This window comes from Gilvibacter sp. (genome assembly GCF_965601605.1).
Classification (GTDB): domain Bacteria; phylum Bacteroidota; class Bacteroidia; order Flavobacteriales; family Flavobacteriaceae; genus Gilvibacter.
The window spans coordinates 1-57,671 of the sequence record NZ_CBFCWJ010000005.1; the positions used below are offsets into that span (position 1 = coordinate 1).

At 43.3% G+C, this 57,671-nt stretch carries 50 protein-coding genes and 1 pseudogene (1 of these 51 running past the window's edge); 25 read left to right on the top strand and 26 right to left on the bottom strand.

Annotated elements, in window-relative coordinates:
• The 8 genes and pseudogenes from ACSLP7_RS00380 to ACSLP7_RS00415 form a co-directional block, all read left to right on the top strand.
• Nucleotides 1–469: NAD(P)-binding domain-containing protein (locus ACSLP7_RS00380; protein ID WP_435577468.1), on the top strand; the 469-nt coding region annotated here is incomplete at its 5' end.
• Nucleotides 469–1,656: pseudogene (gndA, locus tag ACSLP7_RS00385) on the top strand (NADP-dependent phosphogluconate dehydrogenase); the annotation flags it as partial. The gene ACSLP7_RS00380 and the pseudogene gndA, both read left to right, overlap by 1 nt.
• The gene (locus tag ACSLP7_RS00390; protein ID WP_435577469.1) at nt 1,653–2,996 is read left to right on the top strand and encodes a GntP family permease; all 1,344 of its coding nucleotides are present in this window, start codon (nt 1,653–1,655) and stop codon (nt 2,994–2,996) included. The pseudogene gndA and the gene ACSLP7_RS00390, both read left to right, overlap by 4 nt.
• 61 nt (nt 2,997–3,057) lie before the next feature.
• Nucleotides 3,058–3,612: an ExbD/TolR family protein gene (locus ACSLP7_RS00395; protein WP_435577470.1), complete on the top strand. Its 555-nt coding sequence runs from the start codon at nt 3,058–3,060 to the stop codon at nt 3,610–3,612.
• Nucleotides 3,613–3,734: 122 nt separating this feature from the next.
• Nucleotides 3,735–4,952 carry a dipeptidase gene (locus ACSLP7_RS00400; protein ID WP_435577471.1) on the top strand — a complete coding sequence of 406 codons (1,218 nt, stop codon included), beginning with the start codon at nt 3,735–3,737 and terminating at the stop codon, nt 4,950–4,952.
• Between the two features lie 159 nt (nt 4,953–5,111).
• Nucleotides 5,112–5,558, top strand: a complete 447-nt coding sequence (locus ACSLP7_RS00405) for a hypothetical protein (protein ID WP_435577472.1) — start codon at nt 5,112–5,114, stop codon at nt 5,556–5,558.
• Between the two features lie 100 nt (nt 5,559–5,658).
• Nucleotides 5,659–6,084, top strand: coding sequence for a hypothetical protein (locus ACSLP7_RS00410; RefSeq protein ID WP_435577473.1), 426 nt, complete (start codon nt 5,659–5,661; stop codon nt 6,082–6,084).
• Nucleotides 6,085–6,120: 36 nt separating this feature from the next.
• Entirely contained in the window at nt 6,121–6,732 is a 612-nt protein-coding gene (locus tag ACSLP7_RS00415) for a M15 family metallopeptidase (protein WP_435577474.1), read from the top strand.
• Between the two features lie 8 nt (nt 6,733–6,740).
• Here the strand turns inward: ACSLP7_RS00415 and ACSLP7_RS00420 are convergent, their stop codons facing one another.
• Complete coding sequence (locus tag ACSLP7_RS00420) at nt 6,741–9,572, bottom strand: M16 family metallopeptidase (RefSeq protein ID WP_435577475.1); 2,832 nt, start codon at nt 9,570–9,572, stop codon at nt 6,741–6,743.
• Between the two features lie 155 nt (nt 9,573–9,727).
• Between ACSLP7_RS00420 and ACSLP7_RS00425 the strand changes: the two genes are divergently transcribed.
• Together ACSLP7_RS00425 and ACSLP7_RS00430 are read left to right on the top strand one after the other, a co-directional pair.
• Nucleotides 9,728–10,012 (top strand): DUF3817 domain-containing protein, encoded by a 285-nt coding sequence (locus tag ACSLP7_RS00425; protein ID WP_435577476.1) that lies wholly within the window; start codon nt 9,728–9,730, stop codon nt 10,010–10,012.
• Nucleotides 10,012–11,268: a mechanosensitive ion channel family protein gene (locus tag ACSLP7_RS00430; protein ID WP_435577477.1), complete on the top strand. Its 1,257-nt coding sequence runs from the start codon at nt 10,012–10,014 to the stop codon at nt 11,266–11,268. Before ACSLP7_RS00425 ends, ACSLP7_RS00430 begins: the two co-directional genes overlap by 1 nt.
• On the opposite strand, the gene ACSLP7_RS00435 is transcribed toward ACSLP7_RS00430, so the two are convergent.
• The gene (locus ACSLP7_RS00435) at nt 11,265–11,663 is read right to left on the bottom strand and encodes an acyl-CoA thioesterase (protein WP_435577478.1); all 399 of its coding nucleotides are present in this window, start codon (nt 11,661–11,663) and stop codon (nt 11,265–11,267) included. The genes ACSLP7_RS00430 and ACSLP7_RS00435 overlap by 4 nt on opposite strands.
• Before the next feature lie 131 nt (nt 11,664–11,794).
• Between ACSLP7_RS00435 and ACSLP7_RS00440 the strand changes: the two genes are divergently transcribed.
• From ACSLP7_RS00440 to ACSLP7_RS00450, 3 genes are all read left to right on the top strand, one after another.
• On the top strand, nt 11,795–12,553 hold the full coding sequence (locus ACSLP7_RS00440; RefSeq protein ID WP_435577479.1) for an outer membrane lipoprotein-sorting protein: 759 nt from the start codon (nt 11,795–11,797) through the stop codon (nt 12,551–12,553).
• Between the two features lie 116 nt (nt 12,554–12,669).
• Nucleotides 12,670–15,747 (top strand): WD40/YVTN/BNR-like repeat-containing protein, encoded by a 3,078-nt coding sequence (locus ACSLP7_RS00445; RefSeq protein ID WP_435577480.1) that lies wholly within the window; start codon nt 12,670–12,672, stop codon nt 15,745–15,747.
• Nucleotides 15,748–15,876: 129 nt separating this feature from the next.
• Nucleotides 15,877–16,284 carry a glyoxalase gene (locus tag ACSLP7_RS00450; protein ID WP_272832512.1) on the top strand — a complete coding sequence of 136 codons (408 nt, stop codon included), beginning with the start codon at nt 15,877–15,879 and terminating at the stop codon, nt 16,282–16,284.
• Here the strand turns inward: ACSLP7_RS00450 and ACSLP7_RS00455 are convergent.
• The 6 genes from ACSLP7_RS00455 to ACSLP7_RS00480 form a co-directional block, all read right to left on the bottom strand.
• Entirely contained in the window at nt 16,261–16,992 is a 732-nt protein-coding gene (locus ACSLP7_RS00455; protein WP_435577481.1) for a DUF3307 domain-containing protein, read from the bottom strand. The genes ACSLP7_RS00450 and ACSLP7_RS00455 overlap by 24 nt on opposite strands.
• Nucleotides 16,985–17,647, bottom strand: a complete 663-nt coding sequence (locus tag ACSLP7_RS00460) for a hypothetical protein (RefSeq protein WP_435577482.1) — start codon at nt 17,645–17,647, stop codon at nt 16,985–16,987. Before ACSLP7_RS00460 ends, ACSLP7_RS00455 begins: the two co-directional genes overlap by 8 nt.
• A 105-nt stretch (nt 17,648–17,752) precedes the next feature.
• Nucleotides 17,753–18,427, bottom strand: coding sequence for a DUF2461 domain-containing protein (locus ACSLP7_RS00465; RefSeq protein WP_435577483.1), 675 nt, complete (start codon nt 18,425–18,427; stop codon nt 17,753–17,755).
• 49 nt (nt 18,428–18,476) lie between these two features.
• Nucleotides 18,477–19,682, bottom strand: coding sequence for a class I SAM-dependent rRNA methyltransferase (locus ACSLP7_RS00470; protein WP_435577484.1), 1,206 nt, complete (start codon nt 19,680–19,682; stop codon nt 18,477–18,479).
• A 6-nt stretch (nt 19,683–19,688) separates the two neighbouring features.
• The gene (locus ACSLP7_RS00475; RefSeq protein WP_435577485.1) at nt 19,689–20,177 is read right to left on the bottom strand and encodes a 3-hydroxyacyl-ACP dehydratase FabZ family protein; all 489 of its coding nucleotides are present in this window, start codon (nt 20,175–20,177) and stop codon (nt 19,689–19,691) included.
• Nucleotides 20,178–20,193: 16 nt separating this feature from the next.
• Nucleotides 20,194–22,200, bottom strand: coding sequence for an alpha-ketoacid dehydrogenase subunit alpha/beta (locus ACSLP7_RS00480; RefSeq protein WP_435577486.1), 2,007 nt, complete (start codon nt 22,198–22,200; stop codon nt 20,194–20,196).
• A gap of 166 nt (nt 22,201–22,366) precedes the next feature.
• On the opposite strand from ACSLP7_RS00480, the gene ACSLP7_RS00485 reads away from it, so the two are divergent.
• From ACSLP7_RS00485 to ACSLP7_RS00500, 4 genes are read left to right on the top strand one after another with little or no spacing between them, the layout of a single operon-like run.
• Nucleotides 22,367–23,317 carry an isopenicillin N synthase family dioxygenase gene (locus ACSLP7_RS00485; protein WP_435577487.1) on the top strand — a complete coding sequence of 317 codons (951 nt, stop codon included), beginning with the start codon at nt 22,367–22,369 and terminating at the stop codon, nt 23,315–23,317.
• Nucleotides 23,318–23,650 carry a translation initiation factor gene (locus ACSLP7_RS00490; protein ID WP_435577488.1) on the top strand — a complete coding sequence of 111 codons (333 nt, stop codon included), beginning with the start codon at nt 23,318–23,320 and terminating at the stop codon, nt 23,648–23,650.
• 12 nt (nt 23,651–23,662) lie between these two features.
• Nucleotides 23,663–24,532 (top strand): nucleoside phosphorylase, encoded by an 870-nt coding sequence (locus ACSLP7_RS00495; RefSeq protein ID WP_435577489.1) that lies wholly within the window; start codon nt 23,663–23,665, stop codon nt 24,530–24,532.
• Nucleotides 24,529–25,404: a substrate-binding domain-containing protein gene (locus tag ACSLP7_RS00500; protein ID WP_435577490.1), complete on the top strand. Its 876-nt coding sequence runs from the start codon at nt 24,529–24,531 to the stop codon at nt 25,402–25,404. The genes ACSLP7_RS00495 and ACSLP7_RS00500 overlap by 4 nt, the downstream gene beginning before the upstream one ends.
• 228 nt (nt 25,405–25,632) lie before the next feature.
• Here the strand turns inward: ACSLP7_RS00500 and ung are convergent, their stop codons facing one another.
• Complete coding sequence (gene ung / locus ACSLP7_RS00505) at nt 25,633–26,298, bottom strand: uracil-DNA glycosylase (protein WP_435577491.1); 666 nt, start codon at nt 26,296–26,298, stop codon at nt 25,633–25,635.
• 52 nt (nt 26,299–26,350) lie between these two features.
• Here ung and ACSLP7_RS00510 point away from each other — a divergent pair, with 52 nt between their 5' ends.
• The 3 genes from ACSLP7_RS00510 to ACSLP7_RS00520 all read left to right on the top strand — a co-directional run bounded on the left by ACSLP7_RS00510 (nt 26,351) and on the right by ACSLP7_RS00520 (nt 31,249).
• Entirely contained in the window at nt 26,351–28,522 is a 2,172-nt protein-coding gene (locus ACSLP7_RS00510; RefSeq protein WP_435577492.1) for an endonuclease MutS2, read from the top strand.
• Complete coding sequence (locus ACSLP7_RS00515; RefSeq protein ID WP_291186656.1) at nt 28,519–28,926, top strand: thiol-disulfide oxidoreductase DCC family protein; 408 nt, start codon at nt 28,519–28,521, stop codon at nt 28,924–28,926. The genes ACSLP7_RS00510 and ACSLP7_RS00515 overlap by 4 nt, the downstream gene beginning before the upstream one ends.
• Before the next feature lie 109 nt (nt 28,927–29,035).
• A complete protein-coding gene (locus ACSLP7_RS00520; protein ID WP_435577493.1) occupies nt 29,036–31,249 on the top strand; it encodes a mucoidy inhibitor MuiA family protein in 2,214 nt (737 codons plus the stop codon).
• 27 nt (nt 31,250–31,276) lie between these two features.
• On the opposite strand, the gene ACSLP7_RS00525 is transcribed toward ACSLP7_RS00520, so the two are convergent.
• From ACSLP7_RS00525 to gshB, 3 genes are read right to left on the bottom strand one after another with little or no spacing between them, the layout of a single operon-like run.
• Nucleotides 31,277–32,434 (bottom strand): flavohemoglobin expression-modulating QEGLA motif protein, encoded by a 1,158-nt coding sequence (locus ACSLP7_RS00525; protein ID WP_435577494.1) that lies wholly within the window; start codon nt 32,432–32,434, stop codon nt 31,277–31,279.
• Between the two features lie 3 nt (nt 32,435–32,437).
• On the bottom strand, nt 32,438–33,268 hold the full coding sequence (locus ACSLP7_RS00530; RefSeq protein ID WP_435577495.1) for an N-formylglutamate amidohydrolase: 831 nt from the start codon (nt 33,266–33,268) through the stop codon (nt 32,438–32,440).
• On the bottom strand, nt 33,268–34,296 hold the full coding sequence (gshB, locus tag ACSLP7_RS00535) for a glutathione synthase (protein ID WP_435577496.1): 1,029 nt from the start codon (nt 34,294–34,296) through the stop codon (nt 33,268–33,270). Before gshB ends, ACSLP7_RS00530 begins: the two co-directional genes overlap by 1 nt.
• A 121-nt stretch (nt 34,297–34,417) precedes the next feature.
• On the opposite strand from gshB, the gene ACSLP7_RS00540 reads away from it, so the two are divergent.
• The gene (locus tag ACSLP7_RS00540; RefSeq protein ID WP_435577497.1) at nt 34,418–35,230 is read left to right on the top strand and encodes a mechanosensitive ion channel family protein; all 813 of its coding nucleotides are present in this window, start codon (nt 34,418–34,420) and stop codon (nt 35,228–35,230) included.
• 54 nt (nt 35,231–35,284) lie between these two features.
• Here ACSLP7_RS00540 and ACSLP7_RS00545 read toward each other — a convergent pair whose 3' ends face one another.
• From ACSLP7_RS00545 to aroC, 3 genes are all read right to left on the bottom strand, one after another.
• Complete coding sequence (locus ACSLP7_RS00545; protein ID WP_435577498.1) at nt 35,285–36,544, bottom strand: hypothetical protein; 1,260 nt, start codon at nt 36,542–36,544, stop codon at nt 35,285–35,287.
• Nucleotides 36,545–36,651: 107 nt separating this feature from the next.
• Complete coding sequence (locus ACSLP7_RS00550) at nt 36,652–37,974, bottom strand: dicarboxylate/amino acid:cation symporter (RefSeq protein WP_435577499.1); 1,323 nt, start codon at nt 37,972–37,974, stop codon at nt 36,652–36,654.
• A gap of 17 nt (nt 37,975–37,991) precedes the next feature.
• Nucleotides 37,992–39,056: a chorismate synthase gene (gene aroC, locus ACSLP7_RS00555; protein ID WP_435577500.1), complete on the bottom strand. Its 1,065-nt coding sequence runs from the start codon at nt 39,054–39,056 to the stop codon at nt 37,992–37,994.
• A 176-nt stretch (nt 39,057–39,232) separates the two neighbouring features.
• Between aroC and ACSLP7_RS00560 the strand changes: the two genes are divergently transcribed.
• A complete protein-coding gene (locus tag ACSLP7_RS00560; RefSeq protein ID WP_435577501.1) occupies nt 39,233–40,063 on the top strand; it encodes a UDP-2,3-diacylglucosamine diphosphatase in 831 nt (276 codons plus the stop codon).
• Here ACSLP7_RS00560 and ACSLP7_RS00565 read toward each other — a convergent pair.
• Nucleotides 40,053–42,962 carry an FAD-binding and (Fe-S)-binding domain-containing protein gene (locus tag ACSLP7_RS00565; protein ID WP_435577502.1) on the bottom strand — a complete coding sequence of 970 codons (2,910 nt, stop codon included), beginning with the start codon at nt 42,960–42,962 and terminating at the stop codon, nt 40,053–40,055. The genes ACSLP7_RS00560 and ACSLP7_RS00565 overlap by 11 nt on opposite strands.
• Nucleotides 42,963–43,078: 116 nt before the next feature.
• Here ACSLP7_RS00565 and ACSLP7_RS00570 point away from each other — a divergent pair, with 116 nt between their 5' ends.
• Nucleotides 43,079–43,564 carry a hypothetical protein gene (locus tag ACSLP7_RS00570; RefSeq protein ID WP_435577503.1) on the top strand — a complete coding sequence of 162 codons (486 nt, stop codon included), beginning with the start codon at nt 43,079–43,081 and terminating at the stop codon, nt 43,562–43,564.
• Here ACSLP7_RS00570 and bshA read toward each other — a convergent pair.
• The 9 genes from bshA to ACSLP7_RS00615 all read right to left on the bottom strand — a co-directional run bounded on the left by bshA (nt 43,561) and on the right by ACSLP7_RS00615 (nt 53,196).
• Entirely contained in the window at nt 43,561–44,694 is a 1,134-nt protein-coding gene (gene bshA / locus ACSLP7_RS00575) for an N-acetyl-alpha-D-glucosaminyl L-malate synthase BshA (protein WP_435577504.1), read from the bottom strand. The genes ACSLP7_RS00570 and bshA overlap by 4 nt on opposite strands.
• An 87-nt stretch (nt 44,695–44,781) precedes the next feature.
• Complete coding sequence (locus ACSLP7_RS00580) at nt 44,782–47,703, bottom strand: glycoside hydrolase family 3 N-terminal domain-containing protein (RefSeq protein WP_435577505.1); 2,922 nt, start codon at nt 47,701–47,703, stop codon at nt 44,782–44,784.
• Nucleotides 47,704–47,723: 20 nt separating this feature from the next.
• The gene (locus tag ACSLP7_RS00585) at nt 47,724–48,209 is read right to left on the bottom strand and encodes an ABC transporter ATPase (protein ID WP_435577506.1); all 486 of its coding nucleotides are present in this window, start codon (nt 48,207–48,209) and stop codon (nt 47,724–47,726) included.
• 1 nt (nt 48,210) lies between these two features.
• Nucleotides 48,211–49,002, bottom strand: coding sequence for a (Fe-S)-binding protein (locus ACSLP7_RS00590; RefSeq protein WP_435577507.1), 792 nt, complete (start codon nt 49,000–49,002; stop codon nt 48,211–48,213).
• 2 nt (nt 49,003–49,004) lie between these two features.
• Complete coding sequence (locus tag ACSLP7_RS00595) at nt 49,005–49,439, bottom strand: LNS2 domain-containing protein (RefSeq protein WP_435577508.1); 435 nt, start codon at nt 49,437–49,439, stop codon at nt 49,005–49,007.
• On the bottom strand, nt 49,417–49,752 hold the full coding sequence (locus ACSLP7_RS00600; protein WP_435577509.1) for a hypothetical protein: 336 nt from the start codon (nt 49,750–49,752) through the stop codon (nt 49,417–49,419). The genes ACSLP7_RS00595 and ACSLP7_RS00600 overlap by 23 nt, the downstream gene beginning before the upstream one ends.
• A complete protein-coding gene (locus ACSLP7_RS00605) occupies nt 49,745–51,070 on the bottom strand; it encodes a (Fe-S)-binding protein (protein ID WP_291184999.1) in 1,326 nt (441 codons plus the stop codon). The genes ACSLP7_RS00600 and ACSLP7_RS00605 overlap by 8 nt, the downstream gene beginning before the upstream one ends.
• A 3-nt stretch (nt 51,071–51,073) precedes the next feature.
• Nucleotides 51,074–52,030 carry an MlaD family protein gene (locus ACSLP7_RS00610; RefSeq protein WP_435577510.1) on the bottom strand — a complete coding sequence of 319 codons (957 nt, stop codon included), beginning with the start codon at nt 52,028–52,030 and terminating at the stop codon, nt 51,074–51,076.
• 56 nt (nt 52,031–52,086) lie between these two features.
• A complete protein-coding gene (locus tag ACSLP7_RS00615) occupies nt 52,087–53,196 on the bottom strand; it encodes an N-acetylmuramoyl-L-alanine amidase family protein (RefSeq protein WP_435577511.1) in 1,110 nt (369 codons plus the stop codon).
• Nucleotides 53,197–53,343: 147 nt separating this feature from the next.
• Between ACSLP7_RS00615 and ACSLP7_RS00620 the strand changes: the two genes are divergently transcribed.
• Together ACSLP7_RS00620 and ACSLP7_RS00625 are read left to right on the top strand one after the other, a co-directional pair.
• Entirely contained in the window at nt 53,344–56,127 is a 2,784-nt protein-coding gene (locus ACSLP7_RS00620; protein WP_435577512.1) for a putative LPS assembly protein LptD, read from the top strand.
• Nucleotides 56,128–56,138: 11 nt separating this feature from the next.
• Nucleotides 56,139–56,522: a Rid family detoxifying hydrolase gene (locus ACSLP7_RS00625; RefSeq protein ID WP_435577513.1), complete on the top strand. Its 384-nt coding sequence runs from the start codon at nt 56,139–56,141 to the stop codon at nt 56,520–56,522.
• Here ACSLP7_RS00625 and ACSLP7_RS00630 read toward each other — a convergent pair.
• Nucleotides 56,519–57,671 carry the 3' portion of a translocation/assembly module TamB domain-containing protein gene (locus ACSLP7_RS00630; RefSeq protein ID WP_435577514.1) on the bottom strand. It continues 3,290 nt past the right edge of the window, so 1,153 of the gene's 4,443 nt are visible here — the last part of the coding sequence; its start codon lies off the right edge, out of view; the stop codon is at nt 56,519–56,521. The genes ACSLP7_RS00625 and ACSLP7_RS00630 overlap by 4 nt on opposite strands.

Here is a 57,671-nt window from a genome sequence, read left to right on the forward strand (position 1 = left end):
TGAAGAAGGTGCTGTTTTGGCCTGTTCTGCATTGAAACAATCCTATCGAGATACTTTGAGTTCAGGCCTAAAGATCAATTGGGTACATCTTTCTGGCGGCTTTGAATTGATTCACAATAGAATGCAGTTGCGTTCGCATTTTATGCCGGCTTCCCTACTCCAATCTCAGTTTGATACATTAGAGCCTCTAAAGGAAGGACTTACCTTGGACATCACTGCTGCACCTGAATATTTGATCTATCAGATAAGACAGCGCTTTGAGGTTCAACAAGCTGCTCAATGGGGCATTGTTGGCATGGGAGTCATGGGTAAATCTTTAGCCATAAATGCCCTAAACAAGGGAATAGCTACTGCCGTTTACAATAGAGACACGCCAGAAGAGGCGCATATTATTCCAGACCTAATTCAAAGTCAGGACAATCCAAACTCAGTGGGTATACCAATTACAAAGACTTTACAGAGAAATTAGAACGTCCGAGGAAGATCTTACTTATGGTGCCTGCCGGTAAACCAGTAGATCTGGTTATTAACGAGCTCAGCAAGTATTTGAGTCCAGGAGATGTTTTGATTGACGGAGGTAATACACATTACGACGATACCCAAAGACGCTCTAAACTGCTTGCCGAAAAACAGATTGGCTATATAGGCATGGGAGTTTCGGGTGGTGAAAAAGGCGCTTTAGAAGGACCTGCCCTAATGCCTGGGGGCGATCTGGAAGCTTATAATAAGGTTTCAGGCCTATTGGAATCCATAGCAGCCAAAGACCCTAAGGATCAACCCTGTGTGGGCTATTTGGGGCAAGTAGGTTGTGGGCATTTGGTTAAAACGGTGCATAATGGTATTGAGTATGCAGAGATGCAGCTGCTAGCAGAACTCTATGCGCTAATGGAACTCTCTTATATAGATCGATCCGGATACGGCGACTTGTTTAAGTTTTGGAATGTTGACGATTATTCGAGTTATTTAATGAGCATCATGCCAGATATATTCAACAAAAAAGAGGGCGATGCTTACCTCTTGGATTTGATCTTGGATGAGGCAGCTCATAAAGGAACGGGAGCTTGGACTGCACAAACTGCTTTGAAATACGGACAAGATGCTGGGATAATTGCCACAGCACTTAATATACGCTATCACTCTACTGCAGGTTGGTTTAGAACTTTAAGCCAAAAGCCACAAAGAACTAGGCCAGCTGAGCTCAATTTAGATCATGCTATAGAAGCTTACCAGGCAGCTCGCATTTTGAATCATTTGCAGGGTTTACGCCTGATCAAAGCGGTAAGTGATGATCACAATTGGAACGTTGATCTAGCAGAGGTTACACGTATTTGGACCGACGGCTGCATCATTAAATCCCGACTTATTGAACAATTACATGAGGCTTTAAGCACAGATAGTACGGGTTTGGAGTCTTGGTGCTTCCAAGCCTATCAAAAGCATCAACGCGCTTTAAAGAAAATCGTTGGTATCGCAATGTCAGAAGATCTTCCACTGCCCGTTCACAGTGCGGCATTACAGTTTGGTTTGGCGATTAGTGATCCGAATACTACGGCAAACATCATTCAGGCGCAGCGCGATTATTTCGGAGCGCATACGTATAAGAGAAAAGATAAAGATCCTTCAGATAACTTTCACACCGATTGGACTAAACCATGATCGATTACAATTTACTTTTAGCCGTTTTTGCAGGAATAGTAGTGCTTTTGGCCTTAATTCTGCGTTTTAAAGTACAAGCTTTTATCGCCTTATTAATCGCGAGTATACTCGTGGGGATTTTAGCAGGCATGCCTCCTTTAGAGATCATCAGTACCATGAAGGACGGTATGGGCAACACCTTGGGCTTTGTGGCTTTGGTGGTTGGTTTGGGAGCCATGTTTGGCGCCATTTTAGAACATTCCGGCGGTGCGGGCGCATTGGCGCGTTATCTTATTGGGAAAGCCGGAGAAAAGCGCACCTCTTGGGCGCTTACAGCTACAGGTTTTTTGGTAGCGATCCCGGTCTTTTTTGATGTGGCCTTCATCATCTTGGTTCCATTGATCTATTCGCTACAGCGCACTACTAAAAAGTCATTACTACTTTACGGAATACCTCTGTTGGCGGGACTTGCCATCACACACACCTTTATTCCTCCTACTCCTGGACCTGTAGCAGTAGCTGATATTTTAAAAGCTGATTTGGGTTGGGTGATCCTTTTTGGGTTCATTGTTGGATTGCCTACGGCGATTGTTTGCGGACCCATCTTTGGGAAATACATCGCCAGCAAAATTCATTTAGACGCCCCAGAAGCTGATCTCCCTCCTGCTGAAGAAACACAATTGCCTTCCGTGGGAATGATCGTGACCATCATTGGAATTCCAATCGTGTTAATCGTATTAAACACGCTGATTAATAGCCCTTTGGGAGAATCTTGGGGAATTCCAGAAGGTGTTAGTAATTGGATGCAAATGATAGGACATCCCTTCTTTGCTTTGATCTTAGCTAATTTAATTGCCTGGTATTTTCTTGGATTAAAGCGAGGAATGGCCTCATCAACCCTGCAAAAGATCACCACTAAATCCATGGAACCTGCTGGGATCATCATTTTACTTACTGGTGCTGGTGGTGTATTCAAGGAAATGCTGATCAATACAGGAGCTGGTGAAATGCTGGCCAATTATTTTGCAGAGCAAGGCTTACCGCTTCTGTTATTTGCTTTTATCGTCGCGGCCTTAGTGCGTATACTACAAGGGTCTGCTACTGTAGCCATGATCACCGCAGCAGGAGTTACGGCACCTATCCTCTCACAAGTCGATGGAGAAATGGACAAAGCCCTTTTAGTCATTGCTATTGCCGCAGGTTCAACAATTCTTTCTCATGTGAATGATAGCGGGTTCTGGTTGGTCAGTAAATACCTTGGAATGACCGAGCAACAAACCTTTAAGAGTTTTACTACCATGACGGTGATCCTGGCCTTAGTGGGCTTCACCTTGGTAAGTATCTTATCCTTATTGGTTTAGAATTAGATTGTGGCACAACCTTTGTGTGTTAAAGACTTGTTAACTCAAAACAAGCTTTCTCATGCGAAATTCAAGAATTAGACCGGATGTAAATGCCGGTAGCGTAGCCGATATTGCCTTTTTATTATTGATCTTTTTTCTAGTCTGCACCACAATTAATGTGGAAGAAGGAATAGCACGAGACCTGCCAAAACCTTGCGCGGATGGCGCCCCTTGTAATGTAGTAATTCCTCAAAATAATTTATTAACTATTGCATTAGGTGAAAACAATCAACTACTTGTAAATGAAATGGTTGAAGATATCTCAAACCTCAAATTCATTTTAGTAGATTTTATAGACAACAACGCCTCAAACAGCTGTGATTACTGTTTAGGTGCTGGGCTGCCATTGGCATCAGATCATCCGCAGAAAGCCATGATCAGTATCGAGACGATGCGCAATGCGAGTTACGACAGTTATGTCGCAGTACAAGATGAGATCACTGCTGCCTATTTTGAATTGCGCGTGCGCTATGCGGCGCTACAGTTTGACAAGCCTTTGAACGAACTCAATCCGAAAGAATTAAAACAGGTAAAAGAAGCTTATCCGTTTCAAATCATGGAATCAAGCTTGTAAAAAGTTTATTCGTAATTTTAAAAGGCCGGTCTATCCGGTCTTTTTTTGTTTTTGTCTATTGACAAATCTCAGTTCATTACTGTAAACCAAACACAGCTTATCAGCTCCCAATTCGACTATTAATGAGTGAGGCAGATTTCATAACCAAAGCTACAGATATACATAGGCGCGTTGTCACTTTAGACTCGCATTGTGATATTGATCTGGACCATTTTACTGCTACACAGAACTATTCCCAGGACCTCGATACGCAAATATCACTTCCAAAAATGACCGCTGGCGGCTTGGATGTTGCCTGGCTGATCGTCTACACACAACAAGGAGTACTTAGCTCGGAAGGCTATTCCAAGGCTTATGATAATGCCCTTTCAAAATTTGAAGCCATACACAGACTGTGTGAACGCTACGCCCCAAATAATATGGCTCTAGCCCTTAGCAGTAAGGACGTAAAACGTATTCACGCGCTTGGCAAAAAAGCGATTATGATTGGTATTGAGAACGGCTACCCCATTGGAAACGACCTTAGAAAAATTGAGGAATTTTATGATTTGGGCGGCCGATATATGTCACTTTCTCATAATGGACACAATCAGCTTTGCGACTCTCATACGGGTGAACTCGGTGAGCCTTGGTTGCATAATGGCTTGTCTGATTTTGGAAAAGAAGCCATAGCCGAACTCAATAAATGCGGGATCATGATCGATGTTTCTCATCTGTCCAAAAAATCAATGGAGGATATTATCACATGCTCTAAAACCCCGATCATTGCTTCTCATTCCAGCGCACGAACCTTATGTGATCATTCCAGAAATCTAGATAACCAGCAACTCCAATGGCTCAAAGCCAATGGCGGTGTTGTTCAAACTGTTGCATTCAAGAGTTATTTGAATAACTCAAAATACGCGGTCAGACAAAAAGCCGAAATTGCTTTAGTGCAGCGAATTGCATCAGCCATGAACATCCCTTGTTTATCAGAAGAACAAGTCATGAAGTTGCCCATGATGCAACGCAGGGCTTATTTTAGGAAGCATGTTAATAATCTGCCTTTAGCGCTGCAAAAGCAATTCAACACCACTGACCTACCACCAGCAGTTGATGTGACTGATCTGGTAGACCATATCGATCATATAGTTGACAAAATAGGAGTTGATCATGTCGGGATCAGCAGTGATTTTGACGGCGGCGGAGGAATTGCAGGCTGGGACGATGCTTCTGAAACCTTTAATGTAACCCTAGAACTTGTAAAACGAGGATATACAGAAGCTCAAATCGAGAAACTTTGGAGCGGTAACCTAATGCGGGTTTTGGATGAAGTAAGCGCTTTCTCAACGACAGATTAATCTAAACTTTGCAAAAATTAATTCTATTATCGAATGGATTAATACAATTATCTGCAGTAAATTGACGTTCAACGAATAACGCAAGAATCCTGAAATATTTAGAGTTAGGTTTGATTTTCAAATAATACATTGATTGTCAAATACTAACCTCACCAACTTATGTATCTGAAAAATTCCCCCTATAAAGATCAGATCCTAAAAGAAGTGCAATTTCCCTATGGAACCTTTTACTTCCTAGATCGTATTATCATTAGTGAAATAAACCAAGGTGTCAGTTTTACCTATGAACAGGCCAAGCCTGTCATAGAAACCGCTCTTGAGTTTTATGGAGACGACGCAAAGATCGGCTATGTTTCCAACCGAATAAACAACTATGCCCTAGCGCCTCAAGATTGGCTCAAATTCTTTAGAGAGCGCGAAAACATCCATGCAGTAGGTATTGTTGCTTATACACCTATTGGCCTGACCAATATAATTTTAGAGAAGATCTTTATCAGAAGTCGCGTAAAACGCTTTACAAGCTTAGATTTTGCTATGAAATGGACTTCTTCTGTGATATATACTCCGTCTGAAACGTTGAAACCACTCAAAGAAGCTTTAGAGTAATTCACCGACACTTTTCCACCGGCTGACGACATAGAAAATTATTGTTTGGGATTGTATTTAGTTTTGATCAAAATATCAAAAACCTCACAACCCCCATATCATGAATTTTCTAGATACTAACTACGCTGAACAAGTAAAAAAAACCTTAGAACTTCCTCAAGCAACATTCTATTTCTTAGAAGACCTTATTATTGGTGAAATTGACGAAGGCAGCCATTACAACATGAAAAACGCGCTACCTTTGGTGAAGGCTGCTAAGGATTTCTATGGTAAGAATGCACAAATCGGATACATCAGTAATCGGGTTAATAATTACACCGTTAGTCCAAGAGATTGGATGAATTTTTATAAAGAAAATCGCTACTTAAAGGCAGTAGCATTAGTATGTTATACACCGACAAAGTATTCAAAGGGTACTTTTGAAAAGATGTTCATTCCCACTCAGACCAAACAATTCTCTTGCTTGGAAACGGCGATTCTTTGGGCACGCACAAAGACAAGACCCAACCTTGACAAGTCATTATAACTTATAGCTAAGTCAAATAATTAGTATCTTCCATGCATGCAATGTTTCGCTATTCATGTACTGGCCTTACTCTCTCCAATTTACTTTTTTGGACAAAACACTGACTTCATTCGTCTGGATGACCTCTCACCGCATTTTTACTACGACATCCGTTATGCGACGGACAATAATTTTGTAGGGGAAGCTGTATATGACTGCGGAATCTGTCTACTAAGGCCTGAGGCAGCTCAAGCCTTGAACGAGGCCAACGAATACTTTATGTCCTTAGGCTACTGCATACAAATCTACGATTGCTACAGACCGTATCCTGTACAAAAGAAACTTTGGGAAAAAGTACCCAACCCAGCCTATGTAGCCAATCCTTATGACGGAGGTTCCATTCACAACCGCGGTGCCGCTGTAGATTTAACTCTGGTTGATTTCAATGGTGACCCTGTAGATTTCGGTACCGATTACGATTACTTTGGTCGGGAAGCTCATATTGACTATATGGAGCACAGTTCTGAGGTTTTGTCCAATAGAAAATTATTGTCAGAAGGTCTGGCTAAATTCGGCTTTAAAGGCATTCGAACCGAATGGTGGCATTTTAGTTATACAAAAAACAGCGGCTATCCGATATCCGAACAGCCGCTGCCCTGTGAAGAATAAACAGGAGTCTAGTTCACAGGATTACCAAATATATCCAGTTCTACTACATCCAAGCCTAATTTTTGAACTTCTGCATATTGTGTGGCTTTATCACCTACAACGACATAGATCATTTCTTGTTCTTGGATGTAATCGCCAATAACGGCTTTAAAATCTTCTAAACTCATATCCATGAGTAGTTTTTGTTCTTGATCAACAAAATCCTTAGAAAGTCCATACTTGGAAATACTTTGTAGGATTCCCAATTTAGCACCAAAGGACTCAAACGCTCTGGTGTTTTGCTTTACTACTTTGTTTTTGGTAAGCTCCACATCAGCCTCTGTAAACCCTGGTCCGTAATCCTGAACCATCTCTTGAATGATCTCTAAGGAAGGTAAGGTCGCATTGGCGCGTACGCTGGTACTGATGGTAAATGGAGCAATGTCGGCGCGCCCAGGAACTCTGGAATAAGCCCCATACGTGTACCCTTTACCAATACGCAGCACTTGGAACAGACGGCCACTAGAGCCTCCGCCCAAAATTTCATTGGCAAAACGCAGCTTCGGTGCATCAGCATCTGCAGAGGATAAAGCCATCTTTCCAATGTACAAAACAGATTGTTTAGAGTTAGGAACGTCAATGAAATAGAGTGTTCCTGGAGTACCTGCTGGATTTACAGCCCACTGGCTCTCAGAGCTTGCGCTTCCGGTCCAACGCTCGCTCAAACCGCTGAGTGCGCTTTCTATTTCTGTTTGGCTCAAATCACCAACTACATGGAAAGAAGCATTTCCAGGTTTGATGTATTGCTCGTAATAAGCCTTTACATCATCTAAGGTGATATTATCCGCAGTCTCTAAAGTACCGTTAGTTGGAATGCTGTAAATATGATCTGGTCCATAGATGAGTTTATTGAAGTTAATCGCAGCAATGGCAGTTGGATTCGCTTCACGCCCTTTTAGTCCTGTTTTAAGCTCTTGCATTAAACGGTTAAATTCCGCTTCATCCCAACGTGGCTGCAAAAGCATCTCCTCTACTAAAGCCATGGTTTGCTCAAAGTTACGCGCTAAACAGTTTCCACTGATCACCGTTTCTTCCAAACCAGAGTAAATTCCCAAGCTGGAACCCAATAAGCCTATGGCCTCTTCCAATTCTGCTGGAGTCTTTAAGGCAGTACCTTCATTCATGAGATCTGCTGCTAAAGAAGCCAAGCCCGCCTTATCCATTGGGTCCGTACGGTGTCCACCAGGAATGGTAATTGTAAAGTTGATCAATGGCAACTCACTGTTCTCAATTCCGTAAGTCTTCATCCCGTTTGCCAGTGCACCTTCCCAAACTGTCGGCATAGTAAATAAAGGAGCTTCTCCAAAGGCAGGTTCTGAACGATCGTATTTAGAAGGGGTCTTTTCATATTCGGCCTCTTCTCCTTGACCTACCTGCTCACTATCACTCATGGCAGTGACCTCTTCAATCCAAACCTCTGCCTCAGTAGCGCCGCTGATGGCCAATTCCGGATTGTTTTGCGGAACCACACTGGTCATCACGTAATTCTTTCCTTTGATGTATTTCTCATAGGCGGCCATAACCGTAGCACGATCTACCTCCTGGTAGTATTTGGTACGTTTGCTGATGTACCCTGGATCTTGTCCAAACTCATTGTCTTGAACCAGCTGGAATGCTTTATTCAATACTGTTGATACCCCGTTATACAATTGGGTCTCTAGCTCGGCCTTAATGCGTTGCAATTCGTTGTCTGTGAATCCGTTGGTCTCAAAATCTTGTAAACCAGCATCAATGGCGGCTTTTACGTCATCCAGTGCAACTCCTTCATTTGCACGAACTCGGATCACAAATTCTCCTGCTAATTCTTGGCTGTTTTGGTAAGTACCCACATTAGGAGCGAGTTTACCTTCTTCAACCACTGACTTATATAGTGGAGACTTCTTACTTCCGCTCAACAAAGACCCTAAAACGTCTAGAGCGTACATTTCTTTGTTGTAATCCTCAACGGTTGGGAATACCATGCGCAGCTCCGGCAGTTTCGCAAAGTTGTCTTTGAAGTATAGTGATTTGGTTTCTGTAAGCGTTACTGGCATGGGCTCCATAGGGCTAACCTCAGGACCTCTCGGAATCTCTCCGAACCACTTTTCAACCAATTGCTTGGTTTCTTCAATATCAATATCCCCTGCAATCACCAAAGAGGCATTGGCCGCTCCATAGAATTCATTGTAGAATTCCTTAACATCAGCTAAAGTAGCTGCTTGAAGATCTGGCAAAGAACCGATCACGGTCCAGCTGTAGGGATGGCCTTCTGGATAGAGGTTTTTTCTGATGATCTCATCCGTATAACCGTAAGGCGCATTATCAACACGCTGACGCTTCTCGTTTTTCACCACTTGCTTTTCACGCTCCAAAGCCGCTTCTGTCACGGTGTTGATCATATAACCAAATCGGTCTGAATCGATCCAAAGAATCTTTTCAAAAGCGTCTTTCGGCACCACTTCGTAGTAGACAGTTCCATCACTCCAAGTACCTCCGTTTCTACTTCCACCCCACTCAGGGATCATTTTTCTGTTGGCCCCTACGGGAACATTCTCAGAATCGTTAAAGGACATATGCTCAAAGAAATGCGCAAATCCAGTACGGCCTGGCTTTTCTCTATTTGACCCAACATGCATCATTGTGGCTACAGCGACAATTGGATCACTCTTATCCACATGCAAGATGACCTCCAAGCCATTGTCTAAAACAAATTTTTCATAGTCGAGGCTAAACTCGGTTGTTGCCTCAGTGTCTGTAGACTCCTTACAGGCATTGGTAATAAGCGCAAGCATCAATAGGCTCATAAGAATTCGATATCTCATTGATCGTTAAAATTTTAGTGTTTGGTATTCAGCTGATTCCCGGAAACGGAAAAGATGATTTCAAGATAAGGCCTTTTAGCCAATCAGAATTTAAAAATAATGCTAAAAAATAGGGGGAATATTCTCAGGCCAGTATCTTTGCAAAAAATCATCAGATGACGCTATCCTTGATTCGTATTTTTCGCTGGGTAAGTACTTTAGAAGCCATCTCCTTCCTGCTCTTATTGGGAATTGCAATGCCTTTGAAATATATTTGGGATATGCCGCAAGCGGTATCCGTAGTTGGTATGGCACATGGTATACTTTTTGTACTCTATTTGATTCTTGCTTTCTACGTGGGTGAAAAACTGAATTGGTCGCTCAAAACTTTATTGATAGTAATGTTTTGTTCCGTCCTTCCCTTTGGTCCGTTCTATGCGGAGCGCAAATACTTGAAGTAATGCAAGAAACACCTTGGTTACATTGGTTTAGAGATCTTTTTATAGAGCAAGGAATGGGCTCCCAATGGGCTGTTTATCTCAATGCAGTAATAGTCCTGATTGTACTTTTGTTAGTGCTCTTTGTGGTGGATTATTTGCTGCGCAAAAGCATTGTTACGATCTTTAAGATCTTTAGCGACAAGACCAAAACAAGCTTTGACGATTTTCTATCGGAGAGTAATTTTCCACGCTTTGTGGCTCATGTAATTCCCGTGCTAATTGTCCGTTATACCGTGGGGCACCTGTTTGAAGATCTGCCCTTGACACGAAGCATAAGTCTTACGGTTGTTGATGTGTATTCGGTAATTCTTGGAGCTTTGATCTGCCGCTCCGTATTGCGCTCGTTAAGGGAATACTTAAAAACCAAACCCCTATTTAAAGACAAGCCTTTAGACAGTTATGTACAGGTAATGATGATCATCATTTGGGTGTTATCCATGTTGGTGATCGCTTACCGCGTTTCTGGGGAGAGCTTTGTAACCTTGACCAGTTTAGGAGCCGTATCGGCTTTATTACTGCTGATCTTCAAGGACACCATTCTTGGTTTTATTGCCAGTATACAGATCACTGTAAATGACATTGTTCGTATTGGAGATTGGATCACCTTTAATAAATACGGAGCCGATGGATATGTAACTGAGATCAACTTAGCTACAGTTCGCGTTCAAAACTTTGATAACACTTACACTACGATTCCAACCTATTCTTTAATCTCTGATTCCTTCCAAAACTGGCGCGGAATGCAGAATTCCGAAGGAAGAAGAATCAAGCGCTCACTTTTGATAAAACAAAATTCCGTGCGCTATTTGACCGATGCGGATCTAAAGGATTTAGAGAAGATTCAACTCATCACCTCATATATTCAGCAACGCAAAAAGACGCATGTTGATTTTAATGAGCAGCACGGATATGACAATTCCTTAATCATTAATGGCAGACAGCAAACCAATTTGGGGGTGTTTAGAAAATATATTGACGCCTATTTGCACAAGAACAACGCCATCAATAAGGATTTGTTTTTAATGGTACGTCATCTGCAACCCACGGCTCAAGGTATTCCTGTAGAGGTGTACTGTTTTAGCTACGATAAGAATTGGGTCAACTATGAACATATTCAAGCAGATATTTTTGACCACCTGATCGCGGCAGTCCCCTACTTTGACTTGGAGCTTTACGAATATCCTTCCGGGCGGGATTTTAAGGCTGATGAGAATTAATCCGTTAGGTCGTTCAAGCGATCTTCTACGTATTCCACTTGTGTTTTACCGTGAGGAGTTGGTTTGCCATCGGGCCCCATACTTACCATGACAATTTGCTCAATGGTAATGATCACGTCTCGGGTCATTTTATTGCGAACCTCGCAATGCAAGCTCAATGAAGTGCGTCCAAAGTGAATCACCTCTATACCGATCTCAACAATATCACCGGGCTGGGCGGAGCTCACAAAATTGATCTCTGACATATACTTAGTGACCACTTTGGGGTTCTCCAGCTGAATGATGGTATACAGCGCCGCTTCTTCATCAATCCATTCCAGAAGTCGGCCCCCAAAGAGGGTTCCATTAGGATTGAGGTCTTCTGGTTTGATCCATTTTCGGGTATGAAATCGCATAGGGTTTAAGGGTTTACCACAAAGATACAGCTTTGGAGCTGTTAAAGTTTGTGAAAACCGTATCTTTAATGTAACAAAATTGGCCCATTTGGGTCTAACACATGTGATCAAAAAAAATTAAAAATTATCCGATGAAAATCTTAAAAACACTAAGCATTCTTTTGGTAATGGCTTTAGCCGTTCCAGCACAGGCACAAACTGTCGATGAAATTCTCAACAATTATTTTGAGAATACCGGTGGTGCAGACGCCTGGAATAATTTAGAATCTCTGGAGATGACTGCCATGGCAAACGCTCAAGGTATGGAGATCCCAGTAACCATGATTCAGACTAAAGAAGGAAAAATGTTGCTCAAGATCAACTTCCAAGGGCAGGAGATCGTTCAGCAAGCCTATGATGGGGAAACCATGTGGTCTACAAACTTCATGACACAACAACCAGAAAAAGCTGACGCTGAAACTACAGCAAACATGAAATTGCAAACCAAAGACTTCCCTTCTCCATTCTTGAACTACAAGGAAAAAGGATTCACTGTAGAATTGTTGGGAGAAGAAGTTAAGGAAGGTACTGATTGCTACAAGATCAAATTGACACAAGAGCCACGTATGGTAGACGGAAAAGAAGTACCAAACGTGAGCTTCTACTACTTTGAAAAAGAAAACTTTGTTCCAATTATGTCAGAAGTTGAGATTCCATCTGGACCAATGGCAGGACAAATGTCTGTTTCTACGATGAGTGATTACCAAGAGGTTGACGGACTTTACTTCCCATTTGATATGGGAATGGGCGGTCAAGCGATTATGATCAAAGACATCAAATTAAACCCAGACCTTGACGATTCAATGTTTGTATTCCCTGGGGATGCAGATGGCGAAGAGGGCGAAGACTAATAATACTTCAAGGCTGTTTAAACGCGAGAGGGAGTTCTTCCCTTAATTGTGCACAGGAAAAGCTATCGGCACAGGCGTTTAAACAGCTTTTTTGCTAACCAATAATCACAACACAAATGAAAAGAATTCTCTTTGCATTGGGCGCTTTGCTATGTATGCCAGCCGTCCAGGCGCAAGACATTGCTTTAAAAGGTAAAGAACTCTTTGGCGACATGCGTGCACGTCATATCGGACCTGCTCTTATGAGTGGTCGTATCATTGATATGGAAGCTCACCCAACAGATCCACGTATCATCTATGCAGGTACTGCAGGTGGTGGAGTTTGGAAATCGTCAGACGGGGCTGCAACCTTCTCTCCTATTTTTGACGAACACGCACAGTCTATCGGTAGTGTTGCCGTAGACCCGAAGAATCCAGACCAAGTGATCTGGGTAGGAACTGGTGAAATCTGGACTCGTAACTCGGTTTCTGTTGGGGACGGACTCTATAAGTCTACCGACGGAGGAACCAACTGGGATAAGATCGGTTTTGAAAAATCAGAACGCATTGCCTCCATAGTAATCAACCCTGACAACACAGACGTTGTTTATGTTGGTGTTTTGGGTGCACTTTGGAGCGACAGTGACGAGCGTGGTGTATACAAGACTACAGACGGCGGTAAAACTTGGGACAAGATCCTTTATGTAGATCAAACCACGGGTGCTGCAGATGTTATAATGGATCCTGAGAATCCCAACGTACTCTATGCTTCAATGTGGGAGTTTAGACGTTCTGGATGGGGATTCAGTTCCGGTGGAGCCAACAGTGCTTTATATAAGTCTACAGACGCTGGAGCTACTTGGAATAAGATTCACAACGGTTTCCCAGCTGGAGATCTTGGGCGTATTGCTGTAGCAGTTGCCCCAAGTGATAATAGTATCCTTTACGCTGTATTGGAGACAGAAGACAAATCTAAGAACGGTTTATGGAAGTCTACAGACGCTGGAGCGAGCTGGGAACACTTAAATAATGATTTTGGACTGACTGTACGTCCATTCTACTTCTCTAGAATTACTATTGACCCTCGCGACCCAGATGTGGTTGTAAAAGGAGGTTTGAGTGGTTCTATCAGTCGTGATGGTGGAAAGACCTTCAAGTCTTTAGGAAATATGCACAGTGATATCCACGATGTGATCTTCCACATTAATGATAGTGATATTATGTACTCCGGAACTGATGGTGGTGTTTACCGATCTTGGAATGGAGGAACCACTTTTGAGATCGTAGAGAACTTACCACTTTCTCAATTCTATCAGATCAGTGTTGACGACGCAGAACCGTACAATGTATACGGTGGATTGCAAGACAACGGATCTTGGTGGGGACCTAACTCTTCTCCAGGAGGAGTGAATGCTCGTGACTGGAACAGTGTTGGAGCCGGAGACGGTTTCCGCGTATTGAAGCACCCAACTAAGAACATCATCTATTCAGAGATGCAAGGAGCTGAGAACGTTTGGCGTTATGACGTAGATAAAAACCGTACGCGTACAGTACAGCCTCGTCCTAAAAAAGGAGATCCTGACTTGCGATTCAACTGGAATGCTCCTATGGCGGTAAGTGCACACCAACCTGACCGTTTCTATATGGGAAGCCAGTTTGTGCACCGTTCAGAAGATATGGGAGACACTTGGGAGATCATTTCTCCGGATTTGACTACCAATGACCCTACTAAGCAAGATCAGTCTCAATCTGGAGGTCTATCCATTGACAACTCCGGAGCAGAAAACCACACCACAATCTTTACCATTGCCGAATCTCCTTTAAACGAGAAGGTACTTTGGGTAGGTACTGATGATGGCAATGTTCAAGTTACCCGTGATGGTGGAAAGAACTGGGAGAACGTTACTCCTAATTTAGTGGGGATTCCTGCAAACACTTGGGTATATCACATTGAAGCTAGTGTACACGGTGAAGGAACTGCTTATGCAGTCTTTGACGGTCACACAACTGGTGATATGAATGCTTACGCCTTAAAGACTACTGATTACGGTAAGACTTGGACCAACATCATTTCTGATGATGTAGTTGGATTTGTGCGTAACATCCAAGAAGATTACGAAAGTGAGAACCTATTGTTCTTAGGAACTGAGTTTGGATTATACGTAACTATTGACGGCGGAAAGAACTGGTCTCAGTTTACCAACAATATGCCTCCAGTTGCCGTTCACTTCATTGATATGCAAAAGCAGACCAATGACTTGGTTATGGGAACTCACGGACGTGGGGTAATCATCATTGATGATATTTCGCCACTGCGTGAAATGAGTCAAGATGTATTGAACAAAGACGTACACTTCTTTGCTTCTGAGGCAACTATTATGGTTGAGGAGAGCGGATTTAGCGGAAGCTTTGGTGGAGAAACCCAATTTGTTGGGCAGAACTCACCTACTTCAGCGCGTATTGTATACTATTTGAAAAAGCGTCACACTTTTGGGAAGATGACCATGGAAGTTCAGAATATGGACGGAAACGTGATCTCTACGCTTGGACCAGGTAAATCAAAAGGAATCAATGTGGTTTACTGGAATTATACATCTGCGCAACCAAAGGTAGCTGAAGCCAAGACTTTGAGTTTTGGTGGATTTACTTCACCACGTGTTCCGGCTGGAAAGTACAAAGTTGTATTGACCAAAAAGAACGATGTATACGAGTCTGTGATCGAGCTTAAATACGATCCAAATTCATTGACAACTCTTGACGAGCGCAAGCAACAAGAGGAAATGACCAAGACGCTTTACGATATGGTTGAGGACATGGCTTATGTGGTTTACACAATGAATGAGACCATGGACTATGCAGCAAGCGTAATGGAGTCCAATCCGAAGTCTAAAAAGACTGCTCAAAAGCTTCACGATGCTCTTACGGCCTTGATGAAAGACATGGTAGTGACTACCGGAGACAACTATGTAGCCTCTGCAGAGCCTGAACTTCGTGAGAAGATGACCGAGCTTTACAGCAATGTTGCTACTAACTTTGACGGGGTGAGCGCTTCTGATTTGGCCAGCTTTGAGCTGATCAATACCGAATATCAAGAAGCCCTTGGACGCTTGACTGCCATAATGGACAAGGAAGGTAAAAAGTTCAACAGCTTCCTGGCTAAAAATGACCTCCCTGAGGTAACACTAAAAAGTAAAGAAGAGTTCTTAGAAAACTAAAACTCAGACTACCAATACTTTAAGGGCTTCTTCGGAAGCCCTTTTTTGTTGATTAAACTGTTTATAACTGAACCCCATCGACCCAAAGAACGAAAATTCTTATCGTAACTTTATTAAAACCTTTCTGTTATGGATGATAGAGACGAGCAACTACTAGCCCTCAGACCTCAGATCCCCTCGGCCAGAATTCTGGATTCAATGAGTGCCGAAGAGTATTTTCAAAACAGCACCCTCCGCCCTATTGCCAAACTTCAAAACGATCTGCTTTTGGATATGTTTCGCAACTATGTGCGTAAACACAAGAACGTGTTTTACGAACTCTCCGTAGAAAAGCGAATGGACTATATTGAGAATGCAATCCACAAGGACATGAAGTTCCGCAATGCCCTAAAGGGTATGATCATTGGTCAATTCACTATTGAGGAGTATCGGCTTTATACCTTGCATTCCAGCGCCCTAAACAAGCGCATGATGAACATTGTCAAGGAACGCCTTAAAAGTCAGCTGCAGGTCTTAGAATATCAGTACGCGTACTAGACTACCTACGATTATACTTAAGGCGAAACTCATCAGAGTACCTATGAGCACGTACTCGGTTTGCTTTCTGGTATTTCCTGATTTGGAATCTCCAAAGCGTAAAATAGACTTTGCGCCAATCAAAAAGCCAATGGCGCCAAAGTTGTCTGTAAGAATGAGGGTTAAGATGAGTATTCGTTCAAAGATTCCAATAACCCTACCTGCACTTTCCAGGCTGTTTAAGGCTTCATCTGCCGCAATTTCTTCTTGCCATCTCTTAGTGGCTTTTCCAATGATGAATCCTACAGGAAAGATCACAATCAAATAGGCCGCCAATACTGCCAAGAAGGAAGTGTTTGTGCTCAATTCTGATAGCAATTCTGAAAATGATGTAGCAGCGGGATTCAAATACCACCAAGCCGCTACCAACACGAGCAAATGCAACATTTGATCCAGCAGGAATACTCTTAAATTATCCTCTTTTTTATTGAGCTTCCAAAGGTCAATAAAGAAATGCGTGACCGTAACCACTATTGGCACCAAAAAACTGGTCCATTGTTGCAGCAAAAGGTAGGTGAGAATACCCGCGAGCAGAGCGTGGAAATACAAAAACCAAGATTTGGCCTTTTTAGCTTGCTTATGAGCCACAGCAGTCTTGGTCTGAAACACAAAGTCGGTCAAGATGTGAGCCAACAGCAACTGTACTCCTATTAAAACCGACTCATTCATGATCCAAAGTATTAATTACACTTTCAAAACGTTTTAAAAGGCCTTGTATTTCTTGCCAGGATGCAGCTTTCTTGCGTAAGTTTATGGCGGCCTGACTGCGCTCTAAGGTATCTGCGATCTCTTGCTCTTTAAAGCCTTTTAGTAGATAATAAATCACTTCTGATGAAGCTACAGACCACCTATCGGTCACATTGTCCAAAAAGGCAAAAGTCGTGTCAAATTCGTCATTGACACTCCCTTCTCCACCTATGAACTGTGTTTTTCTACCCAATGATTTCATTCCGTCTAACAGACGACCGGAGCGTTGATAGGCCTCGCCATTGGCCGTATGTGTTTGCGTTTCCGGAAAATCCCCATCCCCAACTCCGATGGCCATACGTACATCGCCCACTGGGATCACCGCCTTAGAGATCATGGGATCTAACTGTGCTTTGGTGACTGTAGCTTTAAGGCGTAAAGCAATTCGCAAGGCATGTTCAGGACTTTTAAGAACACCTTGAAAGCTATCTCCCCTGAACATATCAAAGTGAACTTGTCCAGGATAATCCTTCTCCAAAACTTTAAATTCCTTTTGTAGTTCTTCTAAGATAAACGCCAAGGTCTTCTTGTCATACTTGGTAGAGTCGATTAAATCTGCTGTGATAACGGCAATCATCTATTCAAAATTTACAGGGCCGTTGCCCTATTTATAAGCTAAAGTACTTATAATTTTTGAATATAAGCTATTTGACTTATAATTTGTTCTTATAAGCCTTTTGACTTATAATAAAGATTCCCCGTTCAAATCTGTGGTCAGCACCTCACTCATATAGTCGAAATAAGGGCGTAAAAGTTCAAAATGATAAAGCACATTCTCGCCAAAGTCTGGAGCTAAAACCTCTTTATCTGTGAAAGGATGCACCACAAAAAAGGCTTTGTTCTTGATCAGATCAATGTTTGGATCGTCTTTACTAAAACCTTTGGGTGCAGTCTTAACTTGATACTCGGTGTTCAAACCTCCAAAGGCTTCTTTAAATTTAGGTTCGGCAAGTATTTTACGAATTGGCTCAGCGTCAAATTCAAATTCCTTACGAATCCGCAAGAGATCTGCAGGTTCCGGACCCCAGAAACCTCCAGCCATAGCGGACGCTCCGGGCTCAATCCGCAGATAATACCCACCGCGACGGTGCGCTCCTTCTCTACTGAAGCTCACTGAACGATGCACATTATAGGGAGTCTTATCCTTACTGAATCTGATGTCTCTGTTGATCCGAAATACCTTGGTCCGCTCAATGACATCATTGGTGTTAAGACCATCAGTAATGTCTTGATAGAAGGCCTTTAAAGCCGCCTCATTGCGTTTGTACTCCGCACGATTGGCATCCATCCAATCCTTGTTGTTATTGCGCTTTAGTGCTTTTAAAAAGTCAAAACACGTTTTTGGAATTCGATTCATACCTAAAAAATTGTAGCACCCTAAAGATACGTAAACTGTGGGCTCCCGCTTACTTAAATTTGTAGTAACCGCATTTGAGATAGGCCCCTTGCTCAAAGCCAATAGGGTGATCCAGATCATGGGTGGTCTGCTTCCAAAGCTTATAATCGACCTGCTCTTTGTCTAAGGTGTCTGCTACAAGATCAAAAAAGGCTTGTGCTGATATTCTAGAAGAACAACTTGCCATAACCAACAGACCATGAGGCGCAACCAAGGCTGCCCCGAGCTTAACCAAGCGCGTATAGGCCTTTTTAGCACGAGAAATCTCCTCCTGCTTTTTCGCAAAAGCAGGCGGATCAATAACTACAATATCAAACTGCAATTGCTCCTCCTTCATGGCTTGTAAAATTTCAAAGGCATCTCCTTGAATACAGTGGTGCTGGCCTGTATGCGGATTTGCTGCCGCATTCGCTTTGGCCAACTCTAATGCTTGCGTGCTAAGATCTACACTGCATACTTCTTTGGCTCCACCAGCCAAAGCATGAACAGAAAAACCTCCTGCGTAAGCAAAAACATCCAATACGGTCTTCCCCAGAGCCAAAGCTCCCACTTGCTTTCTGTTGTGTCTATGATCTAAAAAATAACCCGTTTTGTGTCCTTTGATTACGTTAGCATAGAAGTTTAAGCCATGCTCCTTAAAGATCACATCGGCATTATTTAGCTCCCCGTATAATAGCTGGCCATCACTAAAACTTTTAAAACTGCGCTGCATATTCCTGCTCAAGCGTAAAACAATTGCCTCTGCCGCTATCAACTCAACCAGAAACTCTGGTAACCAAGATAAGTGCTGGGTCCAAATACCACTGTATAGTTTGATCACGGCAACACCGGCATAAACATCAATGATAAGTCCTGGCAATCCATCGTTCTCCCCAAAAATCAAACGGTAACCGTTGGTGTTCTGTTCCAAAAGCGCCGTCCGCAAAGCATAGGCTTCGGCTATTCTAGTTTTGAAGAAATCTTGATCAACACTAGCGCCCTTTCCGCTGTGCAGGAGTTTGATTCTTATGGCCGATTCCAAATCAAAATACCCCAAGCCAATAAGTTTATCGGTATGATTATCAAAGATCACCGCCAGATCACCTGTTACAGGCTCTGGACTCGCCTTTGCAATGGATTCATGAAAAATCCAAGGATGTCCTTGTTTAACACTGCGTTGTCCTGCCTTATTGAGTTTTACCGCAATGCGTCTGGATTGGAATTGGGCGGCAGACATAGGGCCTTAAGATTTCATCTTAGAATGCGGGAAGATCACTCCGCTAATGGTTCCCTTACACGCAATTTTCCCATCCTCTTTGTGCATGATGACTTCACACTTGAGTTTATTGAATCGGTAATAAACTAAAGAAGACTGTACACTCACCTTATCCCCCGGAAAAACTGGGGTTTTAAAGTCTATATAGGTATCTGCCAAAGCGATACTTACATCGATAGGTTCTGGATTTACCATACGGATACGGGCCCCGGGATGATCCAAATTATACAAATAGATTCCAAAGGCCACCACGCCTATTTGCGCCATACACTCGGTGAGAATAACTCCTGGTGTTATTGGAAACTCTGGAAAATGCCCTTGATAGAAATAAGAATCTTCTGGAAAGGTATAATGTCCTGAGGCTCCATTGTCATCTACACTTAGCAGTTTATCCACAAACAAAAAGGGATGGCTGTAGGGTAAACATTCTTGGATCTCAGCAGGAGTCATTGCCATAGCTTGTAATTATTAGTTAGTATGCCAAAAGCTTGTCTATGGCAGTGTTGAGGCGCTGTTGGGGTAAATATTTCTTTTCTAGTGCTCCGGCAAAAGGAATAGGAGTTTCTAAACTGGCGACGCGCACAATTGGGCCATCCAAATGCTCAAAGCAATGTTCAGCGATCAAGGCTGATATATCTGAAGCTATACCACCAAACATAGAATCTTCTTGCAGCAACAAGACTTTACCGGTACGTTTTACGGATTCGTAAATGGCCTCAGTATCCAAAGGCTGTAGGGTTCTTAAGTCAATAAGATCGATGGAAACCTCAGGGCGTTGTTCAATTTCATGCAAAGCCCAATGCACTCCGGCACCATAGGTTATAATGCTGATATCCGTTCCCTCATTGAGTTGCGCTGCCTTGCCAATAGGAAGTGTGTAATAATCTGTTGGAACTTCCTGTCTAATGCTTCTATACAGGGCTTTGTGTTCAAAGAACATCACTGGATTTGGATCTTCAATGGCCGTGGCCAACAATCCCTTTGCATCGGCAGGAAAAGCAGGATAAACCACTTTAAGCCCAGGAGTGTGCGTAAACCAAGCCTCATTCGTTTGACTGTGGAAGGGGCCTGCCCCAACACCGGCACCACAAGGCATACGTACCACAACATCTGCAGCTTGAGCCCATCGGTAATGGGATTTTGCCAAATAATTGACAATTGGGTTAAAGCCTGAGGTCACAAAATCTGCAAACTGCATTTCCATGACTGCCTTGTGATCGTTTATTGCTAAGCCCATACTGGCAGAAACAATGGCTGATTCACAAATAGGCGTATTGCGAACACGTCCTTTGCCAAACTGCTCTAAAAAGCCTTCGGTGATTTTAAAGACCCCACCGTATTCGGCTATATCTTGCCCCATGATCACTAAATTGTCATGGCGTTCCATGCTTTGCTTCAAGCCTTCAGCAATAGCATCTACAAAACGGAGCTCTTCTGTGTTTATATTTTTATCAATATGTTGATAATCAAATGATTTGAACACATCATTTAATTCATTACTCTCAGTTGAGTTAATGGCTTCTTCTCCAAAGGCAATGTCCAAATTTTCATTGATCTCCTGAACAATTTCGTCTTTAAAGGTGTTGATTTGCGTCTCGGTCAAAATTCCTTCAGCCTGCAGAAAAGCAGCGAAGTTTTCAACGGGATCCTTTGCCGCCCAAGCGTCCATTAGTTCTTTTGGAACGTATTTGGTCCCGCTTGCCTCCTCATGCCCGCGCATTCTAAAGGTCTTGAATTCTACGAGCACCGGACGTGGGTTCTCTCGCATATCATCCGTAATGGCTTTCAACTGTTTGTATACTTCGAGAATGTTATTCCCTTCAATGATGTGAGCCTCCATCCCGTATCCTTTACCACGATCGGCCAAATGCTCACAATTGTATTGTTCAGAAGTTGGTGTAGAAAGTCCGTAGCCGTTGTTTTCTATGCAGAATAATACAGGTAAACTCCAAACAGAGGCTACATTCAAGGCTTCGTGTATATCTCCCTCACTGGTTCCTCCTTCTCCAGTAAATACTGCACAAACTTGTTTATTCTCTTTGAGCAGGTTTCCGAGAGCAATTCCATCCGCAACACCAAACTGTGGCCCTAAGTGGGAGATCATCCCTACGATCTTATATTGCTGCGTTCCAAAGTGGAAACTGCGGTCTCTTCCTTTGGTAAAACCACTTGCTTTTCCTTGCCACTGCGCAAATAGACGATGTAATGGAATCTCACGCGTGGTGAAAACACCCAAGTTGCGATGCATGGGAAGGATGTATTCTTCCTTGGATAAAACAGAAGCTACTCCAACAGAAATCGCCTCTTGCCCTATACCACTAAACCACTTGGAAATCTTACCTTGTCTTAACAGGATCAGCATCTTTTCCTCGATCAAGCGAGGTTTCAACATGCGTCTGTATAAGGAGATCAGGGTTTCATTATCGAGTCCATCGATCGAATAATCAAAAGGTATGCTATGCGCTGCCGTAGATTTCATAGGTGAATTCTTCTGGTCAAATGTAGAAAAATTAAGTCGATGCATCACAGCGCTTTTGATTTATTTTGGCCGAATTGATTCGAGATATAAAATCGAGCTAAAGCCGCATTATTTCACGAATGAGCGGGAATTTTGATATATTTGTACTTGCAATTAATCCACTGACATGAACAATATTCCAAGCGTTGATCTGGCTGACTTTTTATCAGACGATCCAACTCGAAAACAACAGTTTGTAGATCAAATCGGAACCGCTTATGAAGAAATCGGTTTTGTCTCTTTAAAAAACCACTTCCTAACTGATGAACTGGTTGATCAGCTTTACAAACAAGTAAAGACCTTTTTCGCCCTACCTCTGGAGACCAAGCAACAGTATGAAATTGAAGGTCTTGGCGGGCAACGCGGTTATATTTCTTTTGGGAAAGAACACGCTAAAGGCAGAAAAAAAGGAGATCTCAAAGAGTTTTGGCACTTTGGCCAAGAACCAAGCGCCGATGCAAATTTAATTGAAGAATACCCAGATAACGTGCAGGTTGATGAGTTGCCTGAGTTTAACGCTACGGGGATGGAAGCTTACCGCATGCTTGAAAAGACGGGGATTTACGTCCTTCGGGCTTTAGCCTTATATATTGGTGTGGATGAGCATTATTTTGATCATTGGGCCAGCAATGGAAACAGCATCCTTAGACCTATCCACTACCCTCCTATTACTGATGAACCCGATGGAGCCGTACGAGCAGGTGCGCATGGAGACATCAACTTGATCACCCTACTGATGGGAGCTTCCACAGGAGGTTTGCAAGTACTTCGCAAGGATGGAGAATGGATCGATGCTATCCCTAATGAAGACGAATTGGTGATCAATGTGGGCGATATGTTGGAAAGACATACCAATAATAAATTGCGCTCTACGATTCACCGCGTGGTGAATCCGCCCAAGGAACAATGGGATCAGCCTCGCTATTCCATTCCATTTTTTATGCACCCGAGAAGCGATATGCGTCTGGATTGCATGCCAGAATGTGTGGATGAGCAGCATCCTAAAGCCTTTGACGACATTTCTGCTGGAGAGTTTCTGCATGAGCGTTTAGTAGATATTGGCCTAATTAAGAAGTAAATGGATCTGCAAGACCAATTAAAGAATTTGTTCCCGGATCATGTTCCGGAGCCCAGTGAAGAAAAGGGCAATCAACCAAAACCAGAATTTTGGATTCAGGACGAACCCCTGCTTTGCAAATACGAAAAACGTCGCGGCAAGCCTACAACCATCATCGCGGGTTATAACGGTGCCGCTTCTGATTTTAAACTCTTAGCAAAGAAGATCAAGCAGATGCTCAGTGTTGGTGGTGGTGTTAAAGACGAACAGATCATTATTCAAGGCGATTATCGGGATAAGATCATGGAGTTTTTGAAAGCCCAAGGTTTTCAAGTAAAACGCGTTGGCGGTTAATTATTGATGACTATGAATATTCCAGAATCGGAATTGGTTCTAAACCCCGACGGCAGCGTATACCACCTCCACTTAAAGCCAGAGGATATTGCATCTACGATTATCACTGTTGGTGATCCCGAGCGCGTCGCCAAAGTCTCTGCGCATTTTGATTCCATCCGCTTTAAAACCAATAAGCGCGAGTTTGTCACTCATACGGGGACCTATCGTGGGAAGGAACTCACGGTGATCTCTACGGGAATAGGCACGGACAATATAGATATTGTCCTAACAGAATTGGACGCACTGGTCAATATCGACCTAAAATCACGTAAGGTCAAAGAAAAGCATACTTCTTTAGATATCGTGCGTATTGGCACCTGCGGCGGATTACAGGAAGATATTCCTTTGGATTCTTTAGTAGTGAGTGCAAACGCCATTGGTTTTGACAATTTTGTGTACTTCTACGACCACCAGGGGCGTTTTAATACGCTATTAAGCAAATCCTTTATGGATGCTTCTAAATGGAGTGCTCCACTCTCCGATCCGTATTGTGTTGCCGCAGATGCTGAACTACTGAATCGTTTTATTCATGCAGGTTTCCAACCTGGAATAACGGTGACCAATGTAGGTTTTTACGGACCACAAGGCAGAAGTTTACGTATTCCTTTGGCACAACCAGAACTCAACGCGGCCATGAAAGCCTTTGAATTTGAAGGCAAACGCATTTTGAATTTGGAGATGGAAACTGCTGGTATTTATGCCATGGCAGAATTGTTGGGTCACAAGGCGTTATCGCTTAATGTGATCTTGGCCAATAGAGAATTGGAAACATTTAGTAAGGATGCCTGGGCCGCTGTCGACCGATTGATAGCTATCGCCTTAAATGAATTAGCACGATGACGAATTTAAAGATCGGAGGAGTTCCAGAACATTTTAACCTGCCTTGGTATTTAACCTTACGTGAAAAGGCATATCACCCAGAAGGAATAAATCTGCGTTGGCAGGATTTTCCTGGCGGAACTGGGGCTATGTGTAAAGCACTGAGAGACGGCTCCATAGATATGGCTGTGATTTTAACCGAAGGTATCATTGCTGATATTGCCAAAGGAAACCCATCTAAGATCGTTCAGGTATTTGTTTCTTCTCCGTTGCGCTGGGGCATTCACGTGGCTGCGGACTCGGATTATCAAAGCGTTGATGACCTGAAGGGAACCAAAGCTGCGATCAGCCGATTTGGCTCAGGCTCTCACTTAATGGCCTATGTACATGCCCAACAAGAGGGATGGGATTTGGAAAAAGATCTTGATTTTGAGTTGGTGAAAAATTTAAGCGGCGCTTTAGAAAAGCTACCTCAAGGCATTGGTGACTACTTCATGTGGGAAAAATTCACCACCAAACCCTATGTAGACTCTGGGCTCTTTAGAATTGTGGGCGAATGCCCAACTCCCTGGCCTTGCTTTGTGATCGCAGTCCGGGAGGAACTCCTGGAGAATCAACCGGAATTGGTTCGCGCCATCCTGGAGATCATCAACACGACTACTTATGAGTTCAAGCAAATTCCAGCAATTGACCGTATGCTGGCCAACCGCTACGATCAAAAACTAGAGGACATTCAATTGTGGCTGTCACAAACGCAGTGGAGTCAACAAAATTTGACGCAAGAACAAGTCAATCAAGTTCAGAATCAGCTTTTAAAGCTCGATCTCATTGAAAATAAGATAGAAACTGACAGAATTCTATTTGATCTAAACTACACGTTTTCAGCCGAGTAATTCCTTTTTTCAAAGAAGCTCAGTATTTTTTTAAACTTTTTTTAGGCTTTAGCGCAACCCTTTAAGAAATCCCGCATCTAATTAGTGACTAATTAACAATTAAGGGATGACTTACTTCTTGATCATATTAGGCGGATTACTTCTGACTAACTTCCTTTTACTTCAGTTCTCATGTAACGACTGTAGTGAAGTGGAGGTTCCAGAAGAAGAATAGCCTCTCTATCGCCGTTACCAGTTAATTGGAGCCGTTCCCCGGGTTTCCAAATAGTCGTTTGTTTTACTAAAATGTTTATTGCCAAACCAATAGCCTCGGTTCGCACTGAGCGGTGAAGGATGTCCTGTTTCCAGAACTAAATGCTGATCTCGGTTGATTTTTCGGCCTTTCTTTTTGGCGTAGCCGCCCCAAAGCAGAAATACAAGTCCTTCGCGTTTTTCATTCAACTGTTGGATAACAGCATCGGTGAATTGTTCCCAACCTTTATTCTGATGAGAACCGGCTTGATGAGCTCTAACGGTCAAAGTTGCGTTGAGTAAAAGGATTCCCTGGTCGGCCCAATGTTTTAGATTGCCGTGATTCGGCGCTTTAAAGTCAATATCGGATTCCAGTTCCTTGTAAATATTGATCAAGGATGGTGGAGTGGCAATTCCTGATGGAACTGAAAAGCACAGGCCCTCAGCCTGTCCAGGCCCGTGATAAGGGTCTTGACCAATGATCACCACTTTGACCTGGTCAAAGGATGTGGCATTAAAGGCGTTAAAAATTAATTTTCCTGGAGGATAACAAGTATGCTGCTGATATTCGATGCGGACAAAATCGGTCAACGACTTGAAATAGTCTTTTTCAAATTCAGCTTCTAATACAGAAGACCAACTGGGTTCGATTTTTACCTGCATAATGCGTATTTTTGTAGCCTTTTAAAACACGAATTTACAATATAATCTCAAGGTGGTTTCCATACCTAAAAAGACATTAGAAGATCTCGAGTTTCCGCAAATGCTGGAGCATATTGCCGAGGGTTGTATCACCGCTTCTGGTAAAGAAGCTGTAGGCGCATTGCAGCCTTTTAAAAGCAAAGCCCCTGCCCTTGTGGCTTTAGAGCAGACACGAGAATTCTTGGCTTCACTTAGTGGAGACAACCGCATTCCCAATCACGGTTTTGATTCCATAGACCGGGAAATCCATCTTTTGGATATTGAGAACAGTCAAATAGAACTCGAAGGCTTTAGAAAGGTCGCAGCGCAGATCGCCACTATTGACACCTTGCAGCGCTTTTTTAAAAAGAATAGAGAGTTCTATGTTGAATTACACGATCAAGCCGAGGATGTGGTACTCTGTGTTCATTTAAAGGCTGCGATTGATCAAGTAGTTGACAGACATGGCTTGATCAAAGACGATGCCTCAGAACAACTCTTTGAGGTCCGTAAGCGCCTCAAGCACGTACGTGGGCAGATCAGCAGTTCCTTTAATCGTGCTTTAACAGCTGCGATCAAAAGTGATCATTTGGATGAGATTCGTGAAAGTGTTGTAGAAGGCAAACGTGTTTTGGCGGTAAAAGCCATGCACCGCAGAAAGGTCAAAGGTGTTGTTGTAGGGAGTTCTAAAACGGGAAGCATTGTTTATATGGAGCCCCGAGCAACCTTGGAATATGAGAACGAACTCAGCAACCTACTTTATGAAGAAGCCGAGGCTATCAAAAAGATTCTCAAAGAACTCACAGATCTGCACCGTCCATCTTTAGAAGATCTTCGTGATGGTCAGTCTTATTTGACACAGATCGATGTACTCTATGCTAAGGCCAAATACGCCTTGTCCATTAACGCCTGCAAGCCGAGAATTGCCGGTGAAAAACAGTTAATACTCAAGGATGCTTACCATCCTCTTTTATTGGTCAGCAATGCCAAGCGAAAGGAGAAGACTATTCCTCAAACCTTGAGTTTAACCAATGACAAACGCATCATTGTGATCTCCGGACCTAATGCTGGGGGAAAGAGTATCACCTTAAAAACTGTCGGCTTGTTACAGCTCATGTTGCAGTCTGGAATTTTAGTTCCTGTGGACCCGACCAGCAGTTTTGGTTGGTTTGACCGGGTTTTGAGTGATATTGGAGACAATCAGTCCATTGACAATCACTTGAGTACTTACAGCTACCGACTCAAACAAATGAATTACTTCCTCAAGAAGTGCAACGGCAAGACCTTATTCCTGATCGATGAGTTTGGTACCGGTTCTGATCCCGAACTTGGAGGAGCTCTGGCGGAGACCTTCTTAGAGGAGTTTTACCAGCGTGAGGCTTTTGGGATCATCACCACCCACTACACCAATCTCAAGCTGTTGGCCAGTGAATTGCCGCATGCCTTAAATGCCAATATGCAGTTCGATCCTAAGTCGCTCGAACCACTTTATACCTTATTTACCGGAGAAGCGGGAAGCTCATACACCTTTGAGGTGGCTCAAAAGAATGGGATCCCCTATGGACTCATCAATCGAGCTAAAAAGAAGATCGCCGCCGGAAAGGTGCGTTTTGACAAGACCATTGCCAATCTGCAAAAAGAACGCTCTGAGATCCGTAAAACTACAGCCAGTTTAAAATCCGAAGCAGAAAAGGCCAAAGAAGAAACCCGTCAGCTGGAAGAAACCCAGCAGAAAGTGCAACAGAAGCTAGAGCGCTATCAGGAACTCTTTGATAGTCAACAACGCATGATCCAATTGGGAAAAAAGATCGATGCCATTGCGGCTTCTTTTGCCAACCACAAACGCAAACGCCAGCTCATTGACGAGGTCATGAAGTTGGTTGCCGTTGAGAATGCAAAGCGCAAACCCGTTAATAAACCTAAAGCTCCAGCTAAGAAAAAGGAAGACAAGGCTAAAAAGCATCAACTTAAAGAAGAAGTGGAAAAAGAGATGGCGGTGATTCGCAAGCGCAAAAAGAAAGAAAAAGCGCAGCAAACCAAGCAAGAGGCTGCCAAACCTAAGGTATTGCCAAAGATTGGAGACCGCGTGCGCATGATCGATGGCAAAGCCATTGGAACCTTGGACGCCATTGAAAAAGATACTGCTGTAGTGAATTACGGTATCTTTACGACTAAAGTATCAGTAACCCAATTGGAGAAAGTATGAGTCAGGCAGACGGACATAAAATAATTCTGTTTGATGGGGTTTGTAACCTCTGTAATGGTGCGGTGACCTATGTGATCAAACGCGACCCGAAAGACCGCTTTAGGTTCGCTGCGTTGCAAAGTGATATTGGGCAAGCCTTAGTAGCCGAACACGGTATTGACACCGCTCAAGTAGACTCCATCATCCTTATAGATCAAGGCAAAGCGTATACCAAATCTTCGGCTGCCTTGCGCATTGCAAAATACATGAAGGGAGGCTATCCCCTGCTCTACGGTTTTATGATCATCCCAAACTTCATTAGAAATTGGGTCTATGACTTTATTGCTCGCAACCGCTATAAATGGTACGGCAAAAAAGAGAGCTGTATGATCCCCACGCCAGAATTGAAGGCCAAATTTCTTTGATCCCTCATCCGCTAGCGTGACAGGCTTAGTCAAAAGCACTGTTCAATCATTCTGTCTTGTTACCCCCTAGTTCTCAGGCTAGTTTTACACCAAACTAAAATGTATCGCCATGAGAAGAATTATACCTTTACTCTTAGTATTATTGAGCTTTTCCGGCTGGGCCACAGAAAAGAATCCGGTTGAAACTAAAATAGAATCCGTAACTGTTTATCGCGAGGGTGCTACCGTAACACGCAGCGGAAGCGTCTTTTTAAAAAGTGGTGAAAACAGCTTGCTTTTAAAGGATCTGGCACCAGATATTGATGAGAATTCCATTCAGATCTCTGGCCTAAACAACGCCAGTGTGCGTTCTATACTGTATCGCATTGATTACCTGGAGAAAAAAGCGCCCTCACAGACTTATCAAGCGCTGCAACTCAAACAAGATCAGATAGAGCGCTCCATTAAATTTATCAATAACACCGTTGCAGGATATAAAGAAGAACTCAAGATCCTAGGGAAGAATCAAGTGATTCACGGAGACCAGAGCAATATCTCGATTGAGCGCGTTAAAGAAATGACGCAATACTACAGAGATCGTACCATTACCATCAACAATGAGTTGTTGAATCTTCAGTATGAGATTGACAGTTTAAAACTGATCAAAGTGGATCTGTACCGAGAAATGACCGCATTGCAGACCGAAAAGAATGAAAAACGCGGAGTTATTGAGTTTATTATCGATGCGCCTGTAGCAACAGCAATTGAGCTAAGTGTGAGTTATACCGTAGCTACCGCTGGCTGGTATCCTACTTATGATATTCGTGCTACTAGCACGACGGCTCCTGTGGACATTCTTTACAAAGCCAATGTATATCAACAAACTGGCTCGGACTGGAAAGACATCAACCTGATCCTTTCCACCGGAGATCCCACCACCAACAATACCAAGCCTGTTTTATCACCTAAATACTTAAACTTTGGAACCAGCTTTAGCAGCAGTTTGCCTGCACAGAGCAGTGCTGTAAAGTACAACCCAACCATCCGCAAAGTAAGCGGAACCGTAGTAGATGCCACCGGATTACCGCTACCCGGAGTCAACATCATTGAACAGAACACCTCCAACGGAACCCAAACCGATTTTGACGGGAATTACACACTAAACATTCAAGGCGGACGTAATTTAGTCTACAGTTATATAGGTTTTGAATCTGTTGTGAATCCTATTTATGCCTCAAGAATGGACCTCCAAATGCAGGAAGACCCAGAAGCTTTAGAAGAAGTAGTAGTCATTGCCCAAGGCATCCGCAGAGAAGCTAAGGCTCTGGGTTATGCAGTATCAACTGTAACAGCAGACGATCTAGCAGGTTATAGTCAATACGGAGTTGCCAGCGCATTGAGTGGCAAAGCTGCCGGTGTTAATATTACTTCGCAAAGTGGAGCCAACGGCAGCGCGACTAGTGTGGTTATCAGAGGCTACAGTAGTCTTACCGGATCTGATGAGGCCTTGTTCATTATTGATGGAATTCCATACAGTTCAGATGCTTTGAATTTAGAAGGAAGTCTCGGTAATACAAGCTTTTTAGACATTCAACCGGAAGATATCATTGATGTAAACGTCCTGAAAGGAACCGCAGCAGCCACACTTTACGGAACCGCCGGGCGTAACGGTGTAGTGGTGATCACTACCAAGTCCGGGGAAGGCTTGACCGGAGTTGGAAATGTAAAGTTCGCAGGCTTAACCACCATGCGTTTTGAAATTCCAAAGACGCACACCATCAATTCAGATGCTAAGATCACCGCGATAGACCTAGACAAATTTGAGTTAGCGGCAGACTTCAGTTATTATGCTGCTCCGGCCCTGAATGAAAATGTATTCTTAACAGCAAAAATCAAAAACTGGGAGGCTTATGACCTTTTGCAAGGAGAGGCCAATATTTACTTTGATGGAAATTTTGCGGGAAAGACGCTGATCAATCCAAACGTAGCTAGTAAAGGAATTCAAGTTTCCTTAGGGCCAGACAATGCCATTGTGATTGCTCGTAAAGAGAAGCAGAACTTTAAAAGTAAGTCTTTCTTAGGTGGAAACCGAGTACTAGATCGGGCTTATGAGATCACCGCCAAGAACAACAAACCTATTGATGTGGAGCTGATTATTGAAGATCGGATCCCGATCTCTCAAAACAAAGAGATCAAAGTAGAAGACATGGCCTACGGCGATGGAAACTATAACGAACAGACTGGAATCATACGTTGGACTTTAAAGCTGCCGCCGAAAGCTACGGGTGAAAAGAGCTTTAGCTTTACCGTAAAACACCCAAAAGAAGAAATGATCAATCTCTAAAAAAGAAAGGCCCCTCGCGGGCCTTTTTTATTTTAAGTTCTGTAAGATGAAATCGATCTTGGTATTGGTGTTGTCATTCTTTTCAAAAGCGTGATTATGGTACTTTGGCCCTAAGGCAATTCCTTCTTTAAGCCACAGATCAATGAGCGGCTTGTTCTCTAAGGTCACCTTACCGGTGAGTAAGGTATTGAGATCTTCTCCACGGTGGTAGAAGTCATAGATCTTCTTCAAGCCTGTCAAATAAAGATAATCCTTGGTATACCCGCCACCCCGATGTACGCGCAGGGCAATGGAGAAGGCTTCATCCTTATTGAGTTTATATTGCGCATAAAGCAGATCAAAAGTGTCGCAGAAGTTATATCCTTTAAGCAGGCTATCTACCGCTAAAACGCGATACGCGAGCTCTTTTAAACGATACAAGGTCAAACAATCACTCATATACTCGCTCATTACCGCAAGGCCTTCTTGTGTCTCCACATTGTTTGGAAAGCCGTTAAAGAAGAGCTGTACCGGCTGTCGCATTCCGTTAAAGGTGGTCACCATATGCACCCCGATCTCATGATTGGCCAATACTTTAAGCTGATTGGCACTGAATCGATGGTTCTTTTTCAAAACCAAGGTCTGGGTATTGTTCAGCACCATAGCCGCGGCACTGAGTTTGGTACTTAGTTTGATCTTGAATTTAAAATCGTAGCGTTTGGTGAATTCTTTAAAATAAGCCTCCGCCTCTTCTACCCCATAAACAGGGAACATTTCATTGTTATAGACCTCGTCCTCAAAATGAAGAATAAAACGTGCATTCTCAACATCTCTCTGCCTTGGCGTTCCAAAGCTGCGGAGTGAATTGTAATAGAATTTCTTCCCTTGCCCAATGGTCTCAATACATTTAATAAGCGCAGAGTATTCATCAATTACTTCTTTGTAAAAGCTGTAACTGGCCTGATCTTCTAACTCATCGATCTTAATAGAATAAAGTTCTCGCTGTAATAGATGCGGATCAAAATCGATCTTGCGGTAGCGAAAATTCGGTTCCAAATTGTAGCGATGTGCAAAGAACTGTCGCTTTTGATCTTCTATATTGATGGGATTGACATAGTTCAGCAATTCAATCTTGCGTACCAATTGGTGCAATTGCTGATCTATTTCAAATAACTTCGGATGGGTCTCTTTTAGGGAATCAATCATAAATTAACGCGAAAATTCATTGTAAAAGGCCGTAGCATGGGCCTTTACGCGGTCTCTCATCTGCTCTTCGATCGCATGTACTACCTCGGGGTAAATGATCTGCTTGAGTTCATCACAATAGATCTTTTTGTATTCCGTGGCCAGTACCAAAGTATTGTCAAAATGTTGGGTAATGTATTTTAAAAAGTAGCCATTGCCTTCAAAGGTATCGTTGATTTTTGAGGTCGCTTCTATTCCACCTGGGATAACCAGCTCACTCAAACTCACGCGCCAGGATTCCACATGAGAACCAAAACGATCGTTATCAATGTTTTTAGTACCTAAATTGATCACAGGCACTTCACGATCCCAACGACGCCAATTGTAAGAGTGCATATCATAGACAATAACACTTTTGTGCTTGCGCTCCAATTGGTCAATTAAAGCTTGAACCACACGATAGAAATTGTGATGCTTGTCAAGGCTTCGCTGTTTCATGGCCGGGTCCAATGGAGCGCTCCAAAGCTTCTTCCCCCATGCATCCTCATAAATAGCGGATTCTGGCGCACGATTCAAATCGTACTCAAATCGCGAATCGCAACCGGCTATGACAATGGGATGACTAATAACCATATTCTTGGTCTCCGGGTCTTCCTCAAACCAACGTTCGTATTCCGTGTGCAGGCAATTGTCCCAAAGCTCTTCTCTAAACTGGTGTCCATCATGTACAGCACCACATACATATGGCACATAATCGTCGATCTTCAGGGTAAAAGAATAATCCTCAGCTACGGCATGAAAAGGCCGCTCCGCTTGGATATGGGCAATGATTTGATCTACGCTGAGTCTTTCCATTAGGCTTCATCCACGTGTTTGCGCAACTTGGTGCGGCGTTCAAATGCTTTTACGCGTTCTAAGACCTTATCTTCCACAAAGTCAATCACCTTTTCTTGCAGACGTGTTTTGTACACTTTATTGATGTATGTAATTCCTCCAGGAGACATCACATTCACTTCAACCAGCTTGCCGTTGATCACATCGATCCCTACAAAATAAAGGCCGTCTTTGACCAATTTGGGTCCAATTCTACGGCAGAGTTCTTTTTCTTGCTTGGTTAGGCTGTGTTTTTGTACCGAGCCACCAGCGCTCACATTAGAGCGGTGATCCTCTGCTCCAGGCACACGCTTCATAGCGCCAATTGGACGCCCATTGAGCAACAGTATACGCACATCTCCTTGATCTGCGCCTTCTATATATTCCTGTAAGATCACATAATTGGTGGTACCGTCATTGTTGTCAATATAAAAATCGAGCAAGGAGTTGATACTCAACATCGCGCGCTTCTCAATGAGAATTACACCCGAACCGCCAAAACCATTAAGCGGTTTAAGTATCATCTTGTCCGGTCCTTCTTTGATGATCTTCTTGAGGTATTTTTTATTCTTTGTAACGTGAGTTCGCGGAATGATCTCATTATTCTCATCTTCAAAAACCGCTGTGTAGAGTTTGTTATTGGCTCTGCGGATTCCATCCAGATCGTTCATAATGAAAACATCATCCTTTACTGAATCCAAGAAGTTCAACATGATCATGTCCAATGGTGGATTGGATCTTAAAATGATCACATCAAAACCGGCCAAAGGAAGCATCTCTTCATAGAGTTCCGTTTTGGCGTGGAAGGACTTTAAATTCTTTGATACTTTTTCTGGACGTTTAATACAACGACAAAAGGCATAAGCTACACTGTCGCGAATGGTCAAATTAGCAGGCGTTGTTATGGCCGTACCGTGACCGCGGCGTACAAATTCATGAATGAGCGACAAGGTAGTGTCGTTCTCTGGGTCCATATCCTCCCAAGGATACATGATAAAACAAACATTCATAATTGGTTGGTGATTGAAGTTTATCGAACTTTTCTGCAATTTACATTGTAATGATATAAAAATTAAATGACTGCACTATGATTTTTTAAAGGCAATCGTACATTTACAAAAAACATACACAATGGATACTGATAAAATTATAGATCAAGTTAGTGAATTAGCTACCCAGTACGGCCTCAAGGTCATTGGGGCTATAGTGATATGGATCGTTGGATCCTGGATTATCAAAAGACTGCTGGGCGTAGCGCGCAAGGCCATGAATAAGTCGAGCTATGAGGAAAGTCTACAGAAGTTCTTGTTGAATCTCTGCGGATGGATCCTAAAAGTATTACTTATCCTGGCCATTCTAGCCAACCTAGGGATTGAAACCACCTCTTTTGCTGCTGTATTAGCCGCTGCTGGTTTGGCCATCGGTATGGCACTTCAAGGTTCGCTTTCCAACTTTGCCGGTGGCGTGATGATCATGATCTTCAAGCCTTTTAAAGTGGGAGATCTTGTCGAAGGACAAGGAGAACTCGGAGTAGTAAAGGAGATTGAGATCTTTACGACCAAGCTTACTTCTCCAGATAATAAATTGATCATTCTTCCAAACGGGGCGCTTTCTAACGGAAACATCATTAACTACTCTGCAGAAGGAACACTGCAGATCCGTCACACTATTGGTGTTTCTTATGATTCAGACATTAAGCAGACCAAAGAGGTCTTGATGAAAGTATTGACTGATCAAGCAGAAGTTATGAGCAATCCTGCTCCTACAGTAGACGTTTCTGAGCTCGCAGACAGTTCCGTAAACTTTGCTGTACGCCCATGGGTGAAAACTGAAGACTATTGGACGGTTTACTTCAACACCCTTGAAAATGCGAAGATCGCCTTAGATGCTGCTGGAATTGAAATTCCTTACCCACATCAAGTGGAGATCCAAAAGCAAGGATAATTCAAAAAGAAGTGTAAAATTAAAAAAGGGCCTTAGCGGCCCTTTTTTTTATGTTTAGTTACTGGTGATCCTTATGTTATCAATCCCGATATCTTCATCATCAGCGTTTAGCGTGAAAGTAATTCGGATATCTAAAGTTGTACCCGTACCTGTGATAGAAGCATTAAAATCTGCCCAAGTCTCTGTCAGTACTGTACCATCTCCTACTCCATCAAAATCAGTGTCTATAGCAGGTTCTGTATTCGTGGCACCCGTTGATGCAATTTGTAAGAGGTTCTGATAACCTCCGCCGTCTATTTGGTATTCGAAAGTAACTAAGTCTCCACTATCCCAGTCTTGGTTAGTAGCATCATCGTCTTCCGCCAAAAGCACGTCCATTTCAAGGTTTATACCCCCAGTAATGTCGATTCCTGTGATGGTCAAGGTTTGAGTGGCACTGGAATAACCCGGAACGCCATCAATATCTTGAGCGGCAAAGAAATAATCTCCATCCGGGGAACCTAAAAAAGAAACCGTATTGTTCCCTGTATATGGAAAATCACTTAAACGCGCTCGAGAAAAATAATCATCATCGCCCGCATCAATTGCCTGTGTTTCGCTTAAGGCGTAGCGAACCCCAGAACCGTCCGTCTCAAAAGACTCGGTGTAGGGCAAGGCAGAAGTACCATCGTCATCTAAGATCGTTAAAGTGTGCACACTAGGAGTTCCAATAGTTGCTGTTCCTAAGCCCCCTGAGATAGTGCTAATGGTGAACTCAACGTCTTCTGCCGCTTCTACGGTAGTATCGTCATCAATACTGAATACGGCTGCTGTATATGCGGTGGTATTTGCCGGAATGATCACCGTCTGAGCTGCGGACTCTATTAGATCGGTATAATCGTCGGCATCAATAGTGATTGTAATCGCGTCAGTTGGTGAGGGATTATCAATAGTGAATTGCAGATCCACACGGCCACTTCCTTCAGAAAGCGTTTGTGAACTCACTGTATAGTATACCTCAGAACCAATTACAGGGCTTGAAAGACAGTAAACATCTTCCCAAGCAGTTCCACCCCAGATCTGTAAACAGTAGTTTCCGTTGGTGGCATCGGCTAAGAAAATCAGTAGGCCAACGTCATCAACGCCAGGGTTGATGGTAGTACGCTCTGCAATAGAGCTTACACGTGGAGGCATAAAACCTTTAAAATTCGTGCCGTCTGTAGAACTGGATACTTCCAGCATTGCGGCGTCGCTTGGATCGGTTGTTCCTATTCCTACTTGGGCAAAGGTAATGCAGCCTATAAGGAAGAAAAGTGAGGTTAATAAAGAACGCATTGGATTGAAAATTTGGGACAATCTACGCGAAAAAAATTAACTTCAAGTTACCAATTCATAAACTTGTAGTTACTTTCGTTAAAGGACAGAAAATCAGGTTCAAAGGCCTATTTCACCTCCTCATAATGGTCGTCCCAATCCTTTGGTTTTGGATCTCCTAGCTTGCCCACAGACTTGGCGACAAGCATGGAAACTGTTGCATCACCAGTAACATTAACTACCGTTCTACACATATCCAAAGGACGGTCTACCGCAAAGATCAAAGCTAAGGCAATAGGCATCATTTCTGCAGGGAAACCTACTGCTTCCAAGACTATGACTAACATCACCATTCCAGCGCCAGGTACAGCCGCAGATCCAATGGAAGCCAAAAGTGCGGTCAGTACAATGGTCAGCTGATTACTAAAGACCAGTCCTTCTGGCCAGAGCACTTGCATAATGAACACAGCAGCTACAGCCTGGTAGAGACTGGTACCATCCATATTGATGGTCGCTCCTACGGGAAGCACAAAACTGGAAACCTCCTTATCCACACCTATATGCTCTTCCACTCGTTCCATAGTCACAGGTAAGGTCGCTGCACTAGAACTCGTAGAGAAGGCCAACAACTGTGCGGGACTTATTTGCTTTAAAAACCAGATCGGATTCTTTTTGGCTACAGTAGCTACCAAGATCATATAGAAGCAGATCATAAGAATCAGGCCAGCAACTACAATCCCGGCATAAAATAGGAGTCGTTTTAGAATTTCAGGATCGTCTGCAGTCACCACTACCTGCGCCAAAAGAGCGAATACAGCAACAGGAGCGCTCAACATGATCAAGTCTACCATTTTCAAAACCACATCATTGAGGGAATCAAAAAGATCTTTTAAAGGTTTGGCGGCCTTTTCTCCAATCAAAAGCATGGAGATTCCAAAGAGAATGGTGAAAAAGATCACCTGTAACATGAGTCCATTGTTACTAAAGGCCTTGAAGGCGTTATCAGGAACCATTTCTACTAAAAACTGCAAAGGTCCACGGTCCTTCCCTGCTTCTTGAATCTTTGAATTCAGGCTGGAATTATCCGCATAGGTTTCCGACAGTTTTGCTACCGTCTCCTCAGAAATACCGTCACCTGGCTGGGCTATATTTACTAAAACAAGACCAATGGAAATTGCGATTACTGTAGTTAAAATGTAAGTCACAATGGTTCTTAGACCAATATTTCTGAATTTAGAAATGTCTTTTAAATCAGAGATCCCTTTGATCAAGGAAGCCAAGATCAGAGGTATTGCTATGAGTTTCAAGAGCTTTACAAAGATGGTTCCGAAAGGATTGATCCAGTCGCCAACGAATTCCTTACCTCCGGATACACTCGTCATTATAAATCCGAAGATAATTCCCAGAAGCATCCCAATGAGGATCTTCCAGTGTAAAGCCATTTTTTTCATATATAAGTGGGTTTGGCTTACAATTTAGCCAATTTATTTAATAACCACGCATCTGCCAATACCAAGGCGGCCATTGCCTCTACGATAGGTACCGCACGTGGAACTACACAAGGGTCGTGTCTTCCTTTGCCTTGCATTTCTACCAGTGCTCCCTCACTGTTGAGGGCTTCCTGTTTTTGCATGATGGTAGCGACAGGTTTAAAACCTACATTAAAGTAAATATCTTCTCCATTGCTGATTCCGCCTTGCACCCCACCGCTGTGATTGGTCTTGGTAGAACCGTCTGCGTTGAATAGATCATTGTGCTGGCTTCCTTTTAAGCGGGTACCTTCAAAACCGGATCCGTACTCAAATCCTTTAACGGCATTGATAGAAAGCATGGCTTTGCCCAACTCCGCATGGAGTTTGTCAAAAACAGGCTCACCTAAACCAACGGGCACTCCTTGGATCACACAACTAATACTTCCGCCAACGGTATCGCCTTCTTTGCGGATCTCTCGAATCAAAGCTTCCATTTGCTCAGCCATTGCGGGATCTGGACATCTTACTGGATTGCTCTCAGTCAAAGAAAAATCCAAATCTTGATAGGGTTTATTTAATTGAAGGTCACCAACAGCAGATACGTATGCATTGATGCTGATGTTACCGAGCAGTTGTTTGGCCAAAGCCCCAGCCACAACGCGACAGGCTGTTTCTCGTGCAGAAGATCTTCCTCCTCCTCTGTAATCTCGAAGTCCATATTTCTTCTGATAGGTGTAATCTGCGTGAGAAGGTCTGTAGGTATCTTTTATGTGGCTGTAATCTTTGGACTTTTGGTTGGTGTTTTCAATAACAAAACCGATAGGAGTCCCCGTGGTAACGCCCTCAAAGATTCCCGATAAGAATTTTACTTGATCCGGTTCTTTGCGTTGGGTCACAATTGCGGATTGCCCCGGTTTTCTACGGATCATTTCTGCCTGAATAGCATCAAAATCAACAGTTAGGCCCGCCGGGCACCCATCAATAATTCCGCCTAAAGCCGGTCCGTGGGATTCACCAAAAGTGGTGAGTTTAAAAACAGTTCCAAAAGTATTTCCTGCCATGATAATCGATCAGACACAAAGGTAATTTATCGGTTGGAATATTAAAAGCTACGAACCGCTTAATATTCAGGAAACAAAGCCCAAAAAGCGGTAACAGTTTTGCAACCTACTCGTAATAAATCACTAACCACTTCTTTTAAAAAAATTGCGCCCTTTGTAATACTAAATCTACAGTATTGAAACGGAAGGTAAAAGTGGTGGTAATTTCTGATGTCCATTTGGGAACTTATGGATGTCATGCCCGTGAACTGCTGTATTATTTAAACTCAGTACAGCCCAAAGTATTAATCCTTAATGGGGACATTATAGACATTTGGCAGTTTAGAAAACGCTACTTTCCCAAATCTCATATGCTGGTGATCAAGAAGATCCTCGCCCTTGCTGCAAAAGGAACCAAAGTGTATTATCTCACTGGCAATCACGATGAAAAGCTCAGAAAGTTTAGTGATACACGTATGGGTAACTTGCACATAATGGATAAACTGGTGTTGAAATTGGATGATAAAAAAGCATGGTTCTTCCATGGTGATGTATTTGACGCTTCCATAAAACACGCTAAATGGCTTGCTAAACTTGGGGGTTGGGGGTACGACTTCTTGATTTTAATGAATCGAGCTTTAAACTGGTTTTTAAACTTGATCGGTCGGGATAAGTACTCGCTTTCCAAGCGAATCAAGAACAGTGTCAAATCCGCAGTAAAGTTCATTAGTAATTTTGAGGAAACCGCCGCTGAGCTCGCTATTGAGAATGAATATGACTTTGTTGTATGCGGGCATATTCATCAGCCAGCGATCAGAAAAGTAAAGAATAAAAAAGGCCGAACCTTGTATTTAAACAGTGGCGACTGGGTGGAGAACCTCACTGCATTGGAGTACAACAACCAGACCTGGAAGCTATTCTCCTATAAAACCAGAGAGCGCGTTATGAAATTGGATCAGACAGAAATGGTTGATTCTGAGGTTATGCCAGAAATGATCTCTGCATTCTTAGGAATCACTAAGTCTTAAGTGCCTTTTTAAGTATAGTTATCGGATGCTGTGCCATCTTTTTGGCGCCATCGTGAATTTGATGTCTGCAACTAGTTCCATTTGCAGCAATTAAGGTATCTGAAGTAGCATTGATCACCGCTGGAAACAAGGTTTGCTGCCCGATTTTCATGCTGATCTCATAGTGCTCCTTCTCATACCCAAAGCTGCCCGCCATTCCGCAGCAACCAGAAGGAATGATTGTGGGTTTGTAATTCTGAGGGAGATTCAGCATATCAAAGGTGCATTTTTGATCGCTCAAAGCCTTTTGGTAGCAATGGTTGTGGATCTTAACGCGAGCCTCATCTTGAGTAAATTGCGCCGAGGAAATATAGCCCGCAGCAGCCTCTTGAGCTATAAATTCTTCGATAAGCAATGCCTTCTGCGCCAACTTCTCCGCCGTCGCTTTATCCGAGCTCATATATCGGTATTCGTCTCTAAAGCCCAATATGGCAGAGGGCTCTATTCCTACTAATAGGTCATTTGCTCCTAATTGAGTAGCAAGTTTAGCCACGTTTTTATCGATAAGCTCAGAAGCCTCCTCGAAATAACCTTTGGACAGCAGCGCTCGAGCACTGTTGTATCCGCGAATTGGCTCTACGGTATACCCCAGACCAGTAAGCAGATCATAGGCATCTTGGGCGACCTCTTTATCAAAGTGCTCACAGAACTCATCCACAAACAAGAATACGCGAGTTAAAGAGTCATTCTTAGTTTTGACGACCGCATTGAATTTAAATTTATGTGTGCTGAGCTTAGGGAGTTTTCGTCTCAGATCTATGCCGTAAAAGAATTTGAGGGGCCTGATGATCGCTCCACGGATGACCAAAAGATTACTAAGTTTTGGATACCTGGCCATAACTGCCATCTTTTTGTCGCTTTTTGCAAAAAAGCGATCACGGCGCTTCTCCCCTTTTTCTTTGCGCTGTTGGTATTGGATCTCCGCCTTGAACTTGGCCACATTGACATTGCTCGGACATTCACTACTACAGGCCTTGCAGCTGATACAAAGATCCATCACTTTGTGAAGCTCAGGCTTGGTAAATGGGTTTTCGTTGGAGGTGTTGGTCAGTAATTCTCTCAATACATTTGCGCGAGCCCTAGTGGTATCTTTTTCATCACGAGTTGCGTGATAACTCGGGCACAGGGTTCCGTTGCCCGGCAGTTTTCTGCAATCTCCAGAGCCGTTGCATTGCTCCGCAGCACGCAGCAAGCCTTGACTTTCACTAAAGTCTAAAAAGGTTGCTACTTCTGGCTCTTTACGATCGGGTACATATCTAAGTCGCTGTTCAATAGCCCAGGCATCCACAATCTTTCCACGATTGAAAATACCTTTAGGATCAAAGGCTTCTTTAACGGACTTAATGTAGGCGTAGACCTCGTCTCCAAGCATCTCCGGCAGTAACGACCCACGGACAATTCCATCACCGTGTTCTCCAGACAAGGAGCCGCGGTATTTTTTCACCAGAGCTGCAACTGCAGCTGTAATGTCTTTAAATTTCTGTACATCCTTAGATTGCTTGAGGTTAAGAATCGGTCTTAAGTGAAGCTCTCCTGCTCCGGCATGGGCATAATAGACCACTTCTTGATCAAACTCACGCATGAGCTGAGTAAAATCAGAGATATACTCAGAAAGGTCTTCCACAGCAACCGCAGTATCTTCAATACACGCCACAGCCTTAGCATCGCCGATCATATTCCCTAAGAGCCCAAGCCCTGCTTTACGAAGCTCCATAGCCTGATCGATCTGAGACCCTTCTAATACGGGCAGTGCATAAGCATTTCCAGACGCTTCTATGGATTTGATAAGTTCCTGAAGTGAATGCTCTAAAGACTCCGGCGATTGTTCGCAAACTTCCAACAACAAAACGGCCTGAGGGTCTTTTTCTATAAATGCGCGGTACGGACTATACTTGGCGTTATTCACGGTACAATCCAGGATCTTCTTATCCATTAGCTCGCAACTGTACAAGTTGTGTTGCATCAGCGGTGCCACGTCTTTTAAACAAGCTTCAACGCTTGCGTACTGCGGAGCGATCATAGCCCGGTGTTTGGGCGGAAGTTCATCCAGAGCCAAAGTGATCTTAGTCACCAAACCTAAGGTCCCCTCACTGCCGGCAATAAGTTTTGCCAAATTAAAAGGGGTGTCACCTCCAAAGGGTTCCATTTCTAAAAGTGCATCTAAGGCGTAGCCGGTATTTCGGCGATGTATTTCTTTCTTAGGGAAGACCTTATGGATCTTTTGCTGAGCGTCTTCAGATTCGAGTAATTCCTTGAGCTGCCTGTAAATTTTACCCAGCGCCGTTCCCAAAGCTGCTATTTGGTTAAAGGATTCTATAGATTCCTCCTTAAGACTGACTTTACTGCCATCGTAAAGAATCATTTCTAACGCTAGCAGTTTGTCACGAGTTACACCATAGCGGATAGAGGTTGTTCCAGAAGAGTTATTACCCACCATGCCTCCGAGCATACAGCGGTTTGAGGTTGAGGTATTGGGTCCGAAGAGCAAACCATGAGCTGCCAGCTGCTCGTTAAGCGCGTCTCTAATGACCCCTGGAGCAACGGTAACTTGTTTGTTGGCGATATCTATATCATGGACCTGGGTAAAGTGTTTTGAAAAGTCTAAGACGATACCGTCTGTTACACATTGACCAGCTAGAGAGGTTCCAGCAGTTCTGGCCGTCAAGCTAATGCTGTGAGTATTTGCAAACTCAACAAGAGCCTTAAGGTCTCCTTCAGTCCTTGGATAAGCAACTGCTGTTGGCAAAGCTCTATAAACCGAGGCGTCTGTAGCATAGAGTTGCTTGTGAAAATCATCCCAGTGGAGTTCACCCTTAATTTTGCGTCTTAAACTGACTAAAGACCTATCGAGTTTGGACATGGAATAAAGGTAAGAACTTAAAGGTCCTTTTTCCAAGATAACGCCCTCCGGTTTTGAATTAAAATAATTTCTCTGTCGTATCTTCGTTTAAGTAGTAATTCTTAAACAGACTTAACATGAGAACCTCCTTATTTTGTTTACTATGCCTGATCAGTATCGGTTTTAGCGCGTCTGCCCAGCAGATTTCAAAGAATGCTTTGGGTATTCGCGTTGGAGAAGATGACGGTTTTGGCGCTGAGATCAGTTATCAACGTGCCTTGCAGGAAGACACGCGATTGGAATTCAACTTAGGCGTACGCAGTGGTAATAATTACGACGGATTTAAACTGGCCGGATTGCATCAATGGTTGTTTCCATTAGATGGTAACTTCAATTGGTATGTAGGTGCTGGAGGTGGTGTTGGTGTTTATAGCATTGACGTTGACATTCCAGGAATGGATGATACCGATTCCTTTGCTTTCTTAGCAGGAAATGCAGGTATTGAATACAATTTTGATATTCCAATTCTCATCTCATTAGATGTGAGACCAGAGGTTGGATTCGGGGATTTCAATGACGATTTTGACTTTGACCTCGGATTGGGTATCCGCTATCAATTCTAAAGAGTAGCCGTATCTAGAACGCTTTGATATAGTGCCTCATATTGGGGCACTATTTTTTTAATGTCAAACAACTTAGCGTGTTCTCGGGACTGTGCTTTAAAGCGTGCCAAAGTAGCATCGTCTTGTAATATACTCAAGGCTTTTGATGCCATATCTTCAATAGCGCCTACCTCACTTAAATAACCAGAAACTCCGGGTTCATTTACCTCTGGCAATCCGCCGGTATTACTAGAGATCACTGGCACTCCCGCAGACATAGCCTCAAGGGCAGCCAAACCAAAACTCTCTTTTTCAGAAGGCAGTAAGAACAGATCACTAAAACACAAGATCTTATCAATTTCATTGCTATTCCCAACAAAACGCACTTTGTCTGAAATACCAAGTTCTTTACAACGGTGTTCCGCATAGGCGCGCTCTGGCCCCTCGCCTACCATGATCAGCTTAGCTGGAATCTTTTGAGCAATCGCTTCAAAGACGTGAACTACATCTTGAATTCGTTTTACGGGTCTGAAATTACTGATGTGTGTAATAATACGCTCTTCTGTACTTGCCATCAACTCTCTTTGGCAATCGGTGAACTCTTGCGGTTTCGATGCCGCATCAATAAAGTTAGGAACCACTTCAATAGGTACTTTGATATCAAAAAGTCTCAAAGTGTCTTGCTTGAGACTCTCAGAAACTGAGGTCACCACATCACTCATATTAATGCTAAAGGTAACCGCCGGTTTAAACGAAGGGTGATTTCCTACCAACGTAATATCGGTTCCGTGGAGTGTAGTAACCATAGGCAGATCAATCCCTGCCTCTGCAAGCATCTTTTTAGCCATATATCCCGCATAAGCATGAGGAATGGCGTAATGCACATGCAAGAGTTCAATTCCATATTGTTTCACCGTCTCCACCAATTTGGAGGATAAGGCCAACTCATAAGGCTGATACAAGAAAAGCGGATATTTCTCAACATGGACCTCATGGAAGTGGATATTCTTAGCCAGAAAATCCAGGCGTACCGGTTGCTGATAAGTCACAAAGTGGATCTCATGTCCACGCTCGGCAAGAGCAATACCTAATTCTGTAGCGACAACACCACTACCTCCAAATGTAGGATAACATACAATAGCAATTTTCAAAGTGCTTCGTTTGATGATTCAGAAGTAAAAGTACAAGGAATGTTTGTACTCTAAGATGGCAATAAGGAATATTTAACAGCCCGCCACTTATTCACGAATTATCGCGTCGTAGATGGCCTGTTGGATTCGTGAACGCAAATCACTACTGATCAACATTCTGTTATCAGCTGTTGGATAAGTTCTGTTGGAAAGGAAGACATATACGATCTCTTCTTCTGGGTCTGCCCAGGTGAACGTTCCCGTAAAACCTGAATGCCCAAAACTGGTCATGGATACACAACCGCAGGTTGGTCCCACATCGCCCAATTGTGGCTTGTCAAAACCAACACCACGACGGACGTCATCTTCACAGAAATAACAAGTATTAAAGTCATCCAGAGTACTTTTTTTGAAAAACTGCTGTCCGCCATAATTACCGTTCCAGAGATACATTTGCATAATCTTGGCAACGTCATTAGCGTTCGCAAAAAGTCCAGCATGACCACTTACCCCTCCCAACATGGCTGCACCTTGATCGTGTACATAACCTTTTACGGCTTGCATGCGGAAGTAGTAATCGTCTTCCGTAGGTGGAATACGCTTTTCAGAATAACGTCCCAAAGGCTTATATCCGGTTAAGTTTGCACCCAAAGGCCCATAAAGATCTCGTTGTACAAGATCTTCTAGAGGGTTGCCGTAAAATTCCTCCAAATACTTTCTTAGGATATAAAAAGGCAAGTCACTGTACTTATACCCCTTTCTACTGCGTAGCTCACTCTCTTTGATGGCTTCATAGATAGAATCCCTATAGTCTTCCCGCATATAAAGCTCGTTGGCTACTTTGACGCTAAACGTATCGTTTGGAGTGGCGCGATAATACAGTTCTGACGGGCCATCCATTACCGTGTCTAAGGTTTGGGTATAAAAAGGTATCCAAGCACGCAAGCGCCCAGTATGGGTCAACATCTTTTTCAAAGTAATGGTGGCCTTGTTAGATCGACTCCAATCGGGCAGCATTTCTTGAATTTCGGTTTCCATCCCCAAAACCCCTCGATCATAAAGCTGCATGACCATAGGCAGAGTTGCCAAGATCTTGGTCAAAGAGGCCAGATCGTAGATATCGTCGGACTTGACACGTCGTTTTTTATCAGGAGTGTGATAACCAAAGGACTGCTGATACACCACTTTCCCTTTACGTGCAACGAGAACTTGAGCCCCAGGCATCATACCGGCCCAAACCCCGTTTCTGGTCAAGGTATCAATTTTTTTTAGCAGCTCTGGATCCAAACCCACAGAACCCGCCGCTCCGTATTGTAATCTTCCGATGGCTTCCGTATCTACTCCAGTATCAACTGGGTAATCTGCACCTATACCTACCGGGAGGCGTCCTTGTGCAGCACGAGCACCGAATATGGCCTGTGCGGCCAGTTGCTGGGCTACTTCACTATTTTGATAAGAGACCATAACCGTCTCAAAGTTGGTCAATGTCTCCAAATCCAAAAGTGCATAAGGGCTGGTGAATACATTGAGTATTACCTTATTCTGACGAGCGATCTCATACAACCAAACAGCTTCCTTATCAGCCATTTTATAAGACTTCCAAGGATTATCATTGCTTTTGTGGAATCCGATGATCACACGGTCGTACTTTTTCAAACGCGTCAAGAGTTGTTCCAGCGAATTTGCCTTAACCCAATCCACCGCTGTGTATTTTTTGAGCTGCTCATAAAAGGCCGAGCCTGAAGCATCTCCGAAGTTCACATAAGCTATACGCTGATCCTTCAACTCCTTGATGGGAACCAAAGCGGAGTCATTTTTAACAACAGTTAAGGCACGTTCAAGCAAGAGTTCGTTCAAAGCTTCGTCCTCTGGTGCATTGAGGTCCTTAAATAAATTTTCTTCATTAACCGGTTGATAATTATTCAGACCGACCCAATATTTGGCCTTCAAGATCTTTTTAACGGAAAGCGCCAAACGTTCTTCCGAAATGTCTCCAGCGCGATACGCCGCTATAATACGAGCGTGGGCCTTTGGAACATCTTCTGAAATAAGTAGTATGTCATTCCCCGCCATAAAGGCTGCCAAATCAATCTCACCCGGATCACTGAAATTGGAGGCGCCTTTCATATTCAAGGCATCCGTAAAGATCAATCCATTAAAACCGAGTTCTCCTTTGAGTAGATTGGTGACTATATTGGTAGATATGGAAGAAGGATAGCCATCCTTGGTCTCCAAGGCTGGAACATTGAGGTGCGCTACCATAACACTGGCAATTCCCTCACGGATCAATCGCTTATAAGGACTGAGTTCTAAACTGTCTAGCCGCGCCTTATCAAAACCTATGGTCGGTAAGGTCTCATGAGAGTCTACATCTGTATCTCCATGCCCGGGAAAGTGCTTGGCGTTGGCCAAAACCCCGGCATCTTGCATGCCCTGGAAGAAGGCGCTGGCCTTGTTAGTCACATTGGTAGCAGATTCCCCAAAGGAACGGTTGCCAATGATCGGATTCTTTGGATTGGTGTTGATATCTACAACAGGAGCAAAATTGATATGAACCCCCAAACGTCTAGAATGCTCACCTATTCTACGTCCCGCCTCACGAATAAGGGAATCGTTTTGAACGGCTCCCATGGTCATATTCCAAGGATAGGCATAGGTACTGTCCAATCGCATGGCCAGTCCCCATTCCGCATCCATACCTACTAGTAGTGGTACTTTGGAGAGTTCTTGAAATTCGTTGTTGAGTTTGGCTTGTCGGTACGGGCCTCCTTTAGAAAAGATTACGCCACCTAAGTGATAGTTGCGAATCAGATCTTTGACCTTGTCTGTTTTACTTTTGGGATCTTGAGAGAACACATCCACCATAAAGAGCTGCCCTACCTTTTCTTGAAGCGACATGCTGTTGTATATGGAATCCACCCAAGCAATTTGAGCCAATTGGTCTCCGGAGGTTTGTAAGAGCGGATCGATCTGCTGCGCATTAGTCACGCTTGCTATCAACCCCAATATGACGACAAGAACTTTCTTCATAAAGTAACGCAGATCAAAAACTATGCTAAGAATCTGGCGTGCCAGCTGTCTTTTGCTGGAACTTCCCAATATTCTTCAAATTCTCCTTTAGTATTGACCAAATTATTGAATACAATGGTATTCTTTGAAACTGATTTATTCTTAGCCATTTTCTTAAAATCGGATAAGGACTTGTGGGCAATGTGTGGCCCGTTATAATAAGTGACGTTGAGTTTATCTAGCAAACTCAAGCCCATTTGTTGTTCTAAACCTTGAATGAAATGTACGGAAGCATCGATACTACAACCAGAGGCTGCCGCTTGAGATTCATCTAAAGCAATAACGATGAATCTTTGGTATCGCATTTGGAAAGCTGCTTTTAAATTGGCACCATGAGCAGTCCACTGGGTCAAAAACTCTTCCAATTTCGGTAAGATCGTGCCGATCTCATCTTCAGACATTTTACGATCCGCTTGATAGATCCAGATACGCGCCCCATCCGGCAGTGAATCAAAAGGTACTAGCATCTTATAAATCTTGGGCGTTAGCGATCATCTCTGCCACATCCATTACTTGAACGCTGTCTTCCTTTTCTGCATTCTTAACTCCATCTGTCATCATGGTGTTACAGAAAGGACAACCTGCTGCTATAATTTCTGGCTTGGTCTCCAAGGCCTCCTCAGTGCGTTCAATATTGATGTCTTTGGAGCCCGGTTCTGGCTCTTTGAACATCTGCCCTCCTCCAGCTCCACAACACAAACCACGACTCTTACAGCGCTTCATTTCCACGAGCTCTACTTCTAGTTTTTTCAGGAGATCACGTGGCGCCTCGTAAATCGCATTAGCGCGACCCAAGTAACAAGGGTCGTGAAAAGTAATCTTCTTTCCCTTATAAGTTCCTCCATTAACCGTCAAGCGACCTTCGTTGAGCAAGGACTTTAAAAACTGGGTGTGGTGCATCACCTCATAGTTTCCTCCTAACCCAGGATACTCATTTTTTATAGTATTAAAGCAGTGCGGGCAGGCGGTGACGACCTTCTTAATTTCATAAGCGTTCATAACTTCAATATTGGTCATGGCTTGCATCTGAAACAAGAATTCATTTCCTGCACGTTTAGCAGGATCTCCTGTGCAACTTTCTTCTGTTCCTAAAACGGCAAAATCAACTCCGGCATTGTTCAAGAGCTTTACAAAGGCCTTGGTGATCTTTTTAGCGCGATCATCAAAGCTACCTGCACAGCCTACCCAAAACAGCACCTCAGGCGTTTTACCTTCGGCCATCATTTGGGCCATAGTTGGAACTTTTAAGGTTTCGCTCATAATTATTCTTTAAATACCTGAATGGTTACGTCTTTTTCTACTAGATCGGTGAATTTCCCTTTATAGCGGGTAGCTTTTACCAAGTGATTGTCAATCCAGTGGTAATTTCCTCCTCTAGGTTTGCCCATCAATAGGCTGTGGAACTTAAAGCCGTGTTTGTTGAGCCAACGCTCCGTGACTTCCCGATGCTCCTCAGTTCTGGAAGTGAAAAAACAAATGATATGACCTTGATCGTACCATTTATTCAGTGTTTCTAAGGCATCCGGGAATGGCTCACAGGTTTCCATACGTTCGGGCTCCTCATTGGGAACATCCTCGGTGATGGTTCCATCTATATCGATCAAATAGTTTTTAATTCCTTCTGGCAGGATCGGGCTTACATGTTCTCCTGCATCTACTTTTTGTTGAAGTAATTTATCTACGTCTTCCTTCTTCATTGTTTAGTTTTGTGAAATCCTTTTTAGCTATCCGGATAAACAAGGCCAAACGGCGCTCGCCTTCCTCTATTCTGTTTTCTGGCGCATAACGTTGGTCATAGGTCATGCTCCAAGCTTGTTTTTTAATGACGTCTACCTGCTGCTCGTTGCAATAATCGCAAAATACTTTAGTAACGTCTATTTTTTGCGGATGACTGCCTTTGTAATTGATCACTGTGTACACTTTGATCTGTAGGGAATCCTTGCGGTAACTTTGGGAATAGGCCAAAGCCCCAATACAGACAAAAAGTAGTGTGAGCAACCATTTATTCATTCACCCAGTTTAGTCGGTCCATTTGGTTATACGGCCATGGAGCACCGTTGTTTTCAATATTGGTCATGGCTCCGTTGAGCTCATTGCTCGCTGCGGATTGTTCCATAACCAAATATTGACGCATGTCCATAATGATCGACAGTGGGTCAATACTCACCGGACATGCCTCTACACAGGCATTACAGGTAGTACAGGCCCAAATCTCCTCATGCGTAATATAATCTCCAAGAAGTTGTTTGCCATCTTCCTGGAACGAACCGTTCTTATCAATATTCTTCCCTACCTCTTGCAAACGATCACGAGTATCCATCATGATCTTACGAGGTGATAATTTTTTTCCCGTTTGATTAGCCGGACACTCACTGGTACAACGACCACACTCCGTACAAGTGTATGCGTTGAGCAATTGTGTACGTGAAAGATCCATCACATCGCTGGCTCCAAATTTAGCAGGTGTCTCCTCCTCGGCTCCAGGATCTGGTGCAGCAAAAGGATCTGCGTTGGGATCCATCATAAGTTTCACCTCATTGGTGACGGCCTCTAAATTGGCAAATTGCCCTTTGGGAGTTACTTTTCCGTAGAAGGTATTCGGGAAAGCCAATAAAATGTGTAGGTGCTTAGAGAAGTACAGATAATTTAAGAATATCAGAATCCCGATGATGTGCAACCACCAAGCTGTGCGCTCTAACAAGATCAGACTGGATTCACTCATGCCCTCAAAAAGCGGAGCAATAAAACTACTTACCGGATAGCTTCCTGCTGCTGTATAATGCGCAGCACCTAGTTGTTGTAAGTTCAGGTCCGCAGCATTCATGGTCAAAAACAAAACCATTAGCACTACCTCAAAATATAAGATGATGTTGGCATCATTCTTTGGCCAGCCCTTCATCTCTGGGCTCATAAAGCGTTTGATGCGCTGAACATTTCTGCGGATCCAAAAAACGATCACTCCAACCAATACCAACAAGGCAAGGATTTCAAAGGTTCCAATCAAAAAGTCGTATAAACCGCCTAGAAAGGCAAAGATTCGGTGGGTTCCGAAAATTCCGTCAATGATGATCTCCAAGACTTCAATATTGATCACCACAAATCCTATATAAACCACAAAGTGCAACAAACCTGCGACAGGTCTTACCACCATTTTAGATTGCCCCATGGCAATTCGGGCCATATTCCCCCAACGCTCTTTATTGTGATCTCCGTAGTCAACTTCTCGCCCCAATTTAATGTTGCGAATAACTTTACGAATGTTCAGCGTAAAATAGCCAATGCCCAAAACAAGGGCAATCACAAAGAGAATGTTAGGTAGGTATTCCATAAGTTAGTTGTCGTCTGGCTCCTCCTCCGCAGGTTCGTACTGTTTCGCACGCTTTCCAAACAAAGAGAAGTGCACATAGCGCTTCGGATTGAGTTTCATATCCTCCAGCAATTGCTCCAGTTGCCCGGAAGCTCCTGCCAGATTGTTGTATAGTTCGTCGTCTTTTAAGAGTTTACCCATGCTACCCTCACCATTTTCAATGGCAGCCATAATACCGTTTACGTCATTGATGGTCTCTTCTAGGGTTAGCACCATGCGGTTGATCTCCAACTTGGCCAGAGAATCAGAAAGAACAGCCACATTGGCTGCTGTTTTGTCTAAGTTCGTAAAGGTGCGATCCAATTTGGCGCGATTTTCCTTGATCATGCCGTTGAGTTCCGCAGAAGCGCTCTGGAAAGAACTCGCAGTGGCATTGAGTTTTTGTAGCGTCTCTTGCAAAGCGCGTTGACCATTGGCATCCAATACATTGTTGAGTCCAACGAGAATGGTATCCAATTGCTCCAAACTGAAATTCACTTTTTGCTCGATTGGCAAAAGTCTATCGGAAACCGCGTCCATCATGCCTTGTTCCAACTCGCCGTCCAACATATCACCACTTTTGGCCAATGGTGCATCAGAAAAATCAGGAATGATCGCTAAGGAACGTCCACCGATCAGTCCGCCGCTAAAAATCTTCGCCACACTCTTATTAGAAAACTCAAAATCTGTAGCTACAGAGAATTTGACCAACAACTCTCCCTGCTCGCCTTGAAGTTGAATATCCAGCACTTTTCCAACATCCAAACCATTGATAGATACTGGCGCAGAAACGGCCAAACCTCCTACATGCGGATAGGTAGCATAAAAGATACGTTCATTCTCTAGTAGATTCGAGCCTTTAAGGTAGTTAAACCCAAAGAATGCCAATAGCAAAAATACTACGGCAAGTATACCTGTTTTTAGTTCTCTGGAAAGTTTCAAAAAGTGCGTTTTTTGGGTTTAAACAAAGGTAGAAATAAATTCAAAACCGCTAGGGGCTAATTGGATTTAATAATCGTGGAGAGTTTTTGCTTTTTCCCATCCTTAAACGCTACGATGTAGCATGAAGCATAGCCCTTCTCTTGGGCAAAGGCTTTCATGAGCAGAATCTTGTTGTAATCCGAGGTTTCTCCGTAGTAATATTTGTACAAATTCCCTTCTTTACTGCGACTCAATTCGCGTAAGCCTTTAAAGTTATACGGCTGTAATTCAAGTTCTTTGCTACTGGCCGCCAACTGTACCTTAAAGGTCACACCATCATAGATGTTTTCTTCCGTGGTCGCAATGGCGGTTTCGATTTCTTTTTCAGTGATCTCTGGATCTTGACTGTCCTGTGTAGCGAGTAGAATACTCTTCTTGTAAGACATGATAGCTTCGCTAATGGACTTGGCCATTTCTGTCTTTCCTTTATTGGAGTTCAAATAAGCTCCCTCTTGTTTGTTGGTAATGAAACCTGTTTCAATCAACACACTGGGCATATAGCTTTGGTGTAGAACGATGAAACCAGCTTGTTTTACACTGCGGTCTTTACGGCCTAATTGGTTCACTAAATTGTTTTGAACCAAACTAGCCAGCATGATGCTTTGATCCAAATACTCTTCCTGCATTAAGGTCAGACCAATAAAGGATTCCGGTGAGTTTGGATCGTATCCGGCGTAATTCTCTTCATAGTCTTCTTCTAAAAAGATCACTTCATTCTCCTTTTTGGCAACTTCGAGGTTTTGCTTATTAGCATGTAATCCTAAAACAAATGTCTCGGCACCGTGCGCCTGTGAAGTATGCGCGTTGCAGTGAATGGATACAAACAAATCAGCATCTGCTCTGTTGGCTATAGCTCCACGCTCATAGAGATTGACAAAAACATCCGTATCTCTGGTGTAAATCACCTTTACTTTGGGCTGTTTCTCTAAGTGAGCTCCAATCTTTAAGGTAATTGCAAGGGCAATATCGCTTTCTTTAAGTCCATTGTAGTATTTCCCACTGTCTTTACCGCCGTGACCTGCATCCAAAACCACCACAAATTCATCAGACCATACCGGATTCTCAAAAGATTGCAATCCCAGGGCGCTGATAAAGAGTATTACAAATGTTAAAACTATTCTACGCAAATCGTTAATCTTTCTGTTAATAACGCAGCTTTTCACGTAAAGTTGCGTCTGTTTTTTATAGGTTCGAAGCGGCTAAAGAACCACCGCCTCCTTACAGGTTTGAATTTAGGGCATTTTTAAAAGGCTGCCTAAAAAATTAATGTAATTTTGAGACGTCAAAAATTGAGCCACATTTTTAAAAATAATACTGCATTACCCCTTTTCACCAAGCGACTGCTTTTGGTGATCGGTCTGTTGTTGGTGATCCTCGCCCCAACAGATGCTGCGGCTCAAGACCTTCCTGATTCTACTTCTGTAGTCATTCCAAGAGCCAGTAGAGATACCGCGAGGGTCGCTATGGACAGCTTGTTCACCCAACCGGTCAATATAGCACAACGCGACAGCATAAGCGGAGACAGCTTGGTTCCCGATCAAGAAGTCATCACCGATGTGGTCGATTACTTTGGAAAGGATTACGTTTTTATCAACCGTCGGGAAAACAAAGTTTACCTCTACAATGAAGCCTTTGTGACCTATCAGGACATGAAGATCGAGGCCGGAATCATTGTCCTGGATTACAATAAGAATGAAGTAACCGCCAAGGGTATTGTTGATACAGCAGGCACGTATACGCAAATGCCTGTCTTTACTCAAGGACAGAGCGAGGTGGAACCGGATTCCATCATCTTTAATTTTGACACCCAAAAAGCGCTTATATACAACTCCAGAACCGTTCAAAATGGTTTTCGAGTTCGCGGGGAAGTTGCCAAGAAAGTAAATGACTCCGTGGTATATATGAGCAATGTACGCTTTACCACTTCTGAGAATGTTGACGACCCGGAATACTATTTCTATGCGCGCAAAGTAAAATTCGTACCAAAGAAGAAGATCGTTACTGGCTTGACCAATATGTACATCGCAGATGTGCCGACGCCTATTGGCTTGCCTTTTGCCTTCTTTCCACTGACTGAGGACCGAAAATCCGGTTTTATCCTACCACTGATTGGTGAGGATAATGATCGAGGGTTTTTCTTTCAGAACTTCGGATATTATATTCCCATTGCCGATTATGCAGATCTCACCGTAATGGGAGACTATTTTACCAACGGTAGTTATGGGGTCCGGGTAGAAAGCGCCTACCGAGTGCGTTATAAATTCAATGGTAACTTGAGTTTCCGATTTGAGAATAACCTGACCAGTGAACGTGGATTTCCGGACTTTGCGCAGCAAACCATTTACAACCTGCGTTGGAACCACTCTCAGGATACTAAGGCCAATCCGAACTCCCGTTTTTCTGCTTCGGTGAACTTAGGTAGTTCGCAGTTCTACCGACAATCGGTAAACCAGAACAACACGGCCAACTTTTTGAACAACAACCTGTCGTCATCGGTTTCTTATACGAAGGTTTTTCAAGGGAATCCGCAGATCAATTTAGCCTTAACGGCGACGCATACACAAAACTCCCAGAGTGAGCAGATCTCCATGACCCTGCCCACCTTTACAGGGAACGTTTCCCGTATATTCCCCTTTGCTCCTAAGTCAGGGAGTAAAAAGGGAATCATTCAAAACATTAACCTGCAGTATGATGTGCAGGCGATTAATCAGTATAATACCACGGACAGTTTGTTCTTTAGACCGGAGATGTTTAGAGATGCGCGTTTAGGTGCTCGACACACCATACCGATCACCACAAACTTTAAGGTTCTGAATTACCTCAGCGCCTCAGTAAGCGCTAATTATCAAGAAACCTGGGTGTTCAAGACTTTTGAACAAAGCTTTGATCCAGAGCTTAATGAAGGCGCGGGGGGCGTCGCCGTTGATACGGTTCGCGGCTTTGACTCTTACCGTACTTATAACTTCTCTGCAAGTTTAGGAACAACCATCTACGGTAATTTCCCCATGGGGCTTAAAAAAGACTCAACAACAAGGAAAATACAAGCCATTAGGCATGTTTTGAGGCCTTCCATTAGTTTCAGCAACACTCCGAGTTTTGAGCAATTCTATGACGAATACACTGCCCAAGTGGCTGGAACTCCAGATATGGAAGAAGTGATTCAGTATTCTCGATTTGAAAACACTTTGTACGGAGCTCCAAGTCTCAATGCGGCCAGTAACATAGGTCTGACCGTAAGTAATACTATTGAGGCCAAGGTCAGGGATAAAGACTCTACGGCCACAGAACCTAAAAAGATCACCTTACTGAATAACCTTTCATTCAGCACCAACTATAATTTATTGGCGGATTCGTTGAACTTAGCCCCAATCAGTTTTAGGGGAAGCTTACCCGTACTGCCAAAATTAGACCTCAACTTTGGAGGAAGTTTGGACCCTTATGCGCTAAACAATAACAACCAGCGTATTGATATGCTCAATATCAATAATGGCGGGAGTTTGTTTAGACTCACGGACTTTAATATGAGTATGAATTACGCCTTTAACAGTAAGGATTTCTTTACTGGAGGTGCAACGGATGAGGATCGACTGGACAATGAAACCTTTAGAAATGGTGGGCGTCCGGATGACCTTTTTGGTAATTCCAACGACTTTGGAAATAATGCGCGCAATCGCAATCAGGATGAAGATAAAGGAGATCCAACAGAGTTTCAACGATACCGCTACAGTTTCCCTTGGGACTTGCGTTTGGCTTATACCATTACCTATTCCAATAGGCAGCGGGAGAATACTATTTCTTCCCACTCCTTGATGTTTAGTGGTAATGTGGAACTCTCACCTCGATGGTCCGTCGGAGCCTCGTCAGGATATGATTTTACCAATAAGGGATTCACTTTTACGCAGTTCCGCTTCAATCGAGATTTGGAGAGTTGGAATATGAACTTTACCTGGGTACCTTTTAGCAACAGAAGTTCCTGGTATTTCTATATCGGAATCTCTGCGGATGTGCTCAGCGACATCAAATACGACAAACAACGCCGACCTGATCAGCGCTTATAATTTGCAACACTATGGCTAAAAAAATCATCAACACTCCAAATGCTCCGGCTCCTATTGGCCCCTATTCTCAAGCGGTTATTTACGGAGATCTTTTATACACCAGCGGTCAAATTGCGATAAATTCAGTCACCGGTGAAATGGTCATGGATAGCATCGAGAAGGAAACTCGCCAGGTCATGGAAAATCTAAAGGCGGTACTCGCTGCTGCGGATATGAACTTTGACAATGTGATCAAAACCACCATTTTCTTGAACGATATGGAGCAATTTGCTGCAGTAAATGCAGTTTATGGCGAATATTTTGACCCGCAGAACGCACCAGCACGTGAGACGGTACAAGTGGCGAACTTGCCTAAGTACGTCAACGTTGAGATCGGGATGATTGCTGGGCGCTAGTTATTGTTCTTCTTTGCTCCGAAGTTTACTGGACCTAAATCTGGGTCTGAATCGTCTGGTACGATATTGAGAGGTGCCTCCCCTTCTACAGCGATGTCTTTATTAAAGATCTTCTTAACCAATTCTCTAAAGGTGTCAAAGTCTACAGTATAAGAGATTCCTGCACCTTGCTCAAAGTTGAGCTGCTCTCCAATGAATTGGATCTGCGCCTGACGGTTAAAGAAGTTCATCCGCAGCGATCCATCCTCATTGATCAACCATTGAATCTCCACATCTCCTGCAACCTGAGTATCGTTAACACCTCCAACAGGAATACCCACTTCCCCATTAATGATGATACGGTCTGTGATATTGGCCGATATAGAGGTTCTAAAACGATCTCCAGTGTCTAAGTCAGGGCGTCTATCTCCAACATCATAGGCTACCTCAATGTTCAGTTTGGAATCTTTATCATTTAAAAGATCATTCAAAACTGATCCCACAGCTTGAGATACCACGCTTCCCACAGGATTATCAAAACCACCTGCGGTATCTTGGAACTGATCAATGGCTAATAAGAAAATAGCCTGTTGTTCCCGTTGTTCTTTGGAGCGGAGCTTATCTGCAAGTTCATCTGCCACTACGTTGTTGGCTCTTGGGAATTCCACAAAGAAATCCAGCTCTGGCTTTAAGATTTCCCCGCTCAGTGCTACAACCGCGTCTACATTGATCTTTCTGTTAGCGCCCGGATTGTCTAGCAGCACTGAAGGATTTGCTGTGGTTTTATAGCGCGCTTTAATATTGAGGTTGGCACGTGTGGGATCTCCATTCCAGGAAATAAGGCCATCATCATCCACATCAATGGTTTTGGAGATGATGTTTTGATACTTGAAATCGTACTTCCCTTCTATCACGCGGAATTCACCCCACATATTGAATTTTCCTAACGTATTGAGCTCTACCAAGATCAATCCCGCTCCACGACCTCGAAGTCTGGAGCCGCTCTTTTGGTCAATCACTACTTCCACCAAGGCATTGGAATTGATATCCAAGTCAAAATTCATTTCCAAGCCCGTTATCTTTTCCTGCTCTATGATCTCTCCTCTTAGACGAGCCGCCTTCTCTTCTGGCGATAAGAAGCGGATGTAGCCTTCTTCACCCAGAGCTTCC

Bases quoted from the DNA above. Each gene is read 5' to 3' on its own strand.
- ACSLP7_RS00390 (WP_435577469.1), top strand. From the start codon at position 1,653: ATGATCGATTACAATTTACTTTTAGCCGTTTTTGCAGGAATAGTAGTG.
- ACSLP7_RS00395 (WP_435577470.1), top strand. From the start codon at position 3,058: ATGCGAAATTCAAGAATTAGACCGGATGTAAATGCCGGTAGCGTAGCC.
- ACSLP7_RS00400 (WP_435577471.1), top strand. From the start codon at position 3,735: ATGAGTGAGGCAGATTTCATAACCAAAGCTACAGATATACATAGGCGC.
- ACSLP7_RS00405 (WP_435577472.1), top strand. From the start codon at position 5,112: ATGTATCTGAAAAATTCCCCCTATAAAGATCAGATCCTAAAAGAAGTG.
- ACSLP7_RS00410 (WP_435577473.1), top strand. From the start codon at position 5,659: ATGAATTTTCTAGATACTAACTACGCTGAACAAGTAAAAAAAACCTTA.
- ACSLP7_RS00415 (WP_435577474.1), top strand. From the start codon at position 6,121: ATGCAATGTTTCGCTATTCATGTACTGGCCTTACTCTCTCCAATTTAC.
- ACSLP7_RS00420 (WP_435577475.1), bottom strand. From the start codon at position 9,572: ATGAGATATCGAATTCTTATGAGCCTATTGATGCTTGCGCTTATTACC.
- ACSLP7_RS00425 (WP_435577476.1), top strand. From the start codon at position 9,728: ATGACGCTATCCTTGATTCGTATTTTTCGCTGGGTAAGTACTTTAGAA.
- ACSLP7_RS00430 (WP_435577477.1), top strand. From the start codon at position 10,012: ATGCAAGAAACACCTTGGTTACATTGGTTTAGAGATCTTTTTATAGAG.
- ACSLP7_RS00435 (WP_435577478.1), bottom strand. From the start codon at position 11,663: ATGCGATTTCATACCCGAAAATGGATCAAACCAGAAGACCTCAATCCT.
- ACSLP7_RS00440 (WP_435577479.1), top strand. From the start codon at position 11,795: ATGAAAATCTTAAAAACACTAAGCATTCTTTTGGTAATGGCTTTAGCC.
- ACSLP7_RS00445 (WP_435577480.1), top strand. From the start codon at position 12,670: ATGAAAAGAATTCTCTTTGCATTGGGCGCTTTGCTATGTATGCCAGCC.
- ACSLP7_RS00450 (WP_272832512.1), top strand. From the start codon at position 15,877: ATGGATGATAGAGACGAGCAACTACTAGCCCTCAGACCTCAGATCCCC.
- ACSLP7_RS00455 (WP_435577481.1), bottom strand. From the start codon at position 16,992: ATGAATGAGTCGGTTTTAATAGGAGTACAGTTGCTGTTGGCTCACATC.
- ACSLP7_RS00460 (WP_435577482.1), bottom strand. From the start codon at position 17,647: ATGATTGCCGTTATCACAGCAGATTTAATCGACTCTACCAAGTATGAC.
- ACSLP7_RS00465 (WP_435577483.1), bottom strand. From the start codon at position 18,427: ATGAATCGAATTCCAAAAACGTGTTTTGACTTTTTAAAAGCACTAAAG.
- ACSLP7_RS00470 (WP_435577484.1), bottom strand. From the start codon at position 19,682: ATGTCTGCCGCCCAATTCCAATCCAGACGCATTGCGGTAAAACTCAAT.
- ACSLP7_RS00475 (WP_435577485.1), bottom strand. From the start codon at position 20,177: ATGGCAATGACTCCTGCTGAGATCCAAGAATGTTTACCCTACAGCCAT.
- ACSLP7_RS00480 (WP_435577486.1), bottom strand. From the start codon at position 22,200: ATGAAATCTACGGCAGCGCATAGCATACCTTTTGATTATTCGATCGAT.
- ACSLP7_RS00485 (WP_435577487.1), top strand. From the start codon at position 22,367: ATGAACAATATTCCAAGCGTTGATCTGGCTGACTTTTTATCAGACGAT.
- ACSLP7_RS00490 (WP_435577488.1), top strand. From the start codon at position 23,318: ATGGATCTGCAAGACCAATTAAAGAATTTGTTCCCGGATCATGTTCCG.
- ACSLP7_RS00495 (WP_435577489.1), top strand. From the start codon at position 23,663: ATGAATATTCCAGAATCGGAATTGGTTCTAAACCCCGACGGCAGCGTA.
- ACSLP7_RS00500 (WP_435577490.1), top strand. From the start codon at position 24,529: ATGACGAATTTAAAGATCGGAGGAGTTCCAGAACATTTTAACCTGCCT.
- ung (WP_435577491.1), bottom strand. From the start codon at position 26,298: ATGCAGGTAAAAATCGAACCCAGTTGGTCTTCTGTATTAGAAGCTGAA.
- ACSLP7_RS00515 (WP_291186656.1), top strand. From the start codon at position 28,519: ATGAGTCAGGCAGACGGACATAAAATAATTCTGTTTGATGGGGTTTGT.
- ACSLP7_RS00520 (WP_435577493.1), top strand. From the start codon at position 29,036: ATGAGAAGAATTATACCTTTACTCTTAGTATTATTGAGCTTTTCCGGC.
- ACSLP7_RS00525 (WP_435577494.1), bottom strand. From the start codon at position 32,434: ATGATTGATTCCCTAAAAGAGACCCATCCGAAGTTATTTGAAATAGAT.
- ACSLP7_RS00530 (WP_435577495.1), bottom strand. From the start codon at position 33,268: ATGGAAAGACTCAGCGTAGATCAAATCATTGCCCATATCCAAGCGGAG.
- gshB (WP_435577496.1), bottom strand. From the start codon at position 34,296: ATGAATGTTTGTTTTATCATGTATCCTTGGGAGGATATGGACCCAGAG.
- ACSLP7_RS00540 (WP_435577497.1), top strand. From the start codon at position 34,418: ATGGATACTGATAAAATTATAGATCAAGTTAGTGAATTAGCTACCCAG.
- ACSLP7_RS00545 (WP_435577498.1), bottom strand. From the start codon at position 36,544: ATGCGTTCTTTATTAACCTCACTTTTCTTCCTTATAGGCTGCATTACC.
- ACSLP7_RS00550 (WP_435577499.1), bottom strand. From the start codon at position 37,974: ATGAAAAAAATGGCTTTACACTGGAAGATCCTCATTGGGATGCTTCTG.
- aroC (WP_435577500.1), bottom strand. From the start codon at position 39,056: ATGGCAGGAAATACTTTTGGAACTGTTTTTAAACTCACCACTTTTGGT.
- ACSLP7_RS00565 (WP_435577502.1), bottom strand. From the start codon at position 42,962: ATGTCCAAACTCGATAGGTCTTTAGTCAGTTTAAGACGCAAAATTAAG.
- ACSLP7_RS00570 (WP_435577503.1), top strand. From the start codon at position 43,079: ATGAGAACCTCCTTATTTTGTTTACTATGCCTGATCAGTATCGGTTTT.
- ACSLP7_RS00580 (WP_435577505.1), bottom strand. From the start codon at position 47,703: ATGAAGAAAGTTCTTGTCGTCATATTGGGGTTGATAGCAAGCGTGACT.
- ACSLP7_RS00585 (WP_435577506.1), bottom strand. From the start codon at position 48,209: ATGCTAGTACCTTTTGATTCACTGCCGGATGGGGCGCGTATCTGGATC.
- ACSLP7_RS00590 (WP_435577507.1), bottom strand. From the start codon at position 49,002: ATGAGCGAAACCTTAAAAGTTCCAACTATGGCCCAAATGATGGCCGAA.
- ACSLP7_RS00595 (WP_435577508.1), bottom strand. From the start codon at position 49,439: ATGAAGAAGGAAGACGTAGATAAATTACTTCAACAAAAAGTAGATGCA.
- ACSLP7_RS00600 (WP_435577509.1), bottom strand. From the start codon at position 49,752: ATGAATAAATGGTTGCTCACACTACTTTTTGTCTGTATTGGGGCTTTG.
- ACSLP7_RS00605 (WP_291184999.1), bottom strand. From the start codon at position 51,070: ATGGAATACCTACCTAACATTCTCTTTGTGATTGCCCTTGTTTTGGGC.
- ACSLP7_RS00625 (WP_435577513.1), top strand. From the start codon at position 56,139: ATGGCTAAAAAAATCATCAACACTCCAAATGCTCCGGCTCCTATTGGC.